Origin of the sequence: Streptomyces sp. NPDC048565 (assembly GCF_040650935.1) — a bacterium.
Classification (GTDB): Bacteria; Actinomycetota; Actinomycetes; order Streptomycetales; family Streptomycetaceae; genus Streptomyces.
Window position 1 is genome coordinate 1 of sequence record NZ_JBEZIH010000006.1, and the last position, 56,923, is coordinate 56,923.

The window sequence follows — 56,923 nt, forward strand, 5'->3', positions numbered from 1 at the left end:
ACATCCTCTACGGCCAGGGCATCAGCCGTGAGGGCGGTCTGATCGACATGGGCGTGGAGCACGGCTTCGTCCGCAAGGCCGGCGCCTGGTACACGTACGAGGGCGACCAGCTCGGCCAGGGCAAGGAGAACTCCCGCAACTTCCTCAAGGACAACCCCGACCTGGCCAACGAGATCGAGAAGAAGATCCTCGACAAGCTCGGCGTCGGTGTCCGTCCGGAGGACGCCTTGGCGGAGCCCGCGGCCGACGCCGCGGTCACCGCGGGTGCACCGGCGGAGGGGGCGGCCAAGTCGGTACCGGCTCCCGCGACCAAGGCCAAGCCCGCCAAGGCGGCGGCGGCCAAGAGCTAGGGCCAGGCCATGACGCGTCGCACGGAGTGGCCGGGCGCCGACACAGGCGCGGGCCCCGGCCCCGAGTACGCCGCAGAACCGTCCGGGGGTCCCCCGGAGCCCGGTCGGGGGGCCGGGTTCGGCGAGGGGGCGGGCCGTCATTCCCGCTCCCGTTCCAGAAGCAGCGGTTCCCCTTCCTCGTCGAGGGCCGAGAAGGGGGAACCGCGAGACCCGGTCGAGCAGGCGCGCAACATCTGTCTCAGGCTGCTGACCGGCACGCCGCGCACCCGGAAGCAGCTGGCCGACGCGCTGCGTAAGCGGGAGATCCCGGACGAGGCCGCGGAGGAGGTGCTCTCGCGGTTCGAGGACGTGGGACTGATCGACGACGCGGCGTTCGCGGACGCCTGGGTCGAGTCCCGGCACCACGGCAGGGGGCTGGCCCGGCGCGCCCTCGTGCGGGAACTGCGGACCAAGGGGGTGGACCCGACGGTGATCGACGAGGCGGTCGGGCAGCTCGACCCCGAACAGGAGGAGGAGACCGCCAGGGAGCTCGTCGCGCGAAAGCTCCGCGCCACCCGGGGGCTGGACCGTGACAAGCGTCTGCGCCGGCTGGCGGGCATGCTCGCGCGCAAGGGGTACGGCGAGGGGATGGCCCTGCGTGTGGTGCGTCAGGCGATCGAGGCCGAGGGGGAGGACACGGAGGGGCTGGACGAGCCCTTCTGACCGGAGGCCGGAGGCCGGAGGCCGGCGAGCCGGTGGACAGGGGCCGGTGCGACCGGGGCTGGCACCGGGCTGATCCGGGGCCGGTGGTGACCGGGGCCGGCCCGTGCCGATCGGCGAACGGTGAGGACCTCAGTGACCTGCCATCGACGCCCGGCGGATCGTGGCGTCGATCAGGGCCAGCGCGTCGGCGGCCGTGCGGCCGGGGTGCCGGTTCCAGGGGCCGATCAGATCGGTCCAGCCCTGTGAGCGCAGCTCGGTGATGATCCAGGCTCCGGCGCGGTCGACGGTGTCGAGCGATCCGTAGCCGAGCCGGTGGGCCGTCAGCATCGCTCCGCAGAGGCAGCGCGCGCCACGGGCGTTGCGCAGCCGGTAGGGGGTGTTCTGCCAACCCCACTCGGTCAGGATCTGCCGGGCATGGCCCAGATGGGTGGACGGGCGCACGTCCGGCTGTCCGATGCGGCGCCACGTGTGCAGACGCTCGGGCAGCGCGGCGCCGAGGCGCCCGGGAAGCGGGCGCTCGCGCGGCGGGCGCGGGGGCAGCGTCCGCAGGGAGTCCTCGATGAGCCTGTCGACGGGCACGGACAGCAGGTCCCGCCAGTCGGCCGGAGGGACGGGAGGCGTTTCGTGACCGGGGATCGGTGCCGGACGTGCGGGCTCCCGGGCGGTCTGCTCCCAGCCCGTGACGATCCGCTGCCAGGCATCGGTGTCATGGAGCCGGGAGGCCTGTGTGTCGAGCTGGTCCGGGGTGAGCTGAGCGGTTTCCATCGGCGCGACATCTCCGTACATTCCGGTCCTCGGTGATGAGGCGAATGTCCGTCGCGCGGGGGGATTGCTCCACCGGAGAGCAGCGTTCGGGTGGGCCGGGGCGCCATTCGGTCCTGCGAGCAGCCGAATGACCGGTGACAGCGTCACCGGTCATTTCAGCAGTCGGGGCCGCCGGGTGCTCCGGGTCAGAGGGTGACCGGGAGACCGGCCGCGCGCCACGCCTGGAAGCCGCCGGTCAGATCTGTGGCCCGGTGCAGTCCCAGCTGTCGCAGGGAGGAGACCGCGAGGCTGGAGGCGTAACCCTCGTTGCAGATCACCACGACCCGCAGATCATGGCTCACCGCCTCCTCGGCGCGGTGGCTTCCCTGCGGGTCGAGCCGCCATTCCAGCTCGTTGCGCTCGACCACCAGAGCGCCCGGGATCAGGCCGTCCTTCTCGCGCAGCGCCGCGTAACGGATGTCGACGAGCAGTGCGCCATCGGCCGCCGCTACCGCCGCCTCCTCGGGCCCCACCCGCTCGTAACCGGCCCGTACCCGGTCGAGCAGTTCGTCGATGCCCACCGGCTCCGGCCGGTCCCGGTCCCCGTCGCTCACTGCCAGTCCTCCGGGCGCTCGGTCTGCTCCAGGCGCAGCACCGCGCCGGTGCGGCTGTAGCGGCGGATCTGCGGCAGGGGCGGGTAGTACGCGTGCACCGACACGGCGTGTTCCTCGCCGGACTCGTTGAGCACCTCGTGGACATGGTGCCGGCCGAAGGCCCTGCCCTGTCCGGTCGCCAGTTGCCGCTCCCGGTCGATGCCCTCGCTCAGTTCGAGGGTCTGCCAGCCGTCGGTGGGCAGCCGCGCGGCCAGCGAGTGTTCCTTGAGGGCGCCCGCGGCGACGGTGAACGCCCCCGTCGACTCGGCGTGGTCGTGCCAGCCCGTCCCGGTACCGGGAGGCCAGCCGATCAGCCACGCCTCGCTGCCGCCCGGACCCTCGAGCCTGAGCCAGGTGCGCCCCTCGAGGTCGAGCGGGAGCGAGGCGACGAGCGCGGCGTCCTGCGCGGTCCGGCGGACGAAGGCCAGCAGTTCCGCCGCGGTCGGGGCCGGCGCGGTGGCCGGGGTCGGAGAGTGCGCACCGGCGGTGGGCGGAACGTTCGCGCCGTCGGCGGCCAGGAGCGCCGGGTCCGTCCCGACGGTGGACGCGGGCGTGGGCAGGGTGGGGAAGGATGCAGACACAGGGACCGTCCTGAGAAGTTCGCGTGGAAGCACAGCCGTGCGCGAAACAGCACGACGTGCGGTGAGAGGCGATTCAGCAGGACGGGCGACACACGCAGCCCGCATAGCGGACGAGGTCCATATGGACCCTCCGCCACAGGCGCACATCGGTGTCGGTCATGATCTGGAGTACACCATGTGTGCCTGCGGCGGTCAATTGACGTCCGCGGTCCGGTCGGAGCTCGTGGTGGCGCGGGCCTGGTCGCCGTGCGCCGTGTCCGCGCCACTCCCGCGCGCCGTGTCGGCCGCCGCGAGCAGTTCCGCGGGCCGCACACCGCTGAAGGCCGCGACGAGATGCCCGTCCGGCCTGACCAGCAGCACCGTGTGCGCGGTGGCTCCCGGATAGCTCTCGGCAACCAGCAGCTCGGCGTTCACGGGGAGGGCCTCCACCGCGTCGACGAGCCGGGGCATGACCCCCGCGGTCAGCCAGTGCCGTCTGTCCCACACGCCCGTGCCCGGCGCGACCAGGATCACCAGCAGGTGCCCCAGACCCAGCCGGTCGCGCAGCCGCACGGTCTTCCCGTCGGGCGCTGTCACCCGCACATCGGCGACGGGCGCCCCGGGCGCCGTCCCCACGGACGCGTGGCCCTCGGTGCGTCGAGGTGAAAGGGGGGAGTGGGCGTACGCGGGGGGCGCGCCCAGTGGCCCGCACCCCAGATGACCGTCGGCCAGCAAGGTGTCGTGGCCTCGCGCCGCGCCCGGTACGAGCGTCCGGAGACCGCCGCCGCCCCGCAGTATCGGCAGCGACTGGTCGGCGGCCCGCAGTCGGGCTGCGACGGCCGCCCTGCGCTCGGCCTGATAGCTGTCGAGCAGCAGCTCGGAGGCGCTCTGATGCCAGGCCTGCGCCAGCTTCCAGGCCAGATTCTCGGCGTCCCGCAGCCCCTCGTCCAGGCCCTGGGTGCCGAGCGCGCCCAGCAGGTGCGCGGCGTCGCCGGCGAGGAAGGCGCGCTTGGACCGCCAGCGCCTGGCCAGCCGGTGGTGCAGGGTGTACACGCCCGTGTCGAGCAGTTCGTACGCCGGAGTCTCGCCGCACCAGCCTTCGAGGGTGTCGCGGATCCTGGTGATCAGCGCGTCGGGGGTGACGAGCTCGCCGCGCGGCGGAAGGAGCCAGTCCAGCCGCCAGACGTCGTCGGGCAGCGGTCGCGCGGTGATCTCGGAACCACCGGAGCGCCAGGGCGGAGCCCGGTGGAGCACCGCTTCTCCCGGCCAGGGGAGTTGGGCACGGAGCGCGGCGACGGCGTGCCGCTCGACCGCGGTGCGGCCCGGGAACCTGATGTCCAGGAGCTTGCGTACGGTGGACCGCGCGCCGTCGCAGCCCACCAGATAACTCCCGCGCCACCAGGTCGATCCGGGCTCCCGGGTGTGCACCGTGATCCCGTGCGCGTCCTGTTCCAGGGTGTCGATCCTGCTCAACGGCACCGTGGTGACCAGGTCCTGCGCGGCGACCGCGGCCCGCAGGCCGCCGGCCAGCGCGTGCTGCGGCAGATGGACGGGCGCGGGCAGGGGGACGGTGCCCTCCTCCTCGCCCAGAGGTACGGCCCGCACCAGTTGCTTACGTCGCACGGAACGCCAGCCGGCCCACCGCAGTCCCTCGTCGTGGAGCGTCGAACAGCCCAGCCGGGCCACGAGGTCCGCGGTGTCCTCGCGCAGCACGACGGTGCGGGCGGGGCGCGGTTCGTCCTTGCCCGACCCTTCGTCGAGCAGGACGGAGGGAACGCTCTGAGCCGCGAGGGCGAGCGACAGGGCCAGCCCGACCGGCCCGGCGCCGACGACGATCACCGGGTCCACGGTGTGAACCCTTCGGCGCTGGTGGGAGTGGCTGTGGAGGTTGTCGATGCCGAGGGGGAACCAGGGGGTGCGGCGGCGGTGGTTCGGGACGCGATCACAGAACGAATGCAACCCACTGCCGCTGCTTGCGTCAAGCGACGGTGGACGGGACGCCCTCGTCGCCGCCCCACGCAACCCGTGCGGGCTCCGAAACCCCGGACAGCCCGCCGGTGTACCGACGGGCTGTCCTGAGCGGGGCGAGGGGAGCGACGACCGGTCCGTCAGCCCGCCGTGCCGGGCCCCCCGTTGGCGTCGGGGCCGACTGCCGGGTCCTCGGCAGGGGGGACCGTCAGGCCGCCGGCGGGGATGGCTCCCGGGGTCTCGGCGGCCGTGGCCACCGCGATCCCGGTCTTGGCCCGCCGGCCGCGCTTCTCGATCCAGGTGGCGAGTGCCGACAGGAGCAGACACATCGCCACATAGATCGTGCCGATGACGGCGATCGTCGAGACGTACGGGTACTGGCTGTTGACCTGGGTGTTGGCGGCGATCAGACGCGCCGTCTGGAGCAGCTCCGGGTACAGGATGATGAAGCCGAGCGAGGTGTCCTTGAGGGTCACCACCAGCTGGCTGATGATCGTCGGCAGCATGGCGCGGACCGCCTGCGGCATCAGCACGCTGACCATGACCTGGGTCTTGCTCATCCCGAGGGCGTAGGCCGCTTCGCTCTGGCCCTTGGGCACGGAGTTGATGCCCGCGCGCAGCACCTCGGCCTGGACACTGCCGTTGTAGATGGAGAGTCCGAGCGCCAGGGCCCACATCGAGTAGTCGGTGAGGAAGCCGACCCAGATGGCGTAGATGGTGATCAGCAGCGGGATCGAGCGGAAGAGCTCGATGAAGGTGGTGGCGACCCAGCGGACCGGCTTGTGGTCGGAGAGCCGGCCGACGGCGAGCACGACCCCGAAGATCAGTGAGCCGATCGCCGCCAGGCCGAAGGCCTTGAGCGTGGCGAGCACGGCGTCGGCGATGTTCTGCCGGATACCCGAGTAGTTGAAGATGTCCCACATCTCGGGGGCGAGATGACCCTTGTCGGCCAGCCGCATCAGGCCGATCGCGATCAGGGCGAGGATGGCGAGACTTCCGACCACGGCGTAGATCCGGTTACGGACGGCCGCCTTCGGGCCGGGGGCGTCGTAGAGAACGCTGGCACTCATCGGGCGACCTCCATGCGGCGCTCCAGCAGCCGGAAGAGACCGCTGATGACAAACGTGACGACCAGATAGCCGATGGCCACCCAGATGAAGACCGGTCCGATTTCGTAGCCGCGGTCGCTCATCAGCTTCTGCCACCCGAAGAGTTCGGTGTTGCTGAAGGCACCGGCGATCGCCGAGTTCTTCGTGAGTGCGATGAAGATGCTGCTCAGCGGCGGGATGACGGACCTGGTGGCCTGCGGGAAGATCACGATCCGCAGGGTCTGGGTGAACGTCATTCCGATGGAGCGCGCGGCCTCGGCCTGCCCCAGGGGGACGGTGTTGATGCCCGAGCGGACGGCCTCGCACACGAACGACGAGGTGTAGAAGCCGAGTGCCAGCGAGCCGAGCAGGAAGGGGCTCATGCCCGGGAAGAGGATCTCCGGCACCACGAAGAAGAAGATCATGAAGAGAAGCGTCAGCGGGGTGTTGCGCAGCAGGGTCACCCAGGCGGTGCCGAAGAAGCGCAGCGGCGGCACGGGGGACACCCGGCAGCCGGCGATGACGATGCCCAGGACCAGGGCGATGACCGAACTGCTGACGGTGATCGACACGGTGCCTATGAAGCCGTCGCGGAATTCCGGAAAGTTGTCGAGCAATGCGTTCATGGGGTCTCCGCGTCGGCGGTCAGCGGCATCAGGGCAGGGGAAGGGCGCCCCGTACGCCGCTGTGCCCGATGGGCGGCGGCGTACGGGACGCTTCACTCACGCGCGCGGCGTCAGTGACAGGGCATCAGCGACGGGCGGCGTCAGTGACGGGACGTCAGCGACGGGGCTGCGTCAGTAGCGCTCGATGGCCGGCGGCTCGATGTAGTCCGAGCCGGACAGGCCGAGGGTCGCCTCGTAGATCTTCTTGTACGTGCCGTCCTCGGTGTGGGTCTCCAGCGACTTGTCGATCGCCTCGCGGAGCACCTTGTCGTCCTTGTTCAGGCCGACGCCGTAGGGCTCGTCGGTGAAGGGCTTGCCGACGACCTTGAGCTTGCCGGAGTTGGCGGCGGCGTATCCCTTGAGGATCGAGTCGTCGGTGGTGACCGCGTCGATCTGCTTGGTCAGGAGCTGCTGCACGCAGTCCGAGTACTTGGCCAGCTCGACGACCTTCGCGCCGTACTCGGGCTTCTTGATCTCCTGGAGCGGGGTGGAACCCACGATCGAGCAGACCTTCTTGCCCTTCACCGACTCCTTGCCGGTGATGGAGGTGTCGTCCTTGCGCACCAGCAGGTCCGCGCCGGCCTTGTAGTACGGGCCCGCGAAGCCGACCTGCTTCTTGCGCTCGTCGTTGATCGTGTAGGTACCGACCAGGAAGTCGACCTGACCCTTGGCGATGGCCGTCTCACGGATGCCGGAGTCGACGGTCTTCCACTCGATCTGCTTGTCCGTGAAGCCGAGGTCGGCCGCGATCATACGGGCGATCTCGATGTCGAAGCCGGAGCGCTCCTTGGTCGACTGGTCCTCGAAGCCGAGGTACGGCTGGTCGGCCTTGGCACCGATGACCAGCTTGCCGCGCTTCTTCGCCTCCTTGAAGACCGGCGAGTCCAGGTCGACACCGGTCGCGACGGTGTACTTCGGCAGCTCGGGGGCCGCCGACGAACCGGGCTTGACGCCCGACGGCTTGTCGCCGGCGGAGCCCTCCTTGCCGCCACACGCGGTCGCGGTCAGGGCGAGCACAGCGATGGCCGCAACGGCGGCCGACTTGCGGAGCTTCATGTCAACAATCCTTGTGTCGTAGGTCGTCGGTAGTCAGTGGTGAAGAATCTTCGACAGGAAGTCCTTGGCCCGGTCGCTGCGCGGATTGCTGAAGAACTGGTCGGGAGTCGCCTCCTCGACGATCTTCCCGTCCGCCATGAAGACCACACGGTTGGCGGCCGAGCGGGCGAAGCCCATCTCGTGGGTGACGACGACCATGGTCATCCCCTCGCGGGCCAGCTGCTGCATGACCTCGAGCACCTCGTTGATCATCTCCGGGTCGAGCGCCGACGTGGGCTCGTCGAAGAGCATGACCTTGGGGTCCATCGCCAGCGCACGCGCGATGGCGACGCGCTGCTGCTGGCCGCCCGAGAGCTGCGCCGGGTACTTGTCCGCCTGGACGCCGACCCCCACGCGGTCGAGCAGGCTCCTGGCCTTCTCCTCGGCGGCCTTCTTGTCCGTCCCACGGACCTTGACCTGGCCCAGCATCACGTTCTCGAGCACCGTCTTGTGCGCGAAGAGATTGAACGACTGGAAGACCATGCCGACATCGGCACGCAGCCTCGCCAGCTCCTTGCCCTCCTGGGGCAGTGGCTTGCCGTCGATCGCGATCGCGCCCGAGTCGATCGTCTCCAAGCGGTTGATCGTGCGGCACAGCGTGGACTTCCCGGACCCGGAGGGCCCGATGACTACGACGACCTCGCCGCGGGCGATGGTCAGATCGATGTCCTGGAGCACATGCAGCGCGCCGAAGTGCTTGTTGACGTCGCTCAGTACGACAAGGTCGTCTCCCGCAGGTGCGGCATCGTCGGCGGCCTTGGTCACTGAAACTCCGCTCATCGGCTTCTTGCTCCGTCCTCCTCGGTTAGGCAAGGACCCTAGTGACGCAGTGCTACCAGAGTCATTACATCTGAGCGGAAATTGAGCATAACGATCCGGCCGCAACCGGACACACGGCGTGAAGGGGACGCCACGGGGCACCCGGCGGCGTACCGGGTGGGTAACGGAAACCTGGTGGTAACCGGCGGGGACTTGACTGGCGTACCTGTCATCGGCGTGGATGCCCTGGTACGGGAATCACATGAATCGCCGCGGTACGGGAAGATTCGCCGGGGGGAACACCCGTGGATCGTCACGCACGGTTCCCGGCCGCCGCGAAGGACATGGCTCGGCCATGGGATGACAAGGAAAACGGAAAGGGGGGTCATGAGACTGCTGCTCGTCGAGGACGACGACCACGTTGCCGCGGCCCTGTCCGCCGTGCTCTCACGTCACGGCTTCCAGGTCGTGCACGCCCGCAGCGGCGAGGAGGCCCTGCAGGCGCTGCTGCCGGCCGACAAGGAGCCCTTCGGGGTCGTGCTCCTGGATCTCGGGCTGCCCGACCAGGACGGCTACGAGGTCTGCGGGAAGATCCGCAAGCGTTCGGCGATCCCGGTGATCATGGTGACCGCGCGGGCCGATGTCCGCTCCAGGATCCACGGCCTCAACCTCGGAGCCGACGACTACGTCGTGAAGCCGTACGACACCGGTGAGCTCCTCGCCCGTATCCATGCCGTCGCCCGGCGCAGGAACGCCGGTGAGGACACCGGTCCGACGCCGCTCGCCGCCCTGCGGATCGGCCCGGTCCACATCGAACTGCCCACCCGCAGGGTCAGTGTCGACGGCCAGGAGGTCCAGCTCACCCGCAAGGAGTTCGACCTTCTCGCGCTTCTCGCCCAGCGCCCCGGAGTGGTCTTCCGCCGGGAGCAGATCATCAGCGAGGTGTGGCGGACCAGCTGGGAGGGGACCGGACGCACCCTGGAGGTGCACGTCGCCTCGCTGCGCTCCAAGTTGCGGCTCCCCGCTCTGGTAGAGACCGTGCGAGGAGTCGGCTACCGGCTCGTCCCGCCGCCGGCCTGAGGACGTACGCCCCCGTGCGCACCCGTCTGCTCCCCCTGCTCATCATCCTGATGGCCGCCGTGCTCCTCGCACTCGGCCTCCCGCTGGCCGTGCGGGTGGCCGCCGCCGAACAACAGCGGGTCGTCATCGACCGGATCGACGACACCGCGCGCTTCGGCGCGCTGGCCCAGTTCGTCGACGAACCCCTCGTCGGCACCGACGAACGGCAGCGGATCCTGCAGACCGAACTCGAGGCCTACGACTCGGTGTACGGGATCCGCGCCGGAGTCTTCTACCGCGACGACAGGGCGCTCGCGAAGGCACCCGACTCCTGGTCCCTGCCCGCCGACGGGGAAGGCAGAGCGGCCTTCGAGGAGGCCCTGCTCGGCCGCCGCTCCCACGACCCCTCCCAGGTCTGGCCCTGGCAGGACGACCGGATCGTCGTCGCCTCCCCGGTCGTACGCGACGGAGACGTGGTCGCCGTCGTCGTGACCGACTCGCCCACCGGCGACATGCGGTCCAGGACGGTGCGCGGCTGGCTGCTCATCGCCATCGGCGAGGCGGCGGCCCTGCTGGTGGCGGTCGGCGCCGCGTTCCGTCTCACCGGATGGGTCCTCCTGCCCGTACGGGTCCTGGACGCGGCCACCCATGACATCGCCAGCGGCCGGATGAGGTCGCGGGTCGTCGCGTCCGGCGGGCCGCCCGAACTCAGACGGCTCGCCCGCTCGTTCAACGAGATGGCCGACAACGTCGAGGACGTGCTGGAGCAGCAGCGCGCCTTCGTCGCCGACGCCTCGCACCAGTTGCGCAACCCGCTGGCCGCGCTGCTGCTCCGGATCGAGCTCCTCGCCCTCGAACTACCCGACGGCAACGAGGAGATCGCCTCGGTCCGCACGGAGGGCAAGCGCCTCGCCCAGGTGCTCGACGACCTCCTCGACCTGGCGTTGGCCGAGCACACGGCGGCCGATCTCCAGCTCACCGACATCGCCGCGCTCGCCGGGGAACGCGTCGCCTCATGGCGTCCGCTGGCCGAGGAGAAGGGCGTACGGCTCATCCTGGACGGGGTGCCCGCTGTGACCGGCTGGGCCGATCCGATCGCCCTGTCCAGCGCGCTGGACGCCATCATCGACAACGGCCTCAAATTCACCCCCGAAGGCCAGGAGGTCCGGGTCACCGCAGGCTCGGACGGCGAGGGCGTCACGGTCGTCGTCGCCGACCGGGGGCCGGGCCTGACCGATCAGGAACTGGAGCGCGTCGGCGACCGCTTCTGGCGCAGCGGGCGGCACCAGAACGTCAAGGGATCCGGTCTCGGACTGTCCATCTCGCGTGCCCTGCTCGCGGCGGGCGGCGGATCGCTCCGCCACGAGACGCACCCGCCGCACGGCCTGCGGGTGACGGTCACCGTGCCGCGCAACCCTCCGCACACGTGAGTCAGGGCTTGGCCGAGCGGTAGTAGCGCCTGGCGCCCTCGTGCAGCGGCAGTGGATCGGTGTAGATGGCCGTCCGCAGATCCACCAGCTGCGCGGAGTGCACCTCACGGCCGATCCGGTCCCGGCTGTCGATCACGGTCCGGGTGAACGCCTCGGTCGTCAGCGGATCGGTACGGTCCGTGGTGATCAGCAGATTGGAGACCGCGACCGTCTTCACCGCGTCACCCTGCGCGTGGCGGTAGGCGTCCGCCGGGATCACCGCGGAGCGGTAGTAGCGCGTGGACCCGCCGACGGCCTGGAGCTCGGTCACCAGCGAGTCCTCCAACGGCACCAGCCGGATCGCGAACTTCTCCGAGAGATCCTGCACGGCGCCCGTCGGCAGCCCCCCGGACCAGAAGAAGGCGTCCAGCCGTCCGTCCGCCAGCCTCGCCGGCATCGTGTCGATCCCGGCCCTGACAGGGGTGATGTCCCCCTCCGGATCGACGCCCGCCGCCTTCATCAGCCGGTCAGCGACGAGAAGCACGCCCGAACCCTGCTGCCCCACACCCACCCGCTTGCCCCGCAGATCCGAGACCTCGCGGATCTTGGAGTCGCTGGGCACGATCAGCTGGATGTAGTCGTCGTACAGCCGGACGCAGCCGCGCAGCCGGCCGGCGCCGGGCTTGCCGCTCTGCAGATAGGTGGCGACGGCGTCGGCGGTCGCGATGGTGAAGTCGGCCTTCCCCGTGGCGACGCGTTCGAGGTTCTGCTGCGAGCCCTCGCTCGTCTGCAGGTGTATCGACACCTTGGGCATGTCCTTGGCCAGCGCGCCCTCCAGTCGCTGGCCGTAGCGCTGGTAGACCCCGCTGCGCACGCCCGTGGAGAAGGTGAGCGAACCGCTCGGCTCCGCCTTCCCGATCGGGAGCACCCACCACAGCAGCAGCCCGAGCACGACCAGGAGGGCGGCGCCCCCCTGAAGGGTGCGTCGCCGGCCGAACCGGGACAGTACGTGCTGCATGGCGCGATCCTGCCAGCCCACGCACCGTCCTGGCCAGGCCGGAACGGGGGTACCGGCTCCGGCGGCGGGAGAACCGGCGCCACCGCCTACCCTTGTCCCATGACCAGCGGCAACCGGAGCGAAGCAGTGGACGTCCAGAAGAGCTACGAGGTGCGCACTTACGGGTGCCAGATGAACGTCCACGACTCCGAACGCTTGTCGGGGCTGCTGGAGGGCGCCGGATACGTACGCGCCCCCGAGGGCTCCGACGGTGACGCCGATGTCGTGGTGTTCAACACCTGCGCCGTGCGTGAGAACGCCGACAACAAGCTCTACGGCAACCTCGGCCGCCTCGCCCCCATGAAGACGAAGCGCCCCGGGATGCAGATCGCCGTCGGCGGCTGTCTGGCACAGAAGGACCGCGACACCATCGTGCGGCGCGCCCCGTGGGTGGACGTCGTGTTCGGCACCCACAACATCGGCAAGCTGCCGGTGCTGCTGGAGCGGGCCAGGGTCCAGGAGGAGGCGCAGGTCGAGATCGCCGAGTCCCTCGAGGCGTTCCCCTCGACGCTGCCCACCCGCCGTGAGTCGGCCTACGCGGCGTGGGTGTCGATCTCCGTGGGCTGCAACAACACCTGCACCTTCTGCATCGTTCCCGCGCTGCGCGGCAAGGAGAAGGACCGTCGCACCGGCGACATCCTGGCGGAGATCGAGGCCCTGGTCGCCGAGGGGGTCAGCGAGATCACGCTGCTCGGGCAGAACGTGAACGCCTACGGTTCCGACATCGGCGACCGCGAGGCGTTCTCCAAGCTGCTGCGGGCCTGCGGCACGATCGAGGGCCTGGAGCGCGTCCGCTTCACCTCGCCCCACCCGCGCGACTTCACCGACGACGTGATCGCGGCGATGGCCGAGACACCGAACGTGATGCCCCAGCTGCACATGCCGATGCAGTCGGGATCGGACAGGATCCTCAAGGCCATGCGCCGCTCCTACCGTCAGGAGCGCTTCCTCGGGATCATCGAGAAGGTGCGCGCGGCCATGCCGGACGCCGCCATCTCCACCGACATCATCGTCGGCTTCCCCGGGGAGACCGAGGAGGACTTCGAGCAGACCATGCACGCCGTGCGCGAGGCCCGCTTCGCGAACGCCTTCACCTTCCAGTACTCCAAGCGCCCCGGGACCCCGGCGGCCGACATGGAGGGACAGATCCCCAAGGAGGTCGTGCAGGAGCGCTACATGCGCCTGTCCGCCCTCCAGGAGGAGATCTCCTGGGACGAGAACAAGAAGCAGGTCGGCCGCACCCTGGACGTCATGGTCGCCGAGGGCGAGGGCCGCAAGGACGGCGCCACGCACCGGCTCTCCGGGCGCGCTCCCGACAACCGTCTGGTCCACTTCACCAAGCCCTCCCAGGACGTACGGCCCGGGGACGTCGTGACGGTCGAGATCAGCTACGCCGCCCCGCACCACCTGCTCGCCGAGGGCACACCCCTGGGCGTCCGGCGCACCCGGTCGGGAGACGCCTGGGAGAAGCGCAACGCGGCTCCCGCCGAACGGCCCGCCGGAGTCATGCTGGGGCTGCCCGGGATCGGCGCGCCCGCCCCGCTGCCCGCGGCCGCCACCCCGGGGTGCGGCTGCGACTGACGACGGCCGGTCCGATTACGCTGACCGGCATGCTTGTCGCCGCAGCCGTCTGCCCCTGCCCGCCGATCCTGGTGCCCGAGGTGGCAGCGGGAGCCGCGCCCGAGCTCGACGCCGCGCGGAGCGCGTGCCTCGACGCGGTCGGCGTGCTCGCCGCCGCGCTGCCGGATCTGCTGATCGTGGCCGGTCCCGCGGGACCGGACGACCGCGGGCCGTTCCCTCCGGGGTCGGCAGGTTCCTTCGACGGTTTCGGCGTCGACCTGACCGTGCGGCTGGGGCAGACACCCACGGGATCCCCCGCACCCGCACGCCCGCTACCCGCGTCCCTCGCCGTCGGCGCCTGGCTGCTGGACCGCTGCGGGTGGGACGGCGCCAGGACCGAAGGGCTGGGCGTGGGGGAGCCGCTCGCCACCGACCGGTGCCTGCGGGCAGGAGCGGACCTGGCGGCCGGGGCGGAGCGGGTGGCCCTGCTGGTGATGGGCGACGGCAGCGCCTGCCGTACGGTCAAGTCGCCCGGCTATCTGGACGAGCGGGCGGCGGACTTCGACGCGGCGGCCGCCCGGGCGCTGGGCAGCGCGGATGTGGCGGCGCTGAGCGCTCTGGACGAGTCGCTCGCGTACGAGCTGAAGGCGGCCGGACGGGCGCCCTGGCAGGTGCTCGCGGGCGCGGCCGAGGGCGCGGGCCTCGGCGGCCGGCTCCTGCACGAGGACGCCCCGTACGGCGTGGGGTACCTCGTCGCAGCCTGGTCATGACCCGGCAGCCGGCCTTCCGCGCCCTTCACCGGCACGGATGAGGGCCGTGGAGCCACTGCGCTCCACGGCCCTCGATTTCGCCGGGACCCGGGTCAGGAAGCGGACGGCGGCGGCGGGGTGCCGCCCTCGTCCTTCTGACCCAGGCGGTCGACCGCGTCCTTGGCCTTCTGCGTGCCGGACTCGATCTTGTCGCTGTACTTTCCCTTGGTCTTCTCGTCGACCGTGCGGGCAGCCTTGTCGAGGCCCTGATCGATCTTGCCCCCGTGCTGCTGCGCGAGGTCGCCGACCTTGTCCTTGGCCGGGGCCAGCTTGGTCTTCAGGTTGTCCAGGAAACCCATGGGTCACCTTCCGTGCTGGGGGACTGTGATCACATTTTACTCGTCGGCGAGCGAACTCTCCTCCGGTCGGAGCGCACCTCGAAGTTTGCGAGACTGTCCCGGTGAGAAGACCAGCTCCCACCCCCCGTGTCATCACCGTCGTCGGTCCCACCGCAGCCGGAAAGTCCGATCTGGGGGTGTTTCTCGCCCAGCAGCTCGGTGGCGAAGTGGTCAACGCCGACTCCATGCAGCTCTACAGGGGCATGGACATCGGCACGGCCAAGCTGACCCCTGCCGAGCGGGCCGACGTCCCGCACCACCTCCTGGACATCTGGGAGGTCACCGAGGCGGCGAGCGTCGCCGAGTACCAGCGCCTCGCCCGCACCGAGATCGACCGGCTGCTGGCCGAAGGAAGGACTCCCGTCCTGGTGGGCGGGTCGGGTCTCTATGTGAAGGGCGCGATCGACGCCCTCGAATTCCCGGGGACCGACCCCCAGGTACGCGCCCGGCTCGAACAGGAGCTGACGGAGCACGGATCGGGCGCCCTGCACGCCAGGCTCGCCGCCGCCGACCCGGAGGCCGCCCGCGCCATCCTGGCCGGGAACGGCCGTCGTATCGTCCGCGCCCTGGAGGTCATCGAGATCACGGGCAAGCCCTTCACGGCCAACCTCCCGAGCGGCGAAGCGGTCTACGACGCCGTGCAGATCGGTGTGGACGTCGAACGCCCCGAACTCGACGAACGCATCCGTACCCGCGTGGACCGGATGTGGGAGGCCGGGCTCGTGGACGAGGTGCGCGGCCTGGAGGCCCGGGGACTGCGTGAGGGGCGGACCGCATCGCGGGCGCTGGGCTACCAGCAGGTGCTCGCGGCGCTCGCCGGGGAGTGCACCGAGGACGAGGCACGCGCGGAGACCGTACGCGCCACCAAACGCTTCGCACGCCGCCAGGATTCATGGTTCCGGCGCGACCCGCGCGTCCGGTGGCTGAGTGGCGCCGAGGAACAGCGGGGGGAACTCCGGCGCCGGGCGCTGGCGTTGGTCGAACGAGCGGTTACAGCCTGATCGCATGACAGGAGAGTGTGCATTATGTGCGCTGTTGGGCGTTACTGGCTGATTCCTGACGCTCTCAGTGGTGTCTTGACGCTCGTTCTGATGGAGCGTCAGGTGCCCGTTTCCGCGGGTGACGGTGTGTCGACTCGGACCTGAGGGGGTCCTGCCCTTACCGCCCCTTGGTGAAGCCGTGCCCGGTATGCCCAGATTTGGGCTCAGCGGGAGTGGGGCCCGTACGGCCTCCAGCTGCCGAGAAATGGCTTGAGGTCGTCGCCGCTGGCCTTCGGTGGCGTGGGCAGTTTCGGTGTCGAGGCGGATTCGGTGAGGTGCTGAAGGTGGGCGTCTGCGAACGTGAGCCACTCCTCGATCTCGGTGATTTCCTGCTCGGGCGCCAGTGATGTGGCATGGTCGCGCACTGCTGCGGCGTATTCGCTCAGGCGCTTGGCTTGCCGCCAGGTGTTTGCCTGTTCTGCGAGGTGCTTGACGCGATAGTCGTGGGCGTATGCGCTGTGGGCTTCCTGTGTGGCGGCTTCCCAGCGCTGTTGCTTCGCTTCTCGGGCTTGCTGGTCCGCGTGGCGTTTGCGTTCGGCGGCTTCACCGCGGAGATCGACTTCTTGTGTGATCTCGGCGAGTTGGTCTTCCAGTGTCCGATTGGGGGGCGGTCCATTCGCGCTCACCGACGACCGGGGCCGGCTGCTGTGGATCTCCGCAGCCCGGCCCGGACGGACCTCGGAGATCACCGCCTGCCGCCATCACCACCTCACTCAGAAGCATGGTCCGGAAGACGTCTGCTGATTCCCTGGGCGGGAATGGCAACCAGGCGGCGACAACCGCGGTGGCCGGAGAGGTCCTGTCCGGCCCGCGACCGGCCTGTACGCTGCGACCATGCAGTCGTCCGCCCCCTCCTCCCCGTCGGCTTCCGCGTATTCGGGTCCGGTCGCGGACCCCGCCCGGCGCGGACTCCTGACGGAGCGCATCGCCCGTCAGCTGGAACACGACATCAGGTCCGGAGAGATCGCCGTGGGGTCGAAACTCCCCTCGGAGCGCGAGCTCGCCGCACAGTTCGGTTCGAGCAGGAACGTCGTGCGCGAGGTGCTGCGCCGACTGGAGGCCCAGCACCTGATCGAAGTCGCCCCGGGGCGTGGCTCTTTCGTACGCGAACAGTCCTCGGGGCAGGCGCGCGAGTACGACGCGCTGTACCGAGCGGGCCGGCCCACCGTCCGGCAGCTCATCGAGGCACGGATCCCGCTGGAGGTCGAGATGGTCCGGCTGGCGACCCTGCGAGCGACGGACGAGGACATCGCGGCGATGCGGGCCGCACGGGACGCCCTGGAGGCGGCGACGGACGTCGTCGTCAAGGCTCAGGCGGACATGGATTTCCACGATGCCATCGCGGTAGCGAGCAAGAACCCGGTCCTGCGGATCATGCTGTCGTCGATCAGCGGAATGATGTTCGAGATGATGCTCCGCTCGAACTCCGACCCGTCGATCGGTGAGGCGGGCGTGCCGCACCACCCGGAGATCTTCGATGCGGTCGAGGCACGGGACGTGGAGCTCGCCTGCGCGCGGATGCGGGAACACCTGCTGCTGGGCCTGCGCACCTATGGGGCCGATCTCGACCTGCAGGTCGACACCATGGCTCGTAACCACATCGAGACTCTGCTGGGCCAGGCCGAGGACCGCCGGGGTGGCAACGGAAGGGGCGAATAGCCCGCGGATCTGGCCGGCGGAACTTCCCTCAGGGGCTGGTCGACAAGGTTCTTCTGCTGTTACGGTCCCGTCTGAACCATCTGGTCCTACCAGTTGGACCAGACGTGTCCCGGGGCTGTACGGACCGGAACACGACGTGCACGGCACGACAGCACGAGAGACCGCACGACACCGCAGAGAGACGAGGACAAGGATGTCCACGAGCAGCCAGCTCCTGAGCCGGCGCGCCTTCGGCAGGCTGGCCGCGGGGGTCGCCGGGGCGGGGGCGCTGAGCGCCTGTTCGACCCGGGGAGGGAAGCCCTCGGCCGACACCCCGTTGCGGATCATGGCGATCAACCATGTCTGGTCCCAGGCGATCCGGCGCCGTACGAAGGAGTTCGAGGAGCGGATCGGCCGGCGGGTCTCGATGACCCTGCTCACCGCCGACCAGCTCTCGAGCAGCTACAACGTGAAACTGAACGCCTCCGGCACCGACGTGGACGTCATGATGGTCCGCGCGCTCCAGGAGCAGCTGGTCTTCGCGCACAACGGCTGGCTCGCCGACCTCAGCGACCGGGTCGGGGACGACCCGGAGTTCGCCTGGCCGGACTTCCAGAAGGCCCCGCGCGAGGCATCCGTGACGGACGGCAGCGTGCTGAGCGTCCCGGTGGTGACCGAGCGACCCGCGCTCTACTACCGCAAGGACCTGGTCGAGGACCTCGGTGGCCCGCCGCGCACCCTGGACGCGCTGATGGACGCCGCGCTGGAGCTCTCCGAGCGGAAGAAGGGCTTCTACGGCTACGTCGGCCGCGGTCAGCGCAGCGGCGCGGTGTCCCAGTGGTCGAGCTTCCTCTACTCGCACGGCGGTGACTTCGTCGTCGGCGGGAAGTCGGGCATCGGGAGCCCCGAGGCGCTCGCCGCGTACGAGTACTACGGCAGGCTGCTGGCGAAGACGGGTCCGCCCGGCGCCACCAACATGAGCCTCGAACAGGCTATGCCGATCTTCGCGCAGGGCAAGGCGGCGTTCTATATCGACGCCGACGCGATCTACAGCAGTTTCCTCGACCCAAAGGTGTCGAGGGTGCGCGAGAGCGTCGGCTTCGCGCCCTTCCCCGCCGGGCCGGCCGGTGCCAAGCCGCACAACATCCCGTCCTGGAGCCTCGGCATCAACACCTTCTCCCTTCTGCGCGACGACGCCTGGGAGTTCATCAGGTGGGCGGCGAGCCCCGGCATGGTGGCGGAACTCCAGTCGGACGGCATTCCCGGCGCCCGGTCCTCGGCGTGGTCCGACCCGAAGAACCTCGCCTCCTTCCCGCCGGACCTCGCCGAGGCCATGCGGATCAACGCGGAACGCGGCCTGGGCTACGACCGGCCCCGGGTCCTCCAGGTCGGCCGGGCCAGGGACATCGTCGGGCGTCCGCTGGTCGCGGGCATCCTCGGCGAGTCGGTACGGCCGGTCGTGCGCGACGCCGACGCGGAGTTCGCCGAGTTCCTCGTACGCGACAACCGCCACAAGGAGTCCTGATGCCCACCACCGAGGTCTCCACGGCCCGTCCCGCTTCCCGCCTGCCGGGCGCCGAGAAGGCGTCCCGCGCACCGAAGCAGCGCACCTTCGAGCAGGCCAACCGGCGACTCAAGTGGGCGATGCTCGCTCCGGCGCTGCTCTTCGTGGGCCTGATGATCGTCTTCCCGCTGGCCTTCACACTCGACCTCAGCCTGACCGACGCCTTCGGCGCGGTGAACGCCGACAAGGCCCACATCGGCCTGCGCAACTTCACCGACGCGCTGGGCGACACCCGCAGGTTCTGGCCGGCCGCCCGCCGCACCCTGGTCTTCACCGTCGGTGCGGTGGTGCTGGAGACGGTGCTCGGGCTCGCCCTGGCGATGCTGATGCGCAAACCGTTCCGTGGGATGCGCTGGGTGCGCACCATCCTGATCATCCCGCTGCTCACCACACCGGTCGCGATCGGCATCCTGTGGCTGCTGATCCTCGACCCCACCAACGGCATCGCCAACCACCTGCTCGCCGCCGTCGGCATGCCACGGCAGGAGTTCCTCGGCTCGGTCAGCCAATCGCTGCCGACGCTGATGCTCATCGACGTATGGCAGTGGACGCCGATGATGACGCTGCTGCTGCTCGCCGGGCTGAGCACGCTGCCCGAGGAGCCCGAGGAGGCCGCCTTGGTCGACGGGGCGAACAGCTGGCAGCGGTTCCGGCACGTCATCCTGCCGATGCTCGGTCCCACGCTCGCCACCGCGCTGGTGCTGCGTGCCGTCGACGCACTGAAGACCTTCGACATCCTCTACGCCACGAAGGGCGCCGGCGGCGGTTCGGACTTCGAGGTGGAAACCCTCAACGTCTACGCCTACGGGCTCACCTTCGACTACCAGGAATACGGCCTGGCCGCCGCCGTCCTGGTTCTGTTCACGCTCTTCATCATCGGTGTCGTGGTGCTCCTGCGCCGCCGTGGCGGAAGGAAGAACGCATGAGTGCCACCGTCTCCCGCGCCGCGCGCCCGTCGGCCGCTCCGCACACCGCCCCGCGGGCCCGCAGGCGCAGGAACTGGTCCTGGCTGCGCGGCACCGCCATCACGATCGTGACGCTCGTCTTCGTGCTGCCGATCGTGTGGATGTTTGCCGCGGCCTTCAAAACCAATGTGCAGGTCACCGACCCGTCCGTCGGCCTGTGGTTCAGCCCCACCCTGGACAACTTCCGCAGCATCGTCGAGGCCGGACAGATCCTGCGTTCGATGGGCAACTCGCTGCTGGTCGGGCTGATATCGACGGTGCTCTCCGCCGTCATCGCCGTACCGGCAGCCTGGGCGGTGGGCCGGTTCAACATGCACCGCACCGGCTCCCTGATCCTCGTCGCGCGCATCGTCCCGGCGATCTCGCTGCTCGTCCCCTGGTACTACCTGTTCGCGCGGATGGGCCTCGTCGGCTCCTACACCGTGCTGGTCCTGAGCCACATGTTCGTCTCCGTCCCGCTGATCATGTGGATCATGATCAGCTTCTTCGCGGGGCTGCCGGTCGAACTGGAGGAGGCCGCCCGCACCGACGGCCTGAGCGCCTTTGGCGCCTTCTGGCGCATCTCGCTCCCACTCGCGGCACCGGGCACCGCGACCGCCTCGTTGCTTGCCTTCGTCTTCAGCTGGAACAATTTCATGTTCGCGCTGGTCTTCGCCGACGACCGGACCCAGACCGTGCCGGTGACCCTGTTCAACTTCATCTCGTACGCGAGCACCGACTGGGGCGGCCTGATGGCAGCCGCCACCCTCATCACCGTGCCGGTCGTACTGGCTGCCGTCCTCGGACAGAAATACCTGGTGGCCGGGCTGACCTCCGGCGCCACCAAGGGCTGAGAAGCCGTTGCCCAGCGGGATCCGGACCACGGCTTCCGCGCCGGTCCAGGGCTGACCCGACACCCCCGACATCCGGAAAGAGAACACACGCATGAAGATCGTCGACGCGAAGGTCGTCGTCACGAGCCCCGGCCGCAACTTCGTCACCCTGAAGCTGACGACCGACGAGGGCCTCACCGGCCTCGGCGACGCGACCCTCAACGGCAGGGAACTCGCCGTGGTCAGCTACCTCACCGACCATGTGGCGCCGCTGCTCGTCGGCCTCGACCCGCACCGTATCGAGGACACCTGGCAGTCGCTGTACCGGGGGGCTTACTGGCGGCGCGGGCCGGTGACGATGGCCGCCATCGCCGCCGTCGACGTAGCCCTGTGGGACATCAAGGCGCAGGCCGCCGGCCTCCCGCTCTACCAGTTGCTGGGCGGCGCCAGCCGGGAACGCGTCGGCACCTACGGCCATGCCAACGGCCGGGACATACCCGAACTCCTCGACTCCGTACGGGCCAGGCTGGCCGAGGGCTACCCCGCCGTCCGCATCCAGTCCGGCATCCCCGGCCTCAAGGCCGTCTACGGGGTGTCCGACACCGACGACGCCGGTTCGCAGATCCTCCACCAGCAGGCCCGCCCCCTGGTGGAGGACTGGGACACCGACGCCTATCTGCGCCACATGCCGGCTGTCTTCGACGCGGTACGCGCCGAGTTCGGCGCCGAGCTGCCGCTGCTGCACGACGCCCACCACCGGCTCACCCCGATCCAGGCCGCCCGGCTCGGCAAGGATCTGGAGCCGTACCGGCCGTTCTGGCTGGAGGACTGCACGCCCGCCGAGAACCAGGAGGCACTGCGCCTGGTGCGCCGCAGCACCACCACGCCGCTGGCCATCGGCGAGGTGTTCAACACCGTCTACGACTACCAGGCCCTGATCACCGAGCAGTTGATCGACTACGTACGGTCGGCGGTCACCCACTTCGGCGGAGTCACGCCGCTGCGCAAGCTCTTCGACTTCGCCGCCCAGTACCAGATCAAGAGCGCCGTGCACGGGCCGGAGGACATCTCCCCGGTCGGGATGGCCGCCGCCGTCCACCTCGACCTCGCCATCCACAATTTCGGCATCCAGGAGTACTCGGGCCACACACCGCTGACCCAGGAGGTGTTCCGGCACTCCTACACCTTCACGGACGGGCACCTGCACCCGGGCGAGGCCCCCGGCATCGGGGTGGAGCTGGACGAGGAGCTGGCGGCGGCCCACCCGTACGACCCGGCGTATCTTCCGGTCAACCGCCTCCACGACGGGACCGTCCACGACTGGTGAGCCTGCCACCCGGGTGTGCGGGCCGCTGCCGTGCGAACGGGCCCGCGCAGGGGACGGGGGCGTACCCGTAACGACCAGGGCTCTGCGCGGTCTGCGTTGGTCATGCCCCCATGCAACCCGATGTGTGCGACAAACCGCGAACGACCGTGCGGCCCCTGTGGACAAAGTTGTCCACAGGGGCCGCGGAATTCGGCTGTCCGCAGGACGGTCGTGCCCTGAACAAGCACCACGAATCCACTTGACCGGCCGACGAGCAGCAGATCACCCTGCGCGGTCCCGCCGAACTTGCCGACGCCCTGCCCTACCTCATGGGCTTCCACCCGAACGGCAGCGTGGTCATGGTGGCCCTCAACGGCGGGCGGGGCCGCTTCGGAGGGCGGCTCAGGCCTTGGAAGGTTCCGTGGGTGGCGGCGTAGTGTCCGATGCCTTCTCGGACGAAAGCGGGCAGGGGCACCTCGCGGAACTCGCCGGCTTTCCTGTGCCTGAGGGGTTCCAGGGTGACGGTCCGGTCGTGGACCTGCTGGTGCACCCGGTGGACGTCTTTGGCGACCATGTTGTTCACGTTGACGGCGAGGGCCTCGCGGTTGCGCAGGCCATGCCGCCCATGAGGTCGACGATGAGGCGGAAGGCGTCGTCGTCGCGGGCTACGCGCAGCAGACCGAAGCGCTCCACCACGAAGCTGTCGAAGGTGAGCATCTTCCGCGAGCCGATCTCCGGATAGGCGTGAGTGCGCATCCGGGACTCGGTCGCGGCCTTCGTGCTGCCGGTGAGACCACGCTTGCGGGCGAACCATGCCTTCGCGTACTCCTCGAAGGTCATCTCGCCGAGCGTCTCCCGCTGTTCGGCGACACTCGCAGGGCTTGAAGAAGCTGCCCATGCCCCGCGCAAGCTTGTTCGACATGATTGTTACGGTCTCCTCTCCGGGTTCGGGCGTGACCGTGTAATCGGGCGCTGACCTGGGGTTATTGCTGACCTTCTGCTGACTCGCTGACCAGTAGTAAGCGTCTGACCTGCATAAACCCTCGACTGGGGCCATAACAGCCTGATCACGTGATGGCATCGGGAAGCTCCGCCCGTCATTTCGGCAGCCAGGGCCGTGCCATCATCGAGCATCGATCGACCAGTGGAGTCCGAGTTGGGAGGGCGCGTGGCGATGGAGGCCGGCCCTCGCGACACAGACAGAGACGCACCGGACACGCAGCACGAGGCAGGACGCCTGAGCCCTGACGGGCCGGACGAGCACCAGGTGGGCCCCGAGGTCGAGGTCGAGCTCCGCCCCGCCCGCCGACTGCGGATCTGGCAGCTCGCACCGATCGTCGGGCTGGCGGCGGTGGGCTCCCTGATGTTCGCCTTCCCGCTCGCCTTCGAGTTCGGCGGCGGCGGTGCCGTCGTGGCGATGCTGGGACTGCTGATCAGTTGCTGCGCCGCGGGCTGGGGCATGATGGCCGCGCGCCGCGTCGGCCACACCTGGCCCGGTCTGCCGGCCAGGGGGTCGAACGAGCGTCCCGACTGGCGCGTGATCGGGCTGTACGTCGCCGTGTGCGCCGCGCTGGTGGCCCTGGCCGTCTGGCGCGTGGCCCGTCTCCGCTCCTGAGCCGGCGGCCCTGCGGGCCCCCGGGTTTCGCGGGCCCCGGGTGCGGGCTCGTACAGTTGCACCGTGAGCACTTCGCAGATCACCTTCCTCAAGGGCCACGGCACCGAGAACGACTTCGTGATCGTTCCGGACCCGGACAACGCCCTCGACCTGCCGGTCTCCGTCGTCGCCCGGCTCTGCGACCGCCGGGCGGGCATCGGTGGCGACGGGCTGCTGCACGTCGTGCGGTCCGTGGCGCACCCGGAGGCACGGGCCATGGCCGGGCAGGCCGAGTGGTTCATGGACTACCGCAACGCGGACGGTTCGATCGCCGAGATGTGCGGCAACGGCGTGCGGGTGTTCGCCTGCCACCTGCGGCGCGCCGGACTCGTCGACGAGGGCGATCTGGCCGTCGCGACCCGGGGAGGGGTCAAGCGGGTGCACATCGCCAAGGACGGCGACATCACGGTCTCCATGGGGCGGGCCGAGCTTTCCGGGGACGGCGTCACGGTCACCGTGGACGGCCGCAGCTGGGAGGCCCGTAACGTCAACATGGGCAATCCGCACGCCGTCGCGTTCGTCGAGGACCTCGCGCACGCCGGAGAGCTCCGCTCCGTACCGCCGTTCGGCCCGCGGTCCGTCTATCCGGACGGGGTCAACATCGAGTTCGTCGTGGACCGCGGGCCCCGGCACGTCGCCATGCGCGTCCACGAGCGCGGTTCCGGCGAGACCCGGTCCTGCGGCACGGGCGCCTGTGCGGTCGCGGTCGCCGCGGCTCGCAGGGACGGCGTGGACCCGGCCGAGACCGGCGCCCCGGCGACGTACACCGTGGACCTGCCCGGCGGCACCCTGGTGATCACCGAGTACCCGGACGGCGGGATCGACATGACGGGGCCCGCGGTGATCGTCGCCGAAGGCGTGATCGACCCCTCCTGGCTCGAAACGATGACCGGTTAGAGCTTCGCTCGAATGGGTGATCCGTTTCACGCTGGGCGAGAGCTGTACTGCGCCACGTGGTGGGGTCGATAGCATCAAGCACCGGCCCGGGGGTGTATCCGCACCCACCGCCGGTCGACGTTGCCGGAGGTGCCCCATGAGCGCAGAGGCCACCAACCCAGGTGCTCCCCTTCGCAAGCGCGGTCGTCCACGGATCGATCTGCGCAGGCTGGGCCGAGTCGCCCTGCTCGGGCCGGTCTCCCGTGACCGGCTGCCCGACGCCATCGGGCATGTCGCGGAGGCCCATCGCGCGCACTACCCGGACGCCGACCTCGCCATTCTGCGCAAGGCCTATGTCCTGGCCGAGACCTCCCATCGCGGCCAGATGCGCAAGAGCGGCGAGCCCTACATCACCCACCCGCTGGCGGTGACCCTGATCCTCGCCGAACTCGGCGCTGAGACGACGACACTGACGGCCTCGCTCCTCCATGACACGGTCGAGGACACCGAGGTGACACTCGACCAGGTGCGCAAGGAGTTCGGCCACGAGGTCTGCTATCTGGTCGACGGCGTCACCAAGCTGGAGAAGGTCGACTACGGGGCCGCCGCCGAGCCCGAGACCTTCCGCAAGATGCTCGTCGCCACCGGGAACGACGTCCGAGTCATGTCGATCAAGCTGGCCGACCGGCTGCACAACATGCGGACGCTCGGCGTGATGCGCCCCGAGAAGCAGGCCAGGATCGCCAAGGTCACCAGGGACGTGCTCATCCCGCTCGCCGAACGCCTCGGCGTGCAGGCACTCAAGACGGAGCTCGAAGACCTCGTCTTCGCGATCCTGCACCCGGACGAGTACGAGCGCACGCAGGCCCTGATCTCCGCCTGGGACGGCGCGGAGGACCCGCTCACGGACATCGCCGACGGTGTCAGAGCGACCCTGCGGGAAGCCGGCATCAGCGCCGAAGTGCTCATCAGACCGCGCCACTTCGTCTCGGTCCACCGGGTGAGGGTCAAACGTGGCGAGATGCGCGGCACGGACTTCGGACGGCTGCTGGTGCTGGTCGGGGAGGACGCCGACTGCTACGCCGTCCTGGGGGAGCTGCACACCTGTTTCACCCCGGTCATCTCCGAGTTCAAGGATTTCATCGCGACTCCCAAGTTCAACCTCTACCAGTCGCTGCACACGGCGGTCGTCGGATCCGAGGGCGCGGTCGCCGAAGTCCTGATCCGCACACACCGGATGCACAAGGTCGCCGAAGCTGGGGTCGTCGCCCTCGGCAACCCGTACACCCAGGACGGCACCACCGCCGCGCACCAGACCGAACCCGCCGACGGCGAGCGCGCCGACCCGACCAGGCCCGGCTGGCTCTCCCGCCTCCTGGACTGGCAGGAATCGGCGACCGACTCCGACACGTTCTGGGCCACGCTGCGCGCCGACCTCGCGCAGGACCGTGAGGTCACGGTCTTCCGTACCGACGGGGGCACGCTCGGGCTGCCCGCGGGCGCCAGCTGTGTCGACGCCGCCTACGCGGAGTACGGCGACGAGGCGCACGGCTGTATCGGGGCCCGTGTCAACGGCCGGCTCGCCACGCTGAGCACCGTCCTGCACGACGGTGACACCGTGCAGCCGCTGCTCGCCCAGGACGCGTCGTCCGGCCCCTCCCCGGAGTGGCTGGACCACACGCGTACCCCTGCCGCCCGGATCGCGATCACGACATGGCTCGATGCACACCCGGACGGTGTGCAAGGACCCGGCCGGAGCAGGCCCGACGCACCCAGGCCGCAGGACCGGCCCGCCGACGGCGTGCCGGACAGCCGGGGGAGGTCCGCCGGCGGCGCCCCGACCGTCGCCGTCGACACACCTGGCGCACCGGTCCGTCTCGCCGGCTGCTGCACCCCCGTACCGCCCGACGGCATCATCGGCTTCACGGTGCGCGGCGGTGCCGTCACCGTGCACCGCGAGGAGTGCCCGGCGGTGGCCCGGATGCGGGCGGGCGGCCGGGCAGCCGTCGGAGCACACTGGAACGCGCCGGACGACCGGAGCGGCACCCCTGACTACCGGGTCACCCTCGTCGCCGAGTCCTTCGGGCGTCCCCGGCTCCTCGCCGACCTCACCGAAGCCATCGCCACCGCGGACGCGGCCGTCGTCTCCGCGACCGTCGAGCCGCCCAGTGAACAGCGCGTCCGGCACACCTACACGTTGCAGCTGCCCGACGCCGCAGGGCTGCCCGGCCTCATGCGGGCGATGCGCGACGTACCCGGCGTGTACGACGTGAGCCGCGCCCAGCAGCCCGCAGCCATGGGCTGACCGCGGGCCGTCCCGCCGCCGCTTCCTGCCGCCCCGTTCGGGTGGTGCGGCGCGCGCCACCCTCGTGTCAACGGCGCGCGCTGATAGCCGTAGTCCATGCCGCTCACCTCCCGCCGACTGCGCGCCGCCCTGCTGGCCACCGCGTCGGTCACCCTCGTCGCCGCGACCCTGCCCGCACCCGAACCGCTCGGCATCGGCGACCGTCTGTTCCCTCACCTGGGCAACCCGGGCTACGACGTGCTGTCGTACGACATCGCACTCGCCTACAAGGGCAGGAACACCGAGCCCCTCGACGCCGTCACCACCATCGACGCGCGGACCACCGCTCCCCTGGAGCGGATCAACCTCGACTTCGCCAGGGGCACCGTCCGGTCCGTCGAGGTCAACGGGCGGAACACGGAGTTCGCCACGGTGGGGGAGGACCTGGTCGTCGACGCGCCCTCCCGGCTCCCCGCGGGGGTGCCGCTGCGGATCACCGTCCGGCACACGAGCGACCCCTCGGGGGACCAGTCCGTGGGCGGCTGGGTCCGGACCGCCGACGGCCTCGCGATGGCCAACCAGGCCGACGCCGCGCACCGGGTGTTTCCCAGCAACGACCACCCCGCCGACAAGGCGTACTTCACCTTCAGGGTGACCGCACCGAAGGACCTCACGGTCGTGGCGGGCGGCCTTCCCACCGGGAAACAGGACCACGCGGGCACGACCACCTGGACCTACCGGAGCGGACACCCGATGGCGACGGAACTCGCCCAGGTGTCCATCGGCCGTTCCGCCGTGCCGCGCCGTACAGGGCCGGGCGGACTGCCCGTACGCGACGTGGTCCCGGCGGCAGACCGCGAGAAGCTGGAGCCCTGGCTGAAGAAGACCCCTGCGCAGCTGGACTGGATGGAGAAGCAGGTCGGCCCGTACCCGTTCGAGACGTACGGACTCCTGGTCGCGGACACCCGGACGGGCTTCGAGCTGGAGACACAGACCCTCTCGCTCTTCGAACGCTCCCTGTTCACCGGGACCGGATACCCGGAGTGGTACGTCGAATCGGTCATGGTGCACGAGCTCGCCCACCAGTGGTTCGGCGACAGTGTCTCCCCGGGGTCATGGTCCGATCTGTGGCTCAACGAGGGGCACGCCACCTGGTACGAGGCCCGCTACGCCGAGGAACACGCGAAGAAGCCGATGGAGCGCCGGATGCGTGAGGCCTACGCCGCCTCCGACAGCTGGCGCGCCGCGGGCGGTCCGCCGGCCCGTCCCGATGTGCCCACCCCCGACCACAAGATCAGCCTCTTCAGACCGGTCGTGTACGACGGCAGCGCGCTCGTCCTGTACGCGCTGCGCGAGGAGATCGGCGAGGCCGCCTTCGACCGCCTGGAGCGGACCTGGGTGCGCGCCCACCGGAACGGATCGGCGACCACCCGGCAGTTCACCGCGCTGGCGTCGAGGATCGCGGGACGGGACCTGACGGAGTTCTTCGACGGATGGCTCTACGGGAAGAAGACCCCGCCGATGCCGGGACACCCGGACTGGCGCAGCGGGGCGCCCCGGAACGCCGCGGCCGGAGGGGACCCCGCGAGGGCACCGAAACCCGAGTGACGACCCCGGCGGGGACATGCCACTATCGACCCGTCGGCACGGCGGCCGGCCGGTGGAGCCCTTCCGTGGGAATCTTCCGGCAGGGTCACGCGTTGTGACTGGCATATCGGACTTCTATCGACGTAAGGATCCAATGACCTCCTCTTCTTCCCTTCCCCAGGACGCGCAGGACGCGCGGAGCGCCACGGAAGACAACTCCGAGAGCCTCACCGAGGGCCTTCGGGCCGACGCCCTGATGGAAGAGGACGTCGCCTGGAGCCACGAGATCGACGGAGAGCGGGACGGCGACCAGCTGGACCGTTCCGACCGCGCGGCACTGCGCCGTGTGGTCGGTCTCTCCACCGAGCTCGAAGACGTCACCGAGGTCGAGTACCGGCAGCTGCGCCTGGAGCGCGTGGTGCTGGTCGGTGTCTGGACATCGGGGACCGCCCATGACGCGGAGATCTCCCTCGCGGAGCTCGCGGCCCTCGCCGAGACGGCGGGAGCCCAGGTGCTCGACGCCGTGTTCCAGCGGCGCGACAAGCCCGACCCGGCCACCTACATCGGCTCGGGCAAGGCGCTGGAGCTGCGCGACATCGTTCTCGAATCCGGGGCCGACACCGTCATCTGCGACGGTGAGCTCAGCCCCGGCCAGCTGATCCACCTGGAAGACGTCGTCAAGGTCAAGGTGGTCGACAGGACCGCCCTGATCCTCGACATCTTCGCCCAGCACGCCAAGTCCCGTGAGGGCAAGGCGCAGGTCTCACTGGCACAGATGCAGTACATGCTGCCGCGGCTGCGCGGCTGGGGTCAGTCCCTGTCCCGGCAGATGGGCGGCGGCGGTTCCAGCGGTGGTGGCGGCATGGCCACGCGTGGTCCCGGTGAGACCAAGATCGAGACGGACCGGCGTCGGATCCGCGAGAAGATGGCGAAGATGCGCCGGGAGATCGCGGAGATGAAGACCGGCCGGGAGATCAAGCGCCAGGAGCGCAAGCGCAACAAGGTGCCGTCGGTGGCGATCGCCGGATACACCAACGCCGGCAAGTCCTCGCTGCTCAACCGACTCACCGGCGCGGGCGTGCTCGTGGAGAACGCCCTGTTCGCGACCCTCGACCCGACCGTCCGTCGGGCAGAGACGCCGAGCGGCCGGCTCTACACCCTGGCCGACACCGTCGGCTTCGTGCGCCACCTTCCCCACCACCTGGTCGAGGCGTTCCGCTCCACCATGGAGGAGGTCGGCGAATCCGACCTGATCCTGCATGTGGTGGACGGCTCCCACCCGGTGCCGGAGGAGCAGCTCGCCGCCGTACGCGAGGTGATCCGGGACGTCGGCGCGGTCGACGTGCCCGAGATCGTCGTGGTCAACAAGGCGGACGCGGCGGACCCGCTGGTGCTTCAGCGCCTGCTGCGCACCGAGAAGCACGCGATCGCGGTGTCGGCGCGGACCGGCGCCGGCATGGACGAGCTGCTCGCGCTCATCGACGCCGAGCTGCCGCGGCCGTCCGTGGAGATCGAGGCGCTCGTGCCCTACATCCAGGGGGCGCTCGTCTCCCGGGTGCATGCCGAGGGCGAGGTGGTCTCCGAGGAGCACACCCCGGAGGGCACACTGCTCAAGGCGCGGGTCCACGAGGAGCTCGCAGCCGAGCTCGCCGTCTTCGTGCCGGTGGCGCACTGATCCGGTGACCCACTGACCCGGTGGCGCACTGATCCGGTGGACATACGAGAGGCCGGGCTCCCCTTCGCGGGGGAGCCCGGCCTTCTTTCGTGTGCGGGTCGGGTCCTACTGGCCCGCGTACTTCTTGCTGACGGCCTCGTAGACACCCTTGGCCTCGTCGCCCAGGCGGGGACCGGCCAGCCAGCCGGCCGTCACCGGGCCGATGGAGGTGTTGGAGACCAGCGCCGGCTTACCGTCCTGGCCCTTCGCGACCCAGCCGCCACCGGAGGAGCCGCCGGTCATCGTGCACCCGATGCGGTACATCGTCGGCTGCTCCTCGAAGACGGTGAGGCGGCCCGGCTGGTCGGTGCACTGGAGGGCCTTCTGGCCGTCGTACGGCGGGGCCGCCGGATAGCCGGTCGCCGTCATGCTGTCGATCTCGGGCACCGCCGGGGCGCTGAACTCCACGGGCAGTGCCGAACCGACCGTCTCCTCCAGGGACTTGCCCGTCGAGCCCTTCTCCGGAGCGACCTGCAGCACCGCGAAGTCGTACGGAGCGCCCTGACCGCCGGTCGCCGCGCCCTGGTTGATCCACTCGTCGGAGGTCTGCGCCCACTGGCCCCACCACACGCCGTACGGAGCGATCTCCTCCTTGGAGGCGTTCTGCAGCTCGGCCGTCGACTTCCCACTGTCGTTGTACGAGGGGACGAACGCGATGTTGCGGTACCAGCCGCCCTTCTTGCCCGCGTGCACACAATGCCCGGCGGTCCAGACCATGTTGGACTTGCCCGGGTGGGCCGGGTCCTGCACCACGGTCGCCGAGCAGACCATCGAACCCTCGGGGCCGTCGAACAGGAGCTTGCCGGACTCCGGCGCACTGTCGTGGTACGGCGTCCCCAGGTTCGTCGCGTCGACGGGTGCGGGGGTCGGGTCGGTCACGCCCTCGTCGCCGGAGATGTCGTTGTCGACGGGGTTCTCCGGGGGCTTCTCGGCGTCCCGCATCCGGTCCGGGTCCCAGAGGTCCTCGATGATGGGGTTGACGTAGTCCTTGGCCTCACGCAGCCACTTGTCCTTGTCCCAGTTCTTCCACTCGCCGTCCCTCCACTCGTCGAGGTCGATCCCGTGCTCCTTGAGCCGGTCCTTGAGATCGTCCGGGATCGCGACCTTCCCGTCGGAGGACTGGCCGGTGGAGCTGCCCGGCTCACTGATCGCGCCGTCGTCCTCGGGCCCGCAGGCCGAGGCGGTGAGCGTCAGGACAGCGGCAACGGCGGCCGCGGCGAACACCCGGGGGGCGCGACGGGCGCTCCCCCCGCGGCGAGTGGTATCGATCGGGCGCATGGGTCGCATCTGGTGATCCCCCTGGGACTTCGTCACTGACTCCGGTACCGCACTGCGGACTTGGCGTGCGCGGCACGGCCCTGCGGGCCGCGGCGTACCCCCCTCGGAGCGACGGCTCCGTCCCGAGTGCGGCCCCTACTATGCCGGTGCCGATGGGGACGGTGCGCGGCAGGGCCACGGTTCCGCCCGCGCAAGGATCTTCCGATTTACCCGTGATCTCCCGCGTTCCGTGTCGTTGGTACGTGCGGGGGACACCCGGACAGCGTTCATCGGCGCGGTCCGCCCACGGGAAACCGTGGTCAGGTGCAACGCAACTGTTACAGCAGGAGGACCGAACAGCCGTGGCCGTGACCGAACCAGCTCCGGTGTCACATCCCCCTGCGCACGAAGGGATCCTGCGGCGGCAGGCGTCGCGTGAGTCCGCGGCCCGTACTTACGCCCGCTCCCTGCCGATCGTGCCCGTACGCGCGCGGGGCATGACCATCGAGGGCGCGGACGGCAGGCGCTACCTCGACTGTCTGTCAGGTGCGGGCACGTTGGCCCTCGGGCACAACCACCCCGTGGTGCTCGAAGCCATCAGGAAGGTCATCGACTCCGGGGCGCCGCTGCACGTGCTCGATCTCGCCACGCCCGTCAAGGACGCCTTCACGACCGAGCTGTTCGCCACGCTGCCCCGTGAGCTGGCCGACAACGCCCGGATCCAGTTCTGCGGCCCGGCGGGTACGGATGCCGTCGAGGCGGCGTTCAAGCTGGTCCGCGCGGCGAGCGGACGCAGCGGACTCCTGGCCTTCACCGGGGCGTACCACGGGATGACCGCCGGCGCGCTGGCCGCATCGGGCGGTGCCCCGGACGTCGGGGTGACACGGCTGCCGTTCCCCCAGAACTACCGCTGCCCCTTCGGAGCCGGCGGGGAGCGGGGTGCGGACATCGCCGCGCACTGGACGCAGTACCTCCTGGACGACCCCAAGAGCGGTGTGCCCGCTCCTGCCGCCATGATCCTGGAACCGGTGCAGGGCGAGGGCGGGGTCAATCCCGCCCCGGACGGCTGGATGCGCAGGATGCGGGAGATCACCCAGGAGCGTTCCATCGCCCTCATCGCGGACGAGGTACAGACCGGGGTCGGCAGGACCGGCACTTTCTGGGCGGTCGAGCACAGCGGTATCGTGCCCGATGTGATGGTGCTCTCGAAAGCCATCGGTGGCTCGCTGCCTCTCGCGGTGATCGTCTACCGTGCCGAGCTCGACCTCTGGCAACCGGGTGCCCACGCGGGCACCTTCCGGGGCAACCAGCTCGCCATGGCGGCCGGTGCCGCCACTCTCGCGTACGTGCGGGAGAACCAACTCGCCGAACGCGCGGGGACGCTGGGCGCGCGCATGCTCGCCAGGCTCCAGGCGCTCGGTACTGACCATCCCAGCGTCGGCGACGTCCGCGGCCGCGGTCTGATGATCGGCATCGAACTCGTCGACCCCGAGGCCGATCCGCTCACCGTCACCGCGGAGAACGGCTCCGCCCCGCCACCCGATCCCGCCCTGGCCGCCGCAGTGCAGCAGGAGTGTCTGCGCCGCGGTCTCATCGTCGAACTCGGCGGACGCCACAGCGCCGTGGTCCGGCTGCTCCCTCCCCTCACTCTCACCGACGAACAGGCGACCGCGGTCGTCGACCGCCTCGCCGACGCGCTGAGAGCGGCCGAGCGCTCTCCGTACCGCCGGGCCGTTGCCGGGCCGACCCGCTGACCCCGGACCCCTCACAAGGAAGACCGCCGTGAACCCCACCCCTGCGCCCGAGGCCGACGGCCCCCTCACCAGCCAGCAGCGAGGACAGGACCTGCCGGAGGGCCCTCTCGCCGTCGAGTCGACGACCGTGCCGCGTCAGAAGGCCGGCCCGCACGGAACCCTGCGTGCCGGGACCGACCCCCACGCGGGCGCCGTCCCTGCCGACCGCCCCGGCCACACCGCCCAGGACCCGCTGGACCATCCGGACCCGCTGCGGGCCTCGGACTCGGCCGGTACGGAGAATCTGCTGCGCTGCTGGACCAGGGAGAACGACCTGCCGCGCCCGCAGGGAAACATCCTGCGCATTGCGCTCCCCGCGAGCGGCACCGCCCTGCTCGTCCCCGTCGCCCACTGGTCGGCGACGGGCTGGCACCGCTTCGGGACACCGCACCTGGAGAGCGCCCCCGAAGGCGCCCCGGGCGCCGACGCAGTCACGGTGGCCGCGCTGCTGAGTCGTGAGAGCGAGCGGAACACCGGAGTCGACCTGGTGGCCAGGGTGGCCGACTCCGTACGGCACACGGCCTCCTTCATCGAGGCCCGGCGCCGCACACCCACCGAGTCGCCCGAGGCCGACCTCTTCCTCACCGCCGAGCAGTCCCTCGTCCTCGGCCACCCCCTGCACCCCACGCCCAAGAGCCGCGAAGGTCTCTCCGAGTCCGAGACGCTGCTCTACTCGCCCGAACTGCGCGGCTCCTTCCCGCTCCACTGGATGGCCGTGGACCGTTCACTGCTGGCCACGGAGTCGGCGTGGACGAAGGCCGGCAGGCCGGTCTCCGCCGAGGCGCTCCTGGCGCCCCACGCCGAAGGGCTGAGCCTCCCCGAGGGGACCACGGCCCTCCCGCTCCACCCCTGGCAGGCCGCGGAGGTCCTGCGCCGTCCCGAGGTCGCCGCCCTGTGCGAGAAGGGCCTCCTGCACGACCTCGGTCCGCACGGCGTGCACTGGTACCCCACCTCGTCCGTCCGTACCGTGCACCGCCCCGGCTCCGACCTCATGCTGAAGCTGTCCCTGGGCGTACGCATCACCAACTCGCGCCGGGAGAACCTCCGTAAGGAGCTCCACCGCGGAGCCGAGGTCCACCGGCTGCTGCGCACCGGCCTCGCCGACCGGTGGCGGGAGGCACACCCGGGCTTCGACATCGTGCGGGACCCCGCCTGGCTGGCCGTCGACCGGCCGGACGGCAGCCCCGTCCCCGGCCTCGACGTGATGCTCCGCCACAACCCGTTCGGCCCGGCCGACGACGCGGTGTGCATCGCCGGGCTCACCGCCCCCCGCCCGTGGCCAGGCCGCTCCGGCACGCACTCACGGCTCGCCGACACGGTCTCCTCGCTGGCCGCCCGCACGGGCAGGTCCACCGGGGCGGTGAGCGCCGAGTGGTTCCTGCGTTACCTGGACCGTGTGGTCCTCCCCGTCCTCTGGCTCGACGCCCACGCCGGGGTCGCCCTGGAGGCCCACCAGCAGAACACGCTCGTACTCCTCGACGCGGACGGCTGGCCCGTCGGCGGCAGGTACCGCGACAACCAGGGCTACTACTTCCGCGAGTCCCACCGGGCCGCACTCGAGAGCCGGCTCCCGGGCATCGGCGCCGTCAGCGACACCTTCGTCGCCGACAGCGTCACCGACGAGCGGCTCGCCTACTACCTCGGCATCAACAACGTGTTCGGGCTGATCGGCGCCTTCGGCGCCCAGCGGCTCGCCGACGAACGGCTGCTCCTCGCCGCGTTCCGCCGCTTCCTGGAGGGCGCGGCGGGGCTGGGCTCCTCGCTCCCCTCCTACCTCCTGGAGACCGACAAGCTCCGCTGCAAGGCCAATCTGCTGACCCGGATGCACGGACTGGACGAGCTCGTCGGGCCGGTCGACACCCAGTCCGTGTACGTCACCATCGCCAATCCGCTCCGCGGCGACGAGGCCTGACCGTCTGGACCCACGAGAGGAGAGCGTCACGGTGCATCAAGCCGATGCCCACCCCGATGCCGGTGCCGTCCCGCCCGACGCCACCGGTACCGAGGACACCCTGGAGCTACGGCTCACCGAGGAGCTCCTCGCCCTGCTGGGTGAGAGCCCTCCGGCAGCCAACGACGCCTCCGCTCTCGTGGGCAACCCCGGCGCCTGGAGTCCGGTCACCACGCCCGCCGGGGTGTTCCAGCTCGTCGCGGTGGAGCCCGAGCGCGACCTGGGCGTCATCAGCCGCTGGATGAACGATCCGGCAGTCGCCGCCTTCTGGGAGCTATCCGGACCTGAGCCGGTCACCGCGGCGCACCTGAGCGGGCAGCTCGCGGGGGACGGCCGCAGTGTCCCCTGCCTCGGCATCCTCGACGGCAGGCCCATGAGCTACTGGGAGATCTACCGCGCCGATCTTGACCCGCTGGCCCGCCACTACCCGGCACACCTCCATGACCTGGGCGTCCACCTCCTCATCGGCGGTGTGGGCAACCGAGGACGGGGCGTCGGGACCGTGCTGCTCAGGGCCGTCTCCGACCTCGTACTCGACAACCGGCCGCTCTGCGGACGTGTCGTCGCGGAGCCGGACCTGCGCAACACCCCGTCGGTGTCCGCGTTCCTGAGCGCCGGCTTCCGGTTCTGCGCGGAAGTGGACCTGCCCGACAAGCGAGCCGCCCTGATGGTCCGCGACCGAGCCCACCGTGACCGCCTGTGAACAACATGCCGCACCGCACAGCCCGCTCGAACCCCATCGGTCCCACCCGGAGGAGTCCCCGTGCCGTCATATCCTGCGAGCCACCAGCCGGCGAAGTCCCATGCGCCGTTCGACACCCCGGAACTCAACCGGATCGTCTGGGACCGGGTGGCGGTGAGACTGCTCGCCAAGATGCTCGGTGAGTTCGCGTACGAGGAAGTCATCGAGCCCGTGCCCCGAAGGGAAGGAGGCGAGGGGCGGAGCGGTGACCACACCCTGACGCTCGACGACGGCGCGACCCTGAGCTTCCACGCCCGGCGAGGTGTCTACGGCAGCTGGTACGTCGACCCCGAGACGATCCGCGAGGTCGGCGCCGAGAACACGCCCACCGACGGCACGCCCTTCCGCGACCCGCTGCGCTTCCTCGTCCGTGCCCGCCGTCTCCTCGGTCTCGACGGCGCCACGCTCGGCCACCTCATCCGTGAGCTCACCGTCACACTGACGGCCGACGCCCGGCTCGACCACACCGCACTGCGCGCGGGGCAGCTCGCCGAGCTCCCGTACGCCGAGCTCGAAGGCCACCAGACAGGACACCCCTGGCTCGTGGCGAACAAGGGCCGCCTCGGATTCTCCGCCGCCGACGCCGCCCGCTTCGCACCGGAAGCCCGCTCCGCCACCTCACTGCCCTGGATCGCCGTCAGCACCCGGATAGCGAGCTACCGGGGTGTGGGCGGTGTCGCCACCCCCGGTGACCTCTACGACCAGGAACTCGACCAGGGCGTCCGGGATTCCTTCGCCGCGCTCCTGCGCGCCCGGGGTCTGGACCCCGCCGACTTCCTGTTCCTCCCCGTGCACCCATGGCAGTGGGACGAATGGATCGTGCCGCTCTTCGCCCCCGCCATCGCCGGCGGCGAGATCGTGCCCCTGCACGCCGATGACGACCTCCGGCTGCCGCAGCAGTCGATCCGCACCTTCACCAATGTGGCCCGGCCCGACCGGCACACGGTCAAGCTGCCCCTGTCGATCCTCAACACCCTCGTCTACCGGGGCCTGCCGACCGAACGCACCCTCGCCGCCCCGGCCGTCACCGCCTGGGTCCAGGGCCTGTGCGAAGGTGATCCGTTCCTCCGTGACACCTGCGGTGTCATCCTGCTCGGTGAGGTCGCCTCGGTGTCCGTCGAGCACCCGCTCTACGACCACCTCCCGGAGTCTCCCTACCAGTTCAAGGAGATCCTCGGCGCGATCTGGCGGGAGCCCCTCCAGCCCCGGCTCGCACCCGGCGAACGCGCCCGCACGCTGGCCTCGCTGCTGCATACGGACCCCGAGGGCCGTTCCTTCACCGCCGAGCTCGTCGCCCGCTCGGGACTGACCCCGGCCGTCTGGCTGACCCGGCTGTTCACCGCGCTGCTGCCCCCGCTGCTGCACTTCCTGTACCGCTACGGCACGGTGTTCTCCCCGCACGGAGAGAACGCCATCGTCGTCTTCGACGAGAACGACGTCCCCGTACGGCTCGCGATCAAGGACTTCGTCGACGACGTGAACGTCAGTGCCCGGCCGCTGCCCGAGCACGCGACCATGCCCACGCACGTCCGGGACGTCCTGCTCGCGGAGGATCCCTCCTTCCTCACCCAGTTCATCCACTCGGGACTCTTCGTGGGTGTCTTCCGCTATCTGTCGCTCCTGTGCGAGGAGCAACTGGACCTACCTGAGGGTGAATTCTGGTCACTCGTCCGTGCCGAGGTCCTCAGGCACCACGCCCGGTTCCCCGAGCTCAAGGAGCGGTTCGAGATCTTCGACATGCTGACGCCGACGATCGAGCGCCTGTGTCTGAACCGTAACCGTCTGCATCTGGACGGCTACCGGGACCGGCCGCAGCGCCCGCACGCCGCCGTCCACGGCACCGTCCCCAACCCGCTCCACCCCTCCGCGTGAGTCCGGGACGGACCGCTGCTGTCGGTGGGGCGCCGTAGGGTGGACGCGCTATGACGAAGCCATCTCTTCCCGAGCTCCTCCACGCCGCCGTCACCGCCGTCGGCGGCACGGAACGCCCCGGCCAGGTCTCCATGACCGAGGCCGTCGCCGAGGCTGTGGACGACAACGCCCATCTGCTCGTCCAGGCCGGCACCGGCACGGGCAAGTCTCTCGGCTACCTGGTGCCGGCGCTGGCCCACGGCGAGCGGGTCGTGGTGGCCACCGCGACGCTGGCCCTCCAGCGCCAGCTGGTGGAGCGGGACCTTCCGCGCACGGTCGACGCGCTGCACCCGCTGCTGCGCCGGCGGCCGCAGTTCGCGATGCTCAAGGGCCGGTCGAACTACCTCTGCCTGCACCGGCTCCACGAGGGGGCGCCGCAGGACGAGGAGGAGGGGCTCTTCGACCAGTTCGAGGCGGCGGCGCCGTCGAGCAAGCTGGGCCAGGACCTGCTGCGGCTGCGCGACTGGTCGGACGAGACGGAGACCGGCGACCGGGACGACCTGACGCCGGGAGTCTCGGACCGTGCCTGGTCCCAGATCTCCGTCTCCTCGCGCGAGTGCGTCGGCGCCACCAAGTGCGCGTACGGCGCCGAGTGCTTCGCGGAGGCGGCCCGTGAGAGGGCCAAGCTCGCCGACGTCGTCGTCACCAACCACGCCCTGCTCGCGATCGACGCGATCGAGGGTGCTCCTGTGCTTCCCAAGCACGAGGTGCTCATCGTCGACGAGGCCCATGAGCTGGTCTCCCGGGTCACCGGGGTGGCCACGGGGGAGCTCACCCCCGGCCAGGTGAACCGTGCGGTGCGCCGTGCGGCGAAGCTGGTCAACGAGAAGGCGGCCGACGCCCTGCTGACCGCGTCGGAGGGGTTCGAGCGGGTCATGGAGCTTGCGCTCCCCGGGCGCCTCGAAGAGGTGCCGGAGGACCTCGGCTACGCGCTGATGGCCCTGCGTGATGCCGCGCGTACGGTGATCTCCGCCCTCGGCGGCACCCGGGACAAGTCCGTCCAGGACGAGGACGTGGTGCGCAAACAGGCCATGGCGTCGGTGGAGTCCATCCACAGCGTCGCGGAGCGCATCACGCAGGGCTCCGAGTACGACGTCGTCTGGTACGAGCGGCACGACCGCTTCGGAGCGTCCGTCCGGGTCGCGCCGCTGTCCGTGTCCGGGCTGCTGCGCGAGAAGCTCTTCGCCGACCGCTCGGTGGTGCTGACCTCTGCCACGCTCAAGCTCGGCGGCGACTTCAACGGCGTGGGGGCATCCCTGGGGCTCGCGCCCGAGGGCACGGCGGGCGACGACATCCCGCAGTGGAAGGGCCTCGACGTCGGCTCGCCCTTCGACTATCCGAAGCAGGGCATCCTGTACGTCGCCCGGCACCTGGCCACTCCCGGCAGGGAAGGATCCCGCACCGACATGCTCGACGAGCTCGCGGAGCTGGTGGAGGCCGCGGGTGGACGCACGCTCGGCCTGTTCTCGTCCATGCGGGCGGCCCAGGCGGCAGCCGAGGAGCTGCGTGGACGACAGGACAAGCCGGTCCTGCTCCAGGGCGAGGAGACGCTCGGGGAGCTCATCAAGAACTTCGCGGCGGACCCGGAGACCTGTCTGTTCGGGACGCTGTCCCTCTGGCAGGGCGTCGACGTCCCAGGACCGAGCTGTCAGCTCGTGATCATGGACCGGATTCCGTTCCCCCGGCCCGACGACCCGCTGATGAGTGCCCGGCAGAAGGCGGTGGAGGACGCCGGCGGCAACGGCTTCATGGCGGTGGCGGCGACCCACGCCGCGCTGCTGATGGCGCAGGGCGCGGGCCGGCTGGTCCGGGCCATGGGTGACAAGGGTGTGGTCGCGGTGCTCGACCCCCGGCTGGCCAACGCCCGCTACGGCAGCTATCTGCGCGCTTCGCTGCCCGACTTCTGGTACACCACGGACCGCAATCAGGCGCGGCGCTCGCTCGCGGCCATCGACGCGGCGGCCAGGAGCGCGCAGTGAGCTGAGGGCGGCGCGGACGCGTCAGGGCCCCGGGATCGGCGCAGGGATCCCGGGGCCCAGTTCGAACCGGCGGAGGTCACACCCGCCGCAGCACCGCCACGACCTTGCCCAGGATCGTCGCCTCGTCACCGGGAATCGGCTGGTAGGCGGAGTTGTGCGGGAGCAGCCACACATGGCCGTCCTCGCGCTTGAACCTCTTGACCGTGGCCTCGCCGTCCAGCATGGCTGCCACGATGTCGCCGTTCTCCGCGACCGGCTGGCGGCGCACCGTGACCCAGTCCCCGTCCATGATCGCTGCCTCGATCATCGAGTCACCGACGACCTTCAGCACGAAGAGCTCGCCGTCACCGACTAGCTGGCGGGGGAGCGGGAAGACGTCCTCGACCGACTCCTCGGCGAGGATCGGCCCGCCGGCGGCGATCCGGCCGACCAGCGGGACGTACGAAGCGGCGGGCTTCCCCGTGGTGTCGGTCGGCTGTGTGCTGGGCTGGTCCGAACCCCGCACCTCGTAGGCCCGCGGCCTGTGAGGGTCGCGGCGCAGGAAGCCCTTACGCTCCAGAGCCATCAGCTGGTGGGCGACGGAAGAGGTGCTGGACAGCCCCACGGCCTGACCGATCTCGCGCATCGACGGGGGATAGCCCCGACGCTGCACCGAATCCCTGATCACCTCGATCACACGCCGCTGCCGGTCCGTGAGCCCGGAGCTGTCCGCCCGGATTCCTGGAGGGCGTCCGGGCAAGGAGCGTGCGGCTCGGGTGGGCTCGGGCCCCTCCGCGTTCATGACTGAGTCATTCATGGCATGCACCGGCTCAAGTCGGCTCTGGGAGCGGTGGTCCTGGGCAGTGATGGTGGCACTGTCTGCGGTGGTGGTCACGTCGGCCCCTCTCGAATGGTCTCCCTAGTTAGGCAACGGTAGTAGCTTTCGAAAGGTTGCGCCAAACACACGTTCGAGTGAAAAACAAATAAAGGTCTATCACGCGCTTGCCGAGAGGTGTATGAGCCAAGTGCGAAGGGCCGGAATCGAGCCCCGTTCCCCGGGGTCACGCTAGCGCTCCGCCGGTCCCTTCCGGTGCGCGGGGTGGGGGTTCCGGGCGGTCCGCCGCCCCGCTCCCGGGTGTCGCACGGGTCCGCCCCGGCGGGCGGACCCGGCGGGGTCGCGGTGTCGCGCCTCCCGTACCCTCTTGCCGGGCCGTAGGCTGCCCGCGGCCCCGGGAAACGCGCGACACGCGCGGGGGGTAGAGGCGGAGTAAAACCCTAGATGTAGTGGTTGCATTGCTGTAGCCGCCCACAAGTAGTGGTCCCCGGTCCCTCGGAGTCGAGTTCATCGCCTATGCTGGTGACTGTCCTCAGGGGCCCGAACCGGGCACGGAGGGCTATTCAGTCGTGCTGTGAAGGAGGGTTCGGAGACATGCACTGCCCCTTCTGCAGGCACCCCGACAGTCGGGTCGTGGACAGTCGCACGACGGACGACGGGACGTCGATCCGACGGCGCCGCCAGTGCCCCGACTGCTCCCGTCGCTTCACGACGGTGGAGACCTGCTCGCTGATGGTGGTCAAGCGCAGTGGCGTGACCGAGCCCTTCAGTCGTACCAAGGTCATCTCAGGGGTTCGTAAGGCGTGCCAGGGCCGTCCAGTCACCGAGGATGCCCTGGCGAAGCTCGGCCAGCGGGTCGAGGAGGCCGTGCGGGCCACGGGGAGCGCCGAGCTGACGACGCACGACGTGGGTCTGGCCATACTCGGCCCCTTGCAGGAGCTCGACCTCGTCGCGTATCTGCGTTTCGCGTCGGTGTACCGCGCGTTCGACTCGCTCGAAGACTTCGAGACCGCTATCGCGGAGCTCCGCGAGGAGCGGCCCCGTGCAGAACAACGCGGGAGCGGCGAGACCCTCGAGGTCCCCGCGCCCGCCGCAGTCGCCGCTGATTGATCACGGAGCCGGCCGGCAGGGCGGCAGAGCCGGCGGCAGGCGGCACCAGACCTGCTCCGAGACGCCGTGCGCGGCGTCAGGAGCATCAGACACACACTGTGCCCTGGGAAGAACTGGGCACTTCAGGGCGTTTTTGCCCACATATGGGAGGCGGCATGACAGAGACGGCGAGCGGCCCGGCACGAGGTTCCCGAACCAAGGGAGCCAAGTCGACTGCGACCAAGCAGGGCCTGCGCATCGAGCGCATCCACACGACGCCTGGCGTGCATCCGTACGACGAGGTCGCGTGGGAGCGCCGTGACGTCGTCATGACCAACTGGCGCGACGGCTCGGTCAATTTCGAGCAGCGTGGCGTCGAGTTCCCCGACTTCTGGTCGGTGAACGCGGTCAACATCGTCACCAGCAAGTACTTCCGGGGGGCTGTCGGCACGCCGCAGCGCGAGACCGGTCTGCGGCAGCTGATCGACCGGATCGTGAAGACGTACCGGAAGGCCGGCGAGGACAACAGCTACTTCGCTTCCCCCGACGAGGCCGAGATCTTCGAGCACGAGCTGGCGTACGCCCTCCTGCACCAGATCTTCAGCTTCAACTCCCCGGTGTGGTTCAACGTCGGAACGCCCCAGCCGCAGCAGGTCTCGGCCTGCTTCATCCTGGCCGTCGACGACTCCATGGAGTCGATCCTCGACTGGTACAAGGAAGAGGGCATGATCTTCAAGGGCGGCTCGGGCGCAGGCCTGAACCTGTCCCGTATCCGCTCCTCCAAGGAACTGCTGTCCTCCGGCGGCAACGCCTCGGGACCGGTCTCCTTCATGCGGGGCGCGGACGCCTCCGCCGGAACGATCAAGTCCGGTGGCGCCACCCGTCGCGCGGCCAAGATGGTCATCCTCGACGTCGACCACCCCGACATCGAGAACTTCATCGAGACCAAGGTGAAGGAGGAGGAGAAGATCCGCGCCCTGCGCGACGCGGGCTTCGACATGGACCTGGGCGGCGACGACATCACGTCCGTCCAGTACCAGAACGCCAACAACTCGGTCCGTGTGAACGACGAGTTCATGAAGGCCGTCGAGGCCGGCGGGAAGTTCGGCCTGCGCGCCCGGATGACCGGTGACGTCATCGAAGAGGTCGAGGCCAAGTCCCTCTTCCGCAAGATGGCGGAGGCCGCGTGGGCCTGCGCCGACCCCGGCATCCAGTACGACGACACCATCAACAAGTGGCACACCTGCCCGGAGTCCGGCCGCATCAACGGCTCGAACCCCTGCAGCGAGTACATGCACCTGGACAACACCTCGTGCAACCTGGCCTCGCTGAACCTGATGAAGTTCCTCAAGGACGACGGCGAGGGCCACCAGTCCTTCCAGGCCGAGCGGTTCGCCAAGGTCGTCGAGCTGGTCATCACCGCGATGGACATCTCGATCTGCTTCGCGGACTTCCCGACCCAGAAGATCGGCGAGAACACCCGCGCCTACCGCCAGCTGGGCATCGGCTACGCCAACCTGGGCGCCCTGCTGATGGCCACCGGGCACGCGTACGACAGCGACGGCGGCCGTGCGCTCGCCGGAGCCATCACCTCGCTGATGACCGGCACGTCCTACCGGCGCTCCGCCGAGCTCGCCGCGGTCGTCGGCCCGTACGACGGCTACGCCCGCAACGCGGCCCCGCACCAGCGCGTCATGAAGCAGCACTCGGACGCCAACGCCGTGGCCATCCACGTCGACGACCTGGACTCGCCGGTCTGGGCCGCCGCCACGGAGGCCTGGCAGGACGTGATCCGCCTCGGCGCGAAGAACGGCTTCCGCAACGCCCAGGCGTCGGTCATCGCCCCGACCGGCACCATCGGTCTCGCGATGTCCTGCGACACCACCGGCCTGGAGCCCGACCTCGCGCTGGTCAAGTTCAAGAAGCTCGTCGGCGGCGGCTCGATGCAGATCGTCAACGGCACGGTGCCGCAGGCCCTGCGCCGTCTCGGCTACCAGCCGGAGCAGATCGAGGCGATCGTCGCCCACATCGCCGACAACGGCAATGTGATCGACGCCCCCGGCCTCAAGACCGAGCACTACGAGGTCTTCGACTGCGCCATGGGCGAGCGTTCCATCTCGGCCATGGGCCACGTCCGGATGATGGCGGCCATCCAGCCGTGGATCTCCGGCGCGCTGTCCAAGACGGTGAACCTTCCGGAGACGGCCACCGTCGAGGACGTCGAGGAGGTCTACTTCGAGGCGTGGAAGATGGGCGTCAAGGCGCTCGCGATCTACCGCGACAACTGCAAGGTCGGCCAGCCCCTCTCCACCAAGAAGTGGGAGGAGAAGAAGGCCGAGGTGACCGAGAAGACCGAGGACACCATCCGTGCCGCGGTCGAGAAGGTCGTCGAGTACCGCCCGGTCCGCAAGCGTCTGCCCAAGGGCCGTCCCGGCATCACCACCTCCTTCACGGTGGGCGGCGCAGAGGGCTACATGACCGCCAACTCCTACCCGGACGACGGTCTCGGTGAGGTCTTCCTGAAGATGTCCAAGCAGGGTTCCACCCTCGCGGGCATGATGGACGCCTTCTCGATCGCGGTCTCCGTCGGTCTGCAGTACGGCGTGCCGCTGGAGACCTACGTCTCCAAGTTCACCAACATGCGCTTCGAGCCGGCCGGTATGACGGACGACCCCGACGTGCGGATGGCGCAGTCGATCGTCGACTACATCTTCCGCCGCCTGGCGCTCGACTTCCTGCCGTTCGAGACGCGCTCCGCGCTCGGCATCCACTCGGCCGAGGAGCGCCAGCGTCACCTCGACACCGGTTCGTACGAGCCGGCGTTCGGGGACGACGAGCTCGGTGCGGAGAGTCTGGTGCAGTCCGCTCCCGTGCAGACCCAGCCGCTGAAGGCGGTCGCGTCGCCCGAGGAGAGCCCTGCGGAGAAGCCGGCCCCCAAGGCCGCGCACACCTCGGCCGAGCTGGTCGAGATGCAGCTCGGCATCAGCGCGGACGCGCCGCTGTGCTTCTCGTGCGGCACGAAGATGCAGCGCGCCGGATCCTGCTACATCTGCGAGGGCTGCGGCTCGACCAGCGGATGCAGCTGACACCTGACACCGGTCATCGGGCGTGATCTCTGAGTGAGGGGCGCCGGCCCAGAGCCGGCGCCCCTCACTCAACGCCTTTTCTCAGCGGCTCCCCATCGCGGCGGCGAACGAATCGGGATCACCGTCGAAGCCACGGACAGCCTCGGTGAAGCCCCAGGACCCCGAGGAGTCCCGGACGAATTCCGCGACGACCGCGGCGGTGGAGCCGGCCACCGAGGAGAAGTCGTCCTCCGCCAGATTCGTGTAGCCCTCGCGGATCTGCACGCCCGTCTGTTCCACCTGGCCGAAGGTCTTGTGTCCGTCGCGCTGCTGGATGGCCACGCCGACCACGACCCTGGCATACGTGTCCGACAACCGGTCCAGTTCGAGCGTCATGACCTCGTCGAAGCCGAAACCCTGCCCCGTCCGGCTGTCCCGGTCCAGCGTGATCGTCCCGTCCGGTGACCTGCTGTCGAAGTGGACGAGATAGACGGGGTTGCCGTAAGGCGCTTCCGTCGAGTAGGTGGCGGCGATGATGTCCAGGTCGTTGTCGGGCTCACCGACTTCGCTGGGGTCCCACTTGACCCTCACTTCGACCTTCTCGATGTCCTTCTTGGGGGTGCTCACCGGACATGCCTCCTCGCTTCGGGACCGACGGACCGTTTACCCTCCTCAGATCATCTCCGTAACTGTCCGTGGATCCAACCGCGTTGGGGACATACATCGCATTCGGGCCAGCGGGGTGGCTGGAGTTGTGCCTGGCCGGTCCCCGGGCGGTCCTGAGCGTGACCCGCGCCGCGCCCGGCGCCGTAGGATGGCGCGGTGCTGGTCAAGTGGATTCGCTGCACCGTGGTGGACCGCCACGGTTTCGAGCGGGGGCAGCGGAAGTGGGCGGCGCTGCTCGGGGAGCCGGGATTCCGTAGTCAGAGCGGTGGGTGGAGCCGGGGGCAGCCCGAGGTCGCCCATGTGTTCGCGTTCTGGGAGAACCGGGTCTTCTACGACTCCTTCATGGCCCGGGGCCATGACCGGATGGCCGCCGCCCAGTCCGGCACGTACAAGGACATGCAGGTCAAGCTCTTCGAGTACCGCTTCGACGTGAAGACCGGCTTCGTGCCGGATTTCACCGACGCGGACGTGGTCAGGGTCGCGCACAGCCAGGTGTACGAGGACCGTGTCGACCACTTCTCACTCATGCAGCAACGGGTGTGGAACCCCGCCATGGCGGGATCACCCGGGATGCTGCGCGGAGTCTGCGGAGAGGCCCCGGGGCATGAGTTCCTGGTGCTGTCCATGTGGCAGTCGAGCTCCGAACGCGGCAAGTACCGGCCCGAGGGCGTCGCCCGGCTCTCGGCCCGGGCGGAGACCGAGAGGGATGTCGAATCGCTCACGGGAGACGTGGTGCAGCTCGAGCCCTCGTGGACAGTCTGACCCGCACCGCTGCGGCCGTCTCCTTGGTCACACAGACGCCCGATGGAGCCCGCACAGTTGCTGGAACGCGCCGGACGGCATCTAGGGTCGGTACATGGCACGACCGCAACGCATCGTTCTCGTCCGGCACGGTGAATCCGAGGGCAATGCCGACGACACGGTCTACGAACGCGAGCCCGACCACGCGCTCAGTCTCACGGCGAAGGGCCTGCGTCAGGCGCGGTCGACGGGCTCCCGGCTCCGTGGGATGTTCGGCGACGAGCACGTCAGCGTCTATGTCTCGCCCTACCGGCGCACCCACGAGACGCTGAGGGCCTTCGCCCTCGAAGCGGAGCACGTACGCGTCAGGGAGGAGCCCCGGCTGCGTGAGCAGGACTGGGGCAACTGGCAGGACCGTGACGACGTCAGGCTGCAGAAGGCTTACCGGGACGCGTACGGGCACTTCTTCTACCGCTTCGCGCAGGGTGAGTCCGGGGCCGATGTGTACGACCGGGTCGACGCCTTCCTGGAGAGCCTGCACCGAAGCTTCGATGCCCCCGACCACCCGCCGAACGTCCTGCTGGTCACCCACGGGCTGACCATGAGGCTCTTCTGCATGCGCTGGTTCCACTGGTCGGTGGCGGAGTTCGAGTCGCTGTCCAACCCTGGTAACGGCGAATCCAGGACGCTTCTGCTCGGTGCGGACGGCCGGTACACGCTCGACCGGCCCTTCGAACAGTGGCGTACCCCTGAGCCGTACGGCATCACCGGATAGAGTGGAAGGGCGATGACCGCTGACTCCGCTTCCGACCGTTTCGAACGCGCTCTGGGCAGCCTGCGTGGACTGTCCGTGGGAGATGCCCTCGGCTCCCAGTTCTTCGTCCCGGCCCAATACCCCCTGCTCAAGAACCGCGAGCTGCCGCCCGGCGACTGGCAGTGGACCGACGACACCGAGATGGCCTGCTCCGTGCTCGCCGTGCTGGCCGCGCACGACCGTATCGACCAGGACGCTCTCGCCCACTCCTTCGCCCTGCACCATGACTTCGACCGGGGCTACGGGCCCGCGGTCAACCGGCTGCTCAGGCTCGTGCGGGAGGGCGGCGACTGGCGTGAGCTGGCGTCCGGGCTCTTCCAGGGCCAGGGATCCTGGGGGAACGGTTCGGCGATGCGTATCGCACCGCTGGGCGCCTGGTACGCGCACGATCCGGAGCAGGCCACCCACCAGGCCGAGATCTCCTCGTACACCACCCATCAGCATCGTGAGGGCGTCGTGGGGGCCATGGCCGTCGCGGCGGCAGCGGCCCTCGCCGCGGCGCCGGGTGGCCCGCCGAAGCCGGAGGAGCTGATCGACGGCGTCGTCGCTCTCGTGCCGCGCAGCGCTGTCGGCGCGGGGCTGCGCAGGGCGCGCGACATGCTCGACTACGGGGACGCGGGAACGGTGGCCGCGGTGCTCGGCAACGGCCGCCGGACGAGCGCGCACGACACGGTGCCGTTCGCCCTCTGGTCGGCGGCGCGCAGCCTCGGCGACTTCGAAGAGGCCTTCTGGGCGACGGCACAGGCGGGCGGCGATGTCGACACCACCTGTGCCATCGTCGGTGGAATCGTCGCCGCGACGCAGGCCGGCGCCCCTCCGGCCGACTGGCTGGCGCGGACGGAAGAGCTGCCCGACTGGGTCCCTCCCGCCCCGGCGCGCCGCTGACCGTCCGCACAGGGAGGAGCCTGGCATGTCCACTGTCACGGTCCTGCCACAGCATCGGGCGAGGCAGATCGAAGAGGCCGGGTCCGCTTTACCCTTTCGGCCACGCCGCCCTCATGGATCTTGGTGGGCGTGCGCCTAGAGAAGCCGGGGCCTTCGTGCCGCGATGTGCCGTGCGAGCGGACCCCGGTCGGGGAGGGGTCCCATGTCCGATCGTTCGTCCGATGCTTCCGCCGCGTCCGATGCGCCTGCCGCGCCCGCCGCGGTCGGCCCGCCGAAGGCATCACCCGGGACGCATCCCGGGATGCCGCCCGGGACGGACGTCTGGAAGCGTCCCGGACGGCATGAGCCGATCGGCCTGCTGACGCAGCTGCGGCCTCCGCCCCCGCCCGGGATCGGTCCGGCGACGCTTGGAGCGGTCTTCGCCACGGCCCTGCTCAGCGCCCTGCTGCTCGCCGACGGTCTGGGGCCCAACCTGCTGATCGTGGCCGTACCCGCCACCTTGGGGGCATTCTTCGCCGCACGCTCGGCCGGACGCGTGCTGCGGCCCTGGACCGCCGTCTGGGCGGTCGGCGGTCTGGCGCTCCTGGCGGTCCCGGCGCTCCGGGACGCGGGGTGGCCGGTCTTCCTCGCCGTGGTGTCGGCCATCGCCCTCGGCTCGCTCGCCCTGCACGGGAGCCGCAGCTGGCCGGGTGTGTTCTTCGGATCGCTCGGGCTGTTCCCCTCGATCGCGGTCGGCGTGCGCTGGGGGTGGCGCGGGGTGCGCGACCGCGCGGGCGACTCCCGCGGCCGGATACGCACCGCGGTGCGCAGTGCGGCGGTGGCCGTCGTCCTGCTCGTCGTGTTCGGCGCCCTCTTCGCCTCGGCGGACGCGGCCTTCGCCGACCTGCTGGGCAGCCTCACCCCCGATGCGTCGGTCGGTGACAGCCCCTGGCGCCTGTTCCTCTTCGCCGTCGGCCTCGTCGGAGCACTCGCGGCCGCGTACGGCGCCGCGGCGCCGGTGCGCTGGGACCACATAGCCGTCCGGCCGGGCAGAGCCAGGAACAGGGCGGAGTGGGCCCTTCCGCTGATCGTGCTCAACCTGCTCTTCGCCGCTTTCGTCGCGCTCCAGCTCGTCGTTCTCCTCGGCGGGTACGACAAGGTGCTGAAGGAGACGGGGCTGACGCCCGCCGAGTACGCCAGGCAGGGCTTCTGGCAGCTCCTGTGGGCCACCGTGCTCATCCTGCTCGTCGTCGCCCTCGCCCTGCGCTGGGCCCCGCGGGGCGGGCCGCGCGACCGGACCCTGGTGCGGGGCGTTCTCGGCGCCCTGTGCGTCCTCACGCTGGTCGTCGTGGCCTCGGCGCTGCGCCGCATGGATCTCTACGTGGACGCCTTCGGGCTGACCCGGCTGCGGATATCCGTGGCCGCGGTGGAGCTCTGGCTCGGAGTGGTGCTGATACTCATCCTGGTGGCCGGCGTCCTCGGCGCCAGGCTGCTGCCGCGCGCCATCGCCGCGAGTGCGGCCGTCGGTGTGCTGGCCTTCGGGCTGATCTCGCCCGACGGGCTGATCGCCCAGCAGAACGTCGAGCGCTACCGCAGCGACCGCACGATCGACCTCGACTACCTCAAGGGGCTCTCGGCGGATGCCGTACCGGCCCTGGACAAGCTGCCGGAACCGCTGCGGTCCTGTGTCCTGGAGAGCTACCAGCGCGACCTCTCCCGCCTGGACACCCCGTGGTACTCGACCAGTTGGGGCGAAGTCCGGGCCAGGGACATCCTGGAGGAACATCCCGCCGACAGCGGCACGACCGACTGCTACAGCCTCGGGACGAAGTCCGACCGGCGAGGCGGACAGGGGGAGGAGCACTCCGGCGACGCGTACTGAGCGGCGCCGCTCCGCCGTCCCCGGGGCACGTCGAGTGCCTCGACGTGCCCCGGGGTGTTCTTGCCGTGCCCATCGGCGTAACCTGGCAGGCGCCATGCCGTACGAACCACCCACGCACACCGTCGAGCGCTCACTGCGCGCCACGTCCGGTGCCAGGACCGTCGCCGGTGTCGACGAGGTCGGACGCGGAGCGTGGGCCGGCCCCGTCACCGTGTGCGCGGCCGTCACCGGACTTCGCAGACCCCCTGAGGGCCTCACCGACTCGAAGCTGATCAGCCCCAAGCGCCGGGCGGAACTCGCCCCGATGCTCGAAAAGTGGGTCACGGCCTACGGGCTGGGCCACGCGTCACCCCTGGAGATCGACGACCTCGGCATGACCGCGGCACTCCGTCTCGCTGCCGTCAGGGCGCTCGCCGCGCTGCCGGTGCGACCGGACGCCGTGATCCTCGACGGCAAGCACGACTACCTCGGAACGCCCTGGAACGTCCGTACCGTGATCAAGGGTGACCAGTCCTGCATCGCCGTGGCCGCGGCCTCGGTGATCGCCAAGGTCCGCCGCGACACGATGATGGCCGAACTGGGCGCGGACACGGGGCAGTACGCAGACTTCGCCTTCGGCGCGAACGCCGGGTACCCGTCACCGGTGCACCGGGCCGCGCTGGAGGAGCGGGGGCCTACGCCGCACCACCGTCTCAGCTGGGCCTACCTCGACGCGCTGCCCAAGTGGCAGCACCTGAAGAAGGTCCGATTCTCCGCCGAGGCGGCGGCACTGGAAAGCGGGGGCCAGCTCGGCTTCGATTTCTGATCGCACTGGCGCACCCAGCCGCCGACGCGTTCGCGTCGGCCGTGAAAGACAACCATTCATGCCTCTCATCCCCGAGGAGCCTCAGATTCCCGAGAGCGCCCAGGGTCCCAGCGTCACTCCGGCCGCCGGCCGTACCGCGCCGACCCCTCGACCCGTACCCGGTCCGCGTTCCGCGGCCACCCCGCGTCCCGGAAACCCCGGCCGCGGCCCCGCGAGGCCCGCGCCCCCGGCGCCGCGCCCGCATTCCACGTCCGTATCTCCCTCGGCCTCGGCCGCTGCTCCGGCTCCCGCGGGACCGAAGCCGCCGCAGGAGCGTCCCGCGGCACAGTTCCAGCTGATTCCGGCTCCTGCGGGCGGCGCCGTCGACGCCGCCGACGAGGCGGTGGACCTGTTGCTCGACTCCGGGCGTGCGCCCGGCGACATCCTGGTGCTCACCACCGGCGAACAGCACGCCTGGGCCGCTCACGAGCTCTCCTTCGGAGAGACCGCGTACTGGGCGCAGCACGATGCGGGTGACGACGTCTTCTTCGCCCGTGCGGCGGACATCGGCCGCTGCGCGACCCGCTCCGTGGTGGTCGTCGCGGTCAACGGCGACCTCGACGACGCCGCTGCCGGCGCGCTGTCCGACGTGCGTGAGCGCGCCGGCGCGCTGCTGATCGTGTGCGGAGACCCGCAGAGGATCAACTCGGCTCTCGGCGCGGGAGTCTGAGCCGCACCGAGTCGTACGTCGTGGGTCCCGGCCGTCCGTGAGGGCGTCCGGGACCCACGTCCCGTCTCACCGGGCGGCGCTGCGCCGCAGTGCCTCGGCCGCCCCGCCACCCGAGCTCAGCGGAACGGGGTCGTGCTCGGCGGAGGTGTCCGCCAGGGCGGACGGTCTTGACAGCAGCGTGGGTCTGCGGCCGCCCCTGCCCTCGCCGAGGACCTGCCAGCCTCCGCGCGTCAGGGTGATGTAGGCCCCGCAGCGCAGACCGTGCAGTGTGCAGGCGTCCCGCAGGCCCCACATCCATGCCCCGTCCTCCTCGGTCCAGCGCTCGTCGCCCTCGCGGCAGTAGAGCAGGACGGCGGTGCGTACCGGGGTACGGCGGCGGAGATCATGAGGGATCACCCTGCGCAGATGTGCCAGCAGGGCGTTGCGGAACTCCCAGCCGTCCGTCGCCACGGCGGGCCGCCGGGCGAACGAGGCGCTGGCCGTGAGTCGTTCCTCATGATCGAGTACGGCGACGACAGCGGTGGCCGGAGTGGGTCGGTGCCGTGCGTGGAGGCCGCTGACGACCTCGCGCGGACTGCGTAGCAGGGGTATGCCCGCCGCGGCCCACTCGGCCGGTTCGAGCATTCTGGCGACGTGGTTGACGGAGTCCGCTGACGCCGAGAGTGAAGTGGCGGCGGACGGAGCGAATCCGAAGGTCACGGTCCTCCCTTCGCTACGCGCCCACGGTGCGGGCAGGGTCGGGTGAGGGCGCGCCGCGGCACAGCCCTTCCGGGCCCGCGAAGAGACCGTGCGGGGAGCGACTCCAATTCTTCCTGTCGTATCGGCAGGCGGCAACGAGCAATTGGCGCGGCTGACGGGTATCTGACGGAATGACACGGATATCCCTGCCCGTTCGGCGGCGAACGAAGCCGTTCGGGGGCCCGGCCTGCGAGGACCAGCGTAAACATCAAGCAGCGCACGGCGGATTCGCTGATTGTCGGTGCCATCGGGTTGCATGGGGGGCATGGACAACCTGGAGCTCCGCACCGAAGCCGATACCGTCCTCGCCGAGCTGGTCGGCGCCCCGGTGGGCGCGGCGCGGCTGCGGGAGGACCAGTGGCAGGCGGTGGCGGCCCTGGTCGAGGAGCGTCGCCGTGCGCTGGTGGTCCAGCGGACGGGGTGGGGGAAGTCGGCTGTGTACTTCGTGGCCACGGCCCTGCTTCGCCGGCGCGGCTCGGGCCCCACGGTGATCATCTCGCCGCTGCTGGCGCTGATGCGTAACCAGGTCGAGGCGGCGGCGAGGGCGGGGATCCAGGCGCGCACCATCAACTCGGCCAACCCGGAGGAGTGGGAAACGATCTACGGGGAGGTGGAGCGCGGTGAGACCGACGTCCTCCTCGTGAGCCCGGAGCGTCTCAATTCGGTCGATTTCCGCGATCAGGTGCTCCCGCGGCTTGCGGCCACGACCGGACTGCTGGTGGTCGACGAGGCGCACTGCATCTCCGACTGGGGACACGACTTCCGGCCCGACTACCGCCGGCTGCGGGCGATGCTGGCCGAGCTGCCCGCCGGTGTGCCCGTGCTGGCCACGACGGCGACAGCCAACGCGCGCGTGACGGCGGACGTGGCCGAGCAGCTGGGCACCGGCGCGGGTGAGGCGCTGGTGCTGCGCGGGCCGCTGGAGAGGGAGAGCCTGCGGCTCGGTGTGGTCCGGCTGCCCGATGCCGCGCACCGGCTGGCCTGGCTCGCCGAGCATCTGGGCGACCTGCAGGGCTCGGGGATCATCTACACCCTGACGGTCGCGGCGGCCGAGGAGGCCACCGCCTTCCTCCGCCAGCGCGGCTTCCGCGTGGCGTCGTACACGGGCAAGACGGAGAACGCCGACCGGCTGCAGGCCGAGGTCGACCTCCAGGAGAACCGCGTGAAGGCGCTGGTCGCCACGTCCGCGCTGGGCATGGGCTACGACAAGCCGGACCTGGGCTTCGTGGTGCACCTGGGCTCACCGTCCTCACCCATCGCCTATTACCAGCAGGTGGGGCGTGCGGGACGCGGGGTCGAGCACGCCGATGTGCTGCTGCTGCCGGGTAAGGAGGACGAGGCCATCTGGCGTTACTTCGCCGACACGGCGTTCCCGCCCGAGGCGCAGGTCCGCGACACCCTCTCGGCACTCGCCGGTGCGGGCCGGCCGCTGTCGGTGCCGGCTCTGGAGGCGGCGGTGGACCTTCGGCGCGGCCGGCTGGAGTCGATGCTGAAGGTGCTGGACGTCGACGGCGCGGTCAAGCGGGTGAAGGGTGGCTGGACGGCCACGGGAGCCGAGTGGGTCTACGAGGGGGAGCGCTACGCGTGGGTCGCCAAGCAGCGTGCGGCGGAGCAGCAGGCCATGCGCGACTACGCGAGCACGTCCGGGTGCCGGATGGAGTTCCTGCGTCAGCAGCTGGACGACGAGGGGGCGGCCCCGTGCGGCCGCTGTGACAACTGCGCGGGAGCCTGGGCCGACCCCTCCGTCTCCGCGGAGGGACTGACGGGAGCCGCGAAGGAGCTGGACCGCCCCGGGGTCGAGGTCGAGCCACGTCGTATGTGGCCGACGGGGATGCCCGCGCTGGGCATCGAGCTCAAGGGGCGCATCCCGGCCAAGGACCAGTGCTCCACGGGACGTGCGCTCGGGCGGCTCTCCGACATCGGCTGGGGGAACCGGCTGCGCCCGCTGCTGGCGGATAACGCGCCCGACGGGCCCGTCCCCGACGATGTCCTTCAGGCCGCGGTGTCGGTCCTCGCCGACTGGGCGCGCTCCCCGGGCGGCTGGGCGCCGAAGGCGGCGGACGCCACCGCCCGGCCGGTGGGAGTCGTCGCCGTGCCGTCCCTGACCCGCCCGCAGCTGGTCGATTCCCTTGCCCGGGGGATCGCGGCCACAGGCCGCCTCCCGTTCCTGGGCGCCCTGACGCACACCGGGCCGAACGGCACGCATGCGGCGCGTCGGAGTAACTCCGCACAGCGCCTCAAAGTGCTCTCCGGTGCCTTCACCGTCTCCGAGGAGCTGGCCGGCGCCCTGGCAGCCTCTCCCGGCCCCGTCCTGCTCGTGGACGACTGCACCGACTCCGGCTGGACTCTCGCCGTCGCCGCCCGCCTGCTCCGCCAAGCAGGCAGCGACCAGGTGCTCCCACTGGTGCTGGCCGCGGCGGGCTGATCGGCCGCTGGGCTTCAGGGGTTTCAATCACTGATTGAAATAATTCGGGATGAGTGCTCTCATGAGGGGCATGACCACTGATTCCACCCGGACCGCGCTGCTCGATGCGGCGGAGCGGCTCTTCCTCGCGAAGGGCTACGAGCAGGTGTCCGTCCGTGCGGTCAACGCGGCGGCCGGTATGAACCCGGCCGCGGTCAACTATCACTTCGGCACCAAGCAGGACTTGGTCGCGGCGCTGCTGCAGCGGCGCCTCGGCCCACTGTGGGCCGAGCCGCTCGTGGCGATGGAGCGGCGAACGGCCGAGGGCAGGCCACCACGCGTCGAGGAGCTGGCCGACGTGCTGGTGAGGCCGCTCGACGAGCTCACCCGGCAGCCGAGGGGCCGGATGCTGATGCATCTGCTCGCACGCCTCGTACTGCGCAGCCGTGAGCTGCCCTTCGACGCTCGCTGGTTCGGATCCGCTCCGTGGGGCGAGCTGCTGGAGGCCGCACGGCCCGAGCTGTCCGGGGGCGAGGCCGCCGATCGCTTGCGGATGACCTTCTACCTGCTGCTCCAGCTCTACGGCGAGCCGCTGGCCGATGACGCCGAGCTGGGCCGCGGCCGGCGACCGCCGGTGGCCACGGTCGTCTCTTTCGTCACAGCGGGGCTGAACGCCCGCACACCCTGAACCACCTGGAGAACACCGTCATGGGAACCATCGCTGTCACCGGAGCCGCCTCAGGCATGGGCGCATCCATCGCCGCACGCCTCACCGAAGAGGGACACCGCGTCATCGGTGTCGATCTGCGCGGCACCGAGGTGGAGGCCGACCTGGGCACCCCGGCGGGCCGCGCCGCCGCCGCAGCAGAGGTCACCCGCCTCGCCGACGGGCGGCTCGACGGCTTCGTGCCGTTCGCAGGGATCTCCGGCGGTGCCGGCCGCCCACCGAGCCTGCTGGTTTCCGTCAACTACTTCGGCGCCGTCGGCCTGTTGGAGGAGCTGCGCCCGGCGCTGGCCGCGGCGGGGGAGTCCTCCGTGGTGCTCGCCTCGTCCAACTCCACGACCACGCAGCCCGGCTGGGACCCGAAGCTGGCCGCCGCCTGCCTGGCGGGCGACGAGGACGCGGCACGGGCCTTCGCCGATTCGCTGGACGACAGCGGTGGCGTGCTCACCTACCCGGCCACCAAGGCGGCCGTCGCCCATTACACGCGCACCCGCGCCGCCGACTACATCGCCGACGGCATCCGCCTCAACGCGATCGCGCCCGGCTTCATCGACACCCCGATGACCCAGGCCTCCCGCAAGGATCCGCAGACCGCCGCCGGGATCGAGGCGTTCCTCGCGTCCATCCCCGCGGGCCGGGCGGGCCGCCCTGACGAGGTCGCCGAGCTGGTGCTCTTCCTGCTGTCCGCCCGATCCGGTTACTGCGTGGGCACCTTGATGTACTGCGACGGAGGTCTGGACGCCCAGCTGCGCGGCCTGGACTGGCCCAAGGTGCGGACGCCGAACGTCTGAGAGGGGGCTCATACCCCCATGTAACCCGACGCCTACGGCACACCGCGAGCAGCGGGCCGCACCTGTGGACAAGTTATCCACAGGGGGTCGCGGAAATCGGCGGAGCGCGGGACGGTCGTGCCATGAACAAGCACGACGAAAACGCCGGACCGTCCGGGGCGCAGCAGGTCACCCTGCGCGGTCCCGCCGAACTTGCCGACGCCCTTCCGTACCTGATGGGCTTTCATCCGAACGACAGCGTGGTCATGGTGGCGCTGCACGGTGGCCGGGGCCGCTTCGGCGGCCGGCTCAGGCTGGGCATTCCGCCCGAGCCGCAGGAGTGGGCGCCCGTCGCCGACCAGTTGGCACGATCTCTGATCGCCGGAAGCGAGAGGCGCGAATCCAGGCCTGACGCGATCCTGGTCTTCCTCTGCCAGGACCCGGCCGAGGGGGAGAGCGCTCCGCAGACCATGGAGCGGCTGAGGCCGCTCGCACAGCGCTTGCGCACGGCCTGCGGGGCGCTCGACGTCCCGGTGCTCGAAGCCCTCTGCATCTCCGACGGCCGCTACTGGTCCTACTGCTGCCCGGACGACCGCTGCTGTCCGCCCGAAGGCAGCCCGCTGGCACTCCCGGGCACCACGGTGATGGCGGCCGCCGCCGCGTACGCCGGTGTCCAGGTGCGTGGGTCGCTGCGGGACATGGAGGCGCGGCTCCTGCCGTGGGAACGGGCTGCCGCACAGGAGCAGGAGCGGGCTCTGGACTCGGCGGGTGCCGTCCTGGTGTCGCGCATCCTCGACGTCGGCGGGCGCGCTGAGGTGGCGGGAGAGACTCTGGCGCTCGCGCGTGGCCTCATGCGGCGCCTGGGGGACGCATCGGCCTCCGGATCCGCCGGGACGGACAGCGGTGACGACGGCCTGATCGCGCCCGACGAGGCGGCGGCTGTGATTCT

Annotated in this window: 51 protein-coding genes and 3 pseudogenes (1 of these 54 cut by a window edge); 36 read left to right on the forward strand and 18 right to left on the reverse strand. The window is 70.4% G+C overall.

Translation table 11 applies throughout. The features are described from left to right. Together AB0C75_RS09390 and recX are read left to right on the forward strand one after the other, a co-directional pair. Positions 1–350: pseudogene (locus tag AB0C75_RS09390) on the forward strand (DNA recombination/repair protein RecA); the annotation flags it as partial. A 9-nt stretch (positions 351–359) separates the two neighbouring features. Then, positions 360–1,052 carry a recombination regulator RecX gene (recX, locus tag AB0C75_RS09395; protein ID WP_362888682.1) on the forward strand — a complete coding sequence of 231 codons (693 nt, stop codon included), beginning with the start codon at positions 360–362 and terminating at the stop codon, positions 1,050–1,052. Positions 1,053–1,181: 129 nt separating this feature from the next. Here recX and AB0C75_RS09400 read toward each other — a convergent pair whose 3' ends face one another. From AB0C75_RS09400 to AB0C75_RS09440, 9 genes are all read right to left on the reverse strand, one after another. Beyond that, complete coding sequence (locus AB0C75_RS09400; RefSeq protein WP_362888684.1) at positions 1,182–1,817, reverse strand: hypothetical protein; 636 nt, start codon at positions 1,815–1,817, stop codon at positions 1,182–1,184. A gap of 185 nt (positions 1,818–2,002) precedes the next feature. After that, a complete protein-coding gene (locus AB0C75_RS09405; RefSeq protein ID WP_362888686.1) occupies positions 2,003–2,410 on the reverse strand; it encodes a rhodanese-like domain-containing protein in 408 nt (135 codons plus the stop codon). Next, positions 2,407–2,967: a cysteine dioxygenase gene (locus tag AB0C75_RS09410; RefSeq protein WP_362889157.1), complete on the reverse strand. Its 561-nt coding sequence runs from the start codon at positions 2,965–2,967 to the stop codon at positions 2,407–2,409. The genes AB0C75_RS09405 and AB0C75_RS09410 overlap by 4 nt, the downstream gene beginning before the upstream one ends. A gap of 136 nt (positions 2,968–3,103) precedes the next feature. After that, on the reverse strand, positions 3,104–3,190 hold the full coding sequence (locus tag AB0C75_RS09415; protein WP_311605579.1) for a putative leader peptide: 87 nt from the start codon (positions 3,188–3,190) through the stop codon (positions 3,104–3,106). Positions 3,191–3,222: 32 nt separating this feature from the next. Then, the gene (locus AB0C75_RS09420; protein WP_362888688.1) at positions 3,223–4,857 is read right to left on the reverse strand and encodes an FAD-dependent monooxygenase; all 1,635 of its coding nucleotides are present in this window, start codon (positions 4,855–4,857) and stop codon (positions 3,223–3,225) included. 260 nt (positions 4,858–5,117) lie between these two features. Beyond that, positions 5,118–6,047 carry an amino acid ABC transporter permease gene (locus AB0C75_RS09425; protein ID WP_362888690.1) on the reverse strand — a complete coding sequence of 310 codons (930 nt, stop codon included), beginning with the start codon at positions 6,045–6,047 and terminating at the stop codon, positions 5,118–5,120. Continuing rightward, positions 6,044–6,691 carry an amino acid ABC transporter permease gene (locus tag AB0C75_RS09430; RefSeq protein ID WP_362888692.1) on the reverse strand — a complete coding sequence of 216 codons (648 nt, stop codon included), beginning with the start codon at positions 6,689–6,691 and terminating at the stop codon, positions 6,044–6,046. Before AB0C75_RS09430 ends, AB0C75_RS09425 begins: the two co-directional genes overlap by 4 nt. 171 nt (positions 6,692–6,862) lie before the next feature. Beyond that, a complete protein-coding gene (locus tag AB0C75_RS09435; protein ID WP_362888694.1) occupies positions 6,863–7,786 on the reverse strand; it encodes a glutamate ABC transporter substrate-binding protein in 924 nt (307 codons plus the stop codon). 33 nt (positions 7,787–7,819) lie between these two features. Further along, entirely contained in the window at positions 7,820–8,605 is a 786-nt protein-coding gene (locus AB0C75_RS09440; RefSeq protein WP_362888696.1) for an amino acid ABC transporter ATP-binding protein, read from the reverse strand. A gap of 366 nt (positions 8,606–8,971) precedes the next feature. Between AB0C75_RS09440 and AB0C75_RS09445 the strand changes: the two genes are divergently transcribed. Both AB0C75_RS09445 and AB0C75_RS09450 read left to right on the forward strand, forming a co-directional pair. Continuing rightward, positions 8,972–9,664 (forward strand): response regulator transcription factor, encoded by a 693-nt coding sequence (locus tag AB0C75_RS09445; RefSeq protein WP_362888698.1) that lies wholly within the window; start codon positions 8,972–8,974, stop codon positions 9,662–9,664. Between the two features lie 14 nt (positions 9,665–9,678). Then, on the forward strand, positions 9,679–11,073 hold the full coding sequence (locus AB0C75_RS09450) for an ATP-binding protein (RefSeq protein WP_362888700.1): 1,395 nt from the start codon (positions 9,679–9,681) through the stop codon (positions 11,071–11,073). 1 nt (position 11,074) lies between these two features. Here the strand turns inward: AB0C75_RS09450 and AB0C75_RS09455 are convergent, their stop codons facing one another. Beyond that, positions 11,075–12,070: a TAXI family TRAP transporter solute-binding subunit gene (locus AB0C75_RS09455; RefSeq protein WP_362888701.1), complete on the reverse strand. Its 996-nt coding sequence runs from the start codon at positions 12,068–12,070 to the stop codon at positions 11,075–11,077. A 99-nt stretch (positions 12,071–12,169) separates the two neighbouring features. On the opposite strand from AB0C75_RS09455, the gene miaB reads away from it, so the two are divergent. After that, complete coding sequence (miaB, locus tag AB0C75_RS09460) at positions 12,170–13,690, forward strand: tRNA (N6-isopentenyl adenosine(37)-C2)-methylthiotransferase MiaB (protein ID WP_362888703.1); 1,521 nt, start codon at positions 12,170–12,172, stop codon at positions 13,688–13,690. Positions 13,691–13,719: 29 nt separating this feature from the next. Then, entirely contained in the window at positions 13,720–14,439 is a 720-nt protein-coding gene (locus AB0C75_RS09465; RefSeq protein WP_362888705.1) for a class III extradiol dioxygenase subunit B-like domain-containing protein, read from the forward strand. Positions 14,440–14,531: 92 nt separating this feature from the next. Here the strand turns inward: AB0C75_RS09465 and AB0C75_RS09470 are convergent, their stop codons facing one another. Beyond that, positions 14,532–14,777, reverse strand: a complete 246-nt coding sequence (locus AB0C75_RS09470; protein ID WP_362888707.1) for an antitoxin — start codon at positions 14,775–14,777, stop codon at positions 14,532–14,534. Between the two features lie 101 nt (positions 14,778–14,878). Between AB0C75_RS09470 and miaA the strand changes: the two genes are divergently transcribed. Beyond that, positions 14,879–15,817, forward strand: a complete 939-nt coding sequence (gene miaA / locus AB0C75_RS09475) for a tRNA (adenosine(37)-N6)-dimethylallyltransferase MiaA (RefSeq protein ID WP_362888709.1) — start codon at positions 14,879–14,881, stop codon at positions 15,815–15,817. A gap of 203 nt (positions 15,818–16,020) precedes the next feature. On the opposite strand, the gene AB0C75_RS09480 is transcribed toward miaA, so the two are convergent. Beyond that, complete coding sequence (locus AB0C75_RS09480; protein ID WP_362888711.1) at positions 16,021–16,482, reverse strand: hypothetical protein; 462 nt, start codon at positions 16,480–16,482, stop codon at positions 16,021–16,023. Here AB0C75_RS09480 and AB0C75_RS09485 point away from each other — a divergent pair. The 7 genes and pseudogenes from AB0C75_RS09485 to AB0C75_RS09515 all read left to right on the forward strand — a co-directional run. Continuing rightward, positions 16,475–16,576, forward strand: a pseudogene (locus AB0C75_RS09485) (IS5/IS1182 family transposase); the annotation flags it as partial. The gene AB0C75_RS09480 and the pseudogene AB0C75_RS09485 overlap by 8 nt on opposite strands. A gap of 114 nt (positions 16,577–16,690) precedes the next feature. After that, entirely contained in the window at positions 16,691–17,515 is an 825-nt protein-coding gene (locus tag AB0C75_RS09490) for a FadR/GntR family transcriptional regulator (RefSeq protein ID WP_362888713.1), read from the forward strand. A 193-nt stretch (positions 17,516–17,708) separates the two neighbouring features. Further along, positions 17,709–19,019 (forward strand): sugar ABC transporter substrate-binding protein, encoded by a 1,311-nt coding sequence (locus AB0C75_RS09495; protein ID WP_362888715.1) that lies wholly within the window; start codon positions 17,709–17,711, stop codon positions 19,017–19,019. Next, complete coding sequence (locus tag AB0C75_RS09500) at positions 19,019–19,984, forward strand: sugar ABC transporter permease (RefSeq protein ID WP_362888717.1); 966 nt, start codon at positions 19,019–19,021, stop codon at positions 19,982–19,984. The genes AB0C75_RS09495 and AB0C75_RS09500 overlap by 1 nt, the downstream gene beginning before the upstream one ends. Beyond that, the gene (locus AB0C75_RS09505) at positions 19,981–20,856 is read left to right on the forward strand and encodes a carbohydrate ABC transporter permease (protein WP_362888719.1); all 876 of its coding nucleotides are present in this window, start codon (positions 19,981–19,983) and stop codon (positions 20,854–20,856) included. The genes AB0C75_RS09500 and AB0C75_RS09505 overlap by 4 nt, the downstream gene beginning before the upstream one ends. Before the next feature lie 91 nt (positions 20,857–20,947). Then, the gene (manD, locus tag AB0C75_RS09510; protein ID WP_362888721.1) at positions 20,948–22,162 is read left to right on the forward strand and encodes a D-mannonate dehydratase ManD; all 1,215 of its coding nucleotides are present in this window, start codon (positions 20,948–20,950) and stop codon (positions 22,160–22,162) included. 215 nt (positions 22,163–22,377) lie between these two features. Continuing rightward, positions 22,378–22,548 (forward strand): annotated as a pseudogene (locus AB0C75_RS09515) (DUF4192 family protein); the annotation flags it as partial. Here AB0C75_RS09515 and AB0C75_RS09520 read toward each other — a convergent pair. Together AB0C75_RS09520 and AB0C75_RS09525 are read right to left on the reverse strand one after the other, a co-directional pair. Further along, positions 22,464–22,715 (reverse strand): hypothetical protein, encoded by a 252-nt coding sequence (locus AB0C75_RS09520; RefSeq protein WP_362889196.1) that lies wholly within the window; start codon positions 22,713–22,715, stop codon positions 22,464–22,466. The pseudogene AB0C75_RS09515 and the gene AB0C75_RS09520 sit on opposite strands and share 85 nt — an antisense overlap. Before the next feature lie 5 nt (positions 22,716–22,720). After that, on the reverse strand, positions 22,721–22,981 hold the full coding sequence (locus AB0C75_RS09525; RefSeq protein ID WP_362888723.1) for a hypothetical protein: 261 nt from the start codon (positions 22,979–22,981) through the stop codon (positions 22,721–22,723). Between the two features lie 334 nt (positions 22,982–23,315). On the opposite strand from AB0C75_RS09525, the gene AB0C75_RS09530 reads away from it, so the two are divergent. The 5 genes from AB0C75_RS09530 (at position 23,316) to hflX (ending at position 30,217) form a co-directional block, all read left to right on the forward strand. Continuing rightward, complete coding sequence (locus AB0C75_RS09530; RefSeq protein WP_362889159.1) at positions 23,316–23,756, forward strand: hypothetical protein; 441 nt, start codon at positions 23,316–23,318, stop codon at positions 23,754–23,756. Between the two features lie 63 nt (positions 23,757–23,819). Continuing rightward, positions 23,820–24,692, forward strand: a complete 873-nt coding sequence (gene dapF / locus AB0C75_RS09535) for a diaminopimelate epimerase (protein ID WP_362888725.1) — start codon at positions 23,820–23,822, stop codon at positions 24,690–24,692. A gap of 136 nt (positions 24,693–24,828) precedes the next feature. Continuing rightward, a complete protein-coding gene (locus AB0C75_RS09540) occupies positions 24,829–26,976 on the forward strand; it encodes an HD domain-containing protein (RefSeq protein ID WP_362888727.1) in 2,148 nt (715 codons plus the stop codon). 96 nt (positions 26,977–27,072) lie between these two features. Next, positions 27,073–28,563, forward strand: a complete 1,491-nt coding sequence (locus tag AB0C75_RS09545) for a M1 family metallopeptidase (RefSeq protein ID WP_362888729.1) — start codon at positions 27,073–27,075, stop codon at positions 28,561–28,563. Between the two features lie 133 nt (positions 28,564–28,696). Beyond that, positions 28,697–30,217, forward strand: coding sequence for a GTPase HflX (gene hflX, locus AB0C75_RS09550; protein WP_362888731.1), 1,521 nt, complete (start codon positions 28,697–28,699; stop codon positions 30,215–30,217). A 105-nt stretch (positions 30,218–30,322) separates the two neighbouring features. Here hflX and AB0C75_RS09555 read toward each other — a convergent pair whose 3' ends face one another. Next, positions 30,323–31,534 (reverse strand): hypothetical protein, encoded by a 1,212-nt coding sequence (locus AB0C75_RS09555; RefSeq protein WP_362888732.1) that lies wholly within the window; start codon positions 31,532–31,534, stop codon positions 30,323–30,325. Positions 31,535–31,875: 341 nt separating this feature from the next. Here AB0C75_RS09555 and AB0C75_RS09560 point away from each other — a divergent pair, with 341 nt between their 5' ends. The 5 genes from AB0C75_RS09560 to AB0C75_RS09580 are packed head-to-tail and all read left to right on the forward strand — an operon-like array spanning position 31,876 to position 39,889. Continuing rightward, entirely contained in the window at positions 31,876–33,267 is a 1,392-nt protein-coding gene (locus tag AB0C75_RS09560) for a diaminobutyrate--2-oxoglutarate transaminase family protein (RefSeq protein WP_362888734.1), read from the forward strand. Between the two features lie 28 nt (positions 33,268–33,295). After that, the gene (locus AB0C75_RS09565) at positions 33,296–35,218 is read left to right on the forward strand and encodes an IucA/IucC family protein (protein WP_362888736.1); all 1,923 of its coding nucleotides are present in this window, start codon (positions 33,296–33,298) and stop codon (positions 35,216–35,218) included. A gap of 31 nt (positions 35,219–35,249) precedes the next feature. Continuing rightward, complete coding sequence (locus tag AB0C75_RS09570; RefSeq protein WP_362888737.1) at positions 35,250–35,960, forward strand: GNAT family N-acetyltransferase; 711 nt, start codon at positions 35,250–35,252, stop codon at positions 35,958–35,960. Positions 35,961–36,020: 60 nt separating this feature from the next. After that, positions 36,021–37,871, forward strand: a complete 1,851-nt coding sequence (locus tag AB0C75_RS09575; RefSeq protein ID WP_362888738.1) for an IucA/IucC family siderophore biosynthesis protein — start codon at positions 36,021–36,023, stop codon at positions 37,869–37,871. 50 nt (positions 37,872–37,921) lie between these two features. Next, entirely contained in the window at positions 37,922–39,889 is a 1,968-nt protein-coding gene (locus tag AB0C75_RS09580) for an ATP-dependent DNA helicase (protein ID WP_362888739.1), read from the forward strand. A 76-nt stretch (positions 39,890–39,965) separates the two neighbouring features. On the opposite strand, the gene lexA is transcribed toward AB0C75_RS09580, so the two are convergent. Continuing rightward, a complete protein-coding gene (lexA, locus tag AB0C75_RS09585; protein WP_362888740.1) occupies positions 39,966–40,763 on the reverse strand; it encodes a transcriptional repressor LexA in 798 nt (265 codons plus the stop codon). A gap of 534 nt (positions 40,764–41,297) precedes the next feature. On the opposite strand from lexA, the gene nrdR reads away from it, so the two are divergent. Together nrdR and AB0C75_RS09595 are read left to right on the forward strand one after the other, a co-directional pair. Further along, positions 41,298–41,813 (forward strand): transcriptional regulator NrdR, encoded by a 516-nt coding sequence (nrdR, locus tag AB0C75_RS09590; protein WP_362888742.1) that lies wholly within the window; start codon positions 41,298–41,300, stop codon positions 41,811–41,813. A 155-nt stretch (positions 41,814–41,968) separates the two neighbouring features. Continuing rightward, on the forward strand, positions 41,969–44,878 hold the full coding sequence (locus AB0C75_RS09595) for a vitamin B12-dependent ribonucleotide reductase (RefSeq protein WP_362888744.1): 2,910 nt from the start codon (positions 41,969–41,971) through the stop codon (positions 44,876–44,878). Positions 44,879–44,959: 81 nt separating this feature from the next. On the opposite strand, the gene AB0C75_RS09600 is transcribed toward AB0C75_RS09595, so the two are convergent. Next, entirely contained in the window at positions 44,960–45,484 is a 525-nt protein-coding gene (locus AB0C75_RS09600) for a TerD family protein (protein WP_362888746.1), read from the reverse strand. Positions 45,485–45,679: 195 nt separating this feature from the next. Here AB0C75_RS09600 and AB0C75_RS09605 point away from each other — a divergent pair, with 195 nt between their 5' ends. The 6 genes from AB0C75_RS09605 (at position 45,680) to AB0C75_RS09630 (ending at position 51,338) form a co-directional block, all read left to right on the forward strand. Continuing rightward, positions 45,680–46,285 carry a YdbC family protein gene (locus tag AB0C75_RS09605; protein ID WP_362888749.1) on the forward strand — a complete coding sequence of 202 codons (606 nt, stop codon included), beginning with the start codon at positions 45,680–45,682 and terminating at the stop codon, positions 46,283–46,285. 94 nt (positions 46,286–46,379) lie between these two features. Beyond that, entirely contained in the window at positions 46,380–47,039 is a 660-nt protein-coding gene (locus AB0C75_RS09610) for a histidine phosphatase family protein (protein ID WP_362888751.1), read from the forward strand. Positions 47,040–47,051: 12 nt separating this feature from the next. Then, positions 47,052–47,963, forward strand: a complete 912-nt coding sequence (locus tag AB0C75_RS09615) for an ADP-ribosylglycohydrolase family protein (protein ID WP_362888753.1) — start codon at positions 47,052–47,054, stop codon at positions 47,961–47,963. Positions 47,964–48,165: 202 nt separating this feature from the next. Beyond that, the gene (locus AB0C75_RS09620; protein ID WP_362888755.1) at positions 48,166–49,824 is read left to right on the forward strand and encodes a DUF4173 domain-containing protein; all 1,659 of its coding nucleotides are present in this window, start codon (positions 48,166–48,168) and stop codon (positions 49,822–49,824) included. Positions 49,825–49,918: 94 nt separating this feature from the next. Continuing rightward, positions 49,919–50,629: a ribonuclease HII gene (locus AB0C75_RS09625; RefSeq protein WP_362888757.1), complete on the forward strand. Its 711-nt coding sequence runs from the start codon at positions 49,919–49,921 to the stop codon at positions 50,627–50,629. A gap of 58 nt (positions 50,630–50,687) precedes the next feature. Next, on the forward strand, positions 50,688–51,338 hold the full coding sequence (locus tag AB0C75_RS09630) for a hypothetical protein (protein WP_362888759.1): 651 nt from the start codon (positions 50,688–50,690) through the stop codon (positions 51,336–51,338). A gap of 66 nt (positions 51,339–51,404) precedes the next feature. Here AB0C75_RS09630 and AB0C75_RS09635 read toward each other — a convergent pair whose 3' ends face one another. Next, a complete protein-coding gene (locus AB0C75_RS09635) occupies positions 51,405–52,037 on the reverse strand; it encodes a hypothetical protein (RefSeq protein WP_362888761.1) in 633 nt (210 codons plus the stop codon). A 304-nt stretch (positions 52,038–52,341) separates the two neighbouring features. On the opposite strand from AB0C75_RS09635, the gene AB0C75_RS09640 reads away from it, so the two are divergent. The 4 genes from AB0C75_RS09640 to AB0C75_RS09655 form a co-directional block, all read left to right on the forward strand. After that, positions 52,342–54,501, forward strand: coding sequence for a RecQ family ATP-dependent DNA helicase (locus AB0C75_RS09640; protein ID WP_362888764.1), 2,160 nt, complete (start codon positions 52,342–52,344; stop codon positions 54,499–54,501). Between the two features lie 70 nt (positions 54,502–54,571). Next, on the forward strand, positions 54,572–55,168 hold the full coding sequence (locus AB0C75_RS09645) for a helix-turn-helix domain-containing protein (protein ID WP_362888766.1): 597 nt from the start codon (positions 54,572–54,574) through the stop codon (positions 55,166–55,168). A gap of 20 nt (positions 55,169–55,188) precedes the next feature. After that, a complete protein-coding gene (locus AB0C75_RS09650; RefSeq protein WP_362888768.1) occupies positions 55,189–55,995 on the forward strand; it encodes an SDR family oxidoreductase in 807 nt (268 codons plus the stop codon). 122 nt (positions 55,996–56,117) lie between these two features. Continuing rightward, positions 56,118–56,923, forward strand: the 5' portion of a protein-coding gene (locus AB0C75_RS09655) for a DUF4192 domain-containing protein (protein ID WP_362888770.1). It continues 538 nt past the right edge of the window; only the first 806 of its 1,344 coding nucleotides appear in the window; its start codon is at positions 56,118–56,120; the stop codon falls past the right edge of the window.

Coding starts and splice junctions, on each gene's coding strand:
- AB0C75_RS09625 (WP_362888757.1), top strand. CDS start 49,919: ATGCCGTACGAACCACCCACGCACACCGTCGAGCGCTCACTGCGCGCC.
- AB0C75_RS09520 (WP_362889196.1), bottom strand. CDS start 22,715: ATGGTCGCCAAAGACGTCCACCGGGTGCACCAGCAGGTCCACGACCGG.
- AB0C75_RS09455 (WP_362888701.1), bottom strand. CDS start 12,070: ATGCAGCACGTACTGTCCCGGTTCGGCCGGCGACGCACCCTTCAGGGG.
- AB0C75_RS09500 (WP_362888717.1), top strand. CDS start 19,019: ATGCCCACCACCGAGGTCTCCACGGCCCGTCCCGCTTCCCGCCTGCCG.
- AB0C75_RS09435 (WP_362888694.1), bottom strand. CDS start 7,786: ATGAAGCTCCGCAAGTCGGCCGCCGTTGCGGCCATCGCTGTGCTCGCC.
- AB0C75_RS09425 (WP_362888690.1), bottom strand. CDS start 6,047: ATGAGTGCCAGCGTTCTCTACGACGCCCCCGGCCCGAAGGCGGCCGTC.
- AB0C75_RS09640 (WP_362888764.1), top strand. CDS start 52,342: ATGGACAACCTGGAGCTCCGCACCGAAGCCGATACCGTCCTCGCCGAG.
- AB0C75_RS09645 (WP_362888766.1), top strand. CDS start 54,572: ATGACCACTGATTCCACCCGGACCGCGCTGCTCGATGCGGCGGAGCGG.
- AB0C75_RS09615 (WP_362888753.1), top strand. CDS start 47,052: ATGACCGCTGACTCCGCTTCCGACCGTTTCGAACGCGCTCTGGGCAGC.
- AB0C75_RS09580 (WP_362888739.1), top strand. CDS start 37,922: ATGACGAAGCCATCTCTTCCCGAGCTCCTCCACGCCGCCGTCACCGCC.
- AB0C75_RS09415 (WP_311605579.1), bottom strand. CDS start 3,190: ATGACCGACACCGATGTGCGCCTGTGGCGGAGGGTCCATATGGACCTC.
- AB0C75_RS09545 (WP_362888729.1), top strand. CDS start 27,073: ATGCCGCTCACCTCCCGCCGACTGCGCGCCGCCCTGCTGGCCACCGCG.
- AB0C75_RS09620 (WP_362888755.1), top strand. CDS start 48,166: ATGTCCGATCGTTCGTCCGATGCTTCCGCCGCGTCCGATGCGCCTGCC.
- AB0C75_RS09525 (WP_362888723.1), bottom strand. CDS start 22,981: ATGACCTTCGAGGAGTACGCGAAGGCATGGTTCGCCCGCAAGCGTGGT.
- AB0C75_RS09470 (WP_362888707.1), bottom strand. CDS start 14,777: ATGGGTTTCCTGGACAACCTGAAGACCAAGCTGGCCCCGGCCAAGGAC.
- AB0C75_RS09505 (WP_362888719.1), top strand. CDS start 19,981: ATGAGTGCCACCGTCTCCCGCGCCGCGCGCCCGTCGGCCGCTCCGCAC.
- AB0C75_RS09610 (WP_362888751.1), top strand. CDS start 46,380: ATGGCACGACCGCAACGCATCGTTCTCGTCCGGCACGGTGAATCCGAG.
- recX (WP_362888682.1), top strand. CDS start 360: ATGACGCGTCGCACGGAGTGGCCGGGCGCCGACACAGGCGCGGGCCCC.
- AB0C75_RS09465 (WP_362888705.1), top strand. CDS start 13,720: ATGCTTGTCGCCGCAGCCGTCTGCCCCTGCCCGCCGATCCTGGTGCCC.
- nrdR (WP_362888742.1), top strand. CDS start 41,298: ATGCACTGCCCCTTCTGCAGGCACCCCGACAGTCGGGTCGTGGACAGT.
- AB0C75_RS09650 (WP_362888768.1), top strand. CDS start 55,189: ATGGGAACCATCGCTGTCACCGGAGCCGCCTCAGGCATGGGCGCATCC.
- AB0C75_RS09400 (WP_362888684.1), bottom strand. CDS start 1,817: ATGGAAACCGCTCAGCTCACCCCGGACCAGCTCGACACACAGGCCTCC.
- hflX (WP_362888731.1), top strand. CDS start 28,697: ATGACCTCCTCTTCTTCCCTTCCCCAGGACGCGCAGGACGCGCGGAGC.
- AB0C75_RS09490 (WP_362888713.1), top strand. CDS start 16,691: ATGCAGTCGTCCGCCCCCTCCTCCCCGTCGGCTTCCGCGTATTCGGGT.
- AB0C75_RS09595 (WP_362888744.1), top strand. CDS start 41,969: ATGACAGAGACGGCGAGCGGCCCGGCACGAGGTTCCCGAACCAAGGGA.
- AB0C75_RS09555 (WP_362888732.1), bottom strand. CDS start 31,534: ATGCGCCCGATCGATACCACTCGCCGCGGGGGGAGCGCCCGTCGCGCC.
- AB0C75_RS09440 (WP_362888696.1), bottom strand. CDS start 8,605: ATGAGCGGAGTTTCAGTGACCAAGGCCGCCGACGATGCCGCACCTGCG.
- miaB (WP_362888703.1), top strand. CDS start 12,170: ATGACCAGCGGCAACCGGAGCGAAGCAGTGGACGTCCAGAAGAGCTAC.
- AB0C75_RS09495 (WP_362888715.1), top strand. CDS start 17,709: ATGTCCACGAGCAGCCAGCTCCTGAGCCGGCGCGCCTTCGGCAGGCTG.
- AB0C75_RS09530 (WP_362889159.1), top strand. CDS start 23,316: ATGGAGGCCGGCCCTCGCGACACAGACAGAGACGCACCGGACACGCAG.
- AB0C75_RS09445 (WP_362888698.1), top strand. CDS start 8,972: ATGAGACTGCTGCTCGTCGAGGACGACGACCACGTTGCCGCGGCCCTG.
- AB0C75_RS09630 (WP_362888759.1), top strand. CDS start 50,688: ATGCCTCTCATCCCCGAGGAGCCTCAGATTCCCGAGAGCGCCCAGGGT.
- AB0C75_RS09430 (WP_362888692.1), bottom strand. CDS start 6,691: ATGAACGCATTGCTCGACAACTTTCCGGAATTCCGCGACGGCTTCATA.
- manD (WP_362888721.1), top strand. CDS start 20,948: ATGAAGATCGTCGACGCGAAGGTCGTCGTCACGAGCCCCGGCCGCAAC.
- AB0C75_RS09540 (WP_362888727.1), top strand. CDS start 24,829: ATGAGCGCAGAGGCCACCAACCCAGGTGCTCCCCTTCGCAAGCGCGGT.